The sequence below is a fragment of the Pseudoalteromonas rubra genome (assembly GCF_001482385.1).
Classification (GTDB): Bacteria; Pseudomonadota; Gammaproteobacteria; order Enterobacterales; family Alteromonadaceae; genus Pseudoalteromonas; species Pseudoalteromonas ardens.
In genome coordinates, this window is record NZ_CP013611.1 from 2,997,776 (window position 1) to 3,055,446 (window position 57,671).

Below are 57,671 nucleotides of genomic sequence, written 5' to 3' on the forward strand. Positions count from 1 at the left end.
GGCTTTGCCTGGGGAGTTTAGAATGCGCTAGCGGTGTTATTCGCTCTGTTCGTCGTCGACTTCTAACTGTAGCTCTTCGGCAGAAATAATGATGCCGGTGGCATCGGCATACAGGTAGTCATCATCATAGAAAGATACGCCGGCAAAATTGACCGGGATACCTTGCTCACCGCCGCCTTGGCTGTCGGCAGCGACGGGTATTGAGGCGATTGCCTGGATACCGAGATCACACTCTTCCAGCTCCTCAACATGGCGCACAGCACCATAGACCACAATACCCTGCCAGTTATTCTCCATTGCCAGCTCTGCAAGTTCAATGTCGATGAGTGCCCGGCGTGTGGAACCTCCGCCATCGACCAATAAGATTTGGCCAGTACCATCTTGCTGTAAAGCCTGGTTGATCAATTCATTATTCTCAAAGCACTTGAGTGTTTTGATACGGCCACTGAAGGCGCTTTGACCACCAAAGTTGATAAACATCGGCTCTAATACATCAACCGCATCGGCAAAATGGTCACATAAGTCGGAAGTGCTGTAATCCATACGGGCGTCCTCGAAAATAACTGAATTCACAATCCAGTATACTCCCATTATGTAGGGGCGCAATGCTTTGAATCAACATACATAATTGTGTCACAAAAATGTCGTGGCAGTGTTATTTAGCTCTTCTATGCTGAATTTGTGAACAAATGTAAGCATGAGCTATGAAAGCACAGATCATCAAACTCGATACGGCGCTCTATTTCGCCCTTTATAAACCTGAGTGTAAGCCCTGGTTCAAAATGGTGATGTTGGCACTGTCAAAAAGCGGAAACGGTGGGCTCTATGTGATACTGGGTATCCTGAGTGCACTGTTTATGGGCTCGGTCGGGCAGCAGTTTGCCTTGTGTGCCGTGGTGGCATTTGCCATTGAGCGGCCGCTTTATCTCTATCTGAAAAACCGTATTGCGCGGGTCCGCCCTTGTGATTGCCTGGCTGTAAAAGCCATGCTTACACCAAGTGATAAATTTAGTATGCCTTCTGGCCACAGTGCCGGTGCCTGGCTTTATGCCACGTGTCTGATAGAGCATTTTCCGGCATTGGCGCTGCCGTTGATGATGTGGGCATCAGGCGTGTCTTTATCGAGAATTGTGGTTGGGGTGCATTATCCGATTGATGTCATTCTGGGTGCAGTGATAGGGAGTGGATGTGCTGTGTTGGCGATAGGAGTTGTAGGGGAATTATGAAAATTTTATATGGCGTACAAGGGACTGGTAATGGTCATATTACCCGCGCCCGGGTGATGGCAGAGTGTTTTACGCGTTTGGGCATTGATGTCGATTATGTGTTTTCAGGTCGTCCCGACGAGCGTTACTTTGATATGTCGGTGTTTGGCGACTATCAAACTCGTCGCGGGATCAGCTTTGCGACCCGTCATGGCCGGTTGCATTACCAGGGGACGCTTCAGCAATTACGTGTCGGGCGCTTTGTGAAGGATGTGCAGCGCTTTGATATGCGTGGCTACGATATGGTCTTTAACGATTTTGAGCCGGTAACGGCCTGGGCGGCACGCCGAGCCAAGGTGCCTGTGGTTGCTATGAGTCATCAAAGTGCTTTCTTATCACCCAAAGTGCCCATCTTTGGCGGCAACTTTATGCTGCGTTCGTTAATTCGCTGGTTCGCGCCGGCAGACATTCACCTGGGTGTACACTGGCAACCTTTTGCCCAAAACATCGTGCCGCCTTTGATTCCTTATCAGTTGGGGGATTTTGGCAATCAGTCTATTGCTAATAAAGTACTGGTTTATTTGCCCTTTGAAGATCTGTCACATATCGTCGAGTTGCTTAAAGACTTTCCTGACCGGGAGTTTTACTGCTATCACCCGGATGCACACGACACGTCACTGAATCACATTCATCTGCGCGCGCCGTCGCGAGATGGGTTCATTGCTGACTTAGCCAATGCGTCCGGAGTGGTGGCCAATGCCGGGTTTGAATTGTCCAGTGAAGCGCTGAAGTTTGGTAAAAAGCTGCTGTTAAAGCCATTACAGGGGCAGTTTGAACAGCAAAGTAATGCCATGACCTTACAGTCGCTGGGATTAGCCCAGGTAATGAATTACCTGAATTCAGAGGCGCTGGACGAATGGTTAGAATCACCGGGTGGACAGCAAATTAATTTCCCCAGTGATGCTACGCCATTGGCGTTGTGGCTGACAAAGGGACAGTGGCATAATGTCAATGAGTTACATGATACGCTCTGGCAAGCAGTGCTCAGTAAAGCACCAAAAGCCGCTTAATTAATGCGCATTTAGTAATAAAGTCGTGCAAAAATAGCAAATAGTGCGCGGCGTTGCTGACGGAATAATCTATACTCTATTGCAGGTCTTGTAATAATTGGGTAACCGTATGGCATTTCTGGAAAATCTGACCATCAAGCGGCGCTTGCAGTTAAATGCGCTGGTGGTGGGTGTGGCTTTAGTCGTTATGCTGGCAGTGATCATGATCGAAGCCAGTACCATGCGTAAACTGAATGAAACCATTCAGTATGCTGAGGAGCTTGAACTTCATGAGCTCTCAATGCGCAAACATGAAAAGAACTTTTTGTTCTATAAAGATACAGAGGCACTGGATTTGTATGCTAAGGACTACAGTGAGTTGCAACGTAAAGCTGGCCTATTGGCCGAGATATTTTCCGAGTTTGGTATCAGCGACAGTAACTTACGTGAGTTCGAACGTCTTGCGCAAACCTACGTAGATGATTTCAATCACGTTGTTGAGTTACAAAAAAGCATAGGACTGCATCCAAAGGATGGCCTCTATGGCGCGCTTCGTGGCGCTGTGCACGAGGTAGAGACCATGCTCAAACAGCGGTCACGTAATGACCTGCTGGTCAGTATGTTGATGCTCCGACGAGCAGAGAAAGATTTTATGTTGCGACTGGATCTGAAATACCTCAAAAAGTTTGACGATCAAATCAGCAAATTTGAGGGCCAGGTCAAAGCCGCTGGCTTTGATGCGCAGTATGAGCGTCAGATCCAGACCCTGATTAAGCAATATCAAACTCGCTTCAGAAATTTAGTCGATGCACAGACCAAGCTTGGGCTGGATCTTCAAAGTGGTGCCCTGGGCAGCATGAAGAAAAGCGTTGAGCAAAGTGATGCTGTCGTCGTACGAATTGTCGAGCAGGCAAAACAAGCTGTCACAGATAATACGCAAATGGCGCAAATGGCTGCCCTGATCATTTTTGTGGTGGCCTCTGTGGTGGTGATGCTACTGGTGCTGTCGACCAGCCAGTCAATTATTCGTCCGGTTGAGCGGGTTTATCAGACCATAGAGCGGATCCGTCGCGAGAATAATTTACGCATCCCTATCGAACAGACGGGTAACGATGAAATTACCTTGATGACCAAAGACTTTAATAGTCTGATTGGCGACTTTAAAGAGTTGATTGGTGATGTAAACAGCGCGCTTGCGATCATCAATGATGCAACCCACCATTTATCAGATACCACAGCACAGACCAGTGCAGGCATGACTGAGCAGTTGCACGAGGCCGATATGGTGGCAACGGCGGCCACTGAGATGCAGGCTACGATCCAGGATATTTCGCATAATACCGAAGCGGCTGCAGATAAAGCGGAGTCAACCAACAAGAATGCACAGTTAGGGCGCTCTGAGGTGACTGCAACGATAGAGCATATTATGCAGCTGTCTGAATCGCTGGGTGGTGCATCCGACGTGGTGGGCCAGTTAGAACGCGATGGCGAAACGATAGGCTCGGTACTGGATGTGATCCGCGGTATCGCAGAGCAAACGAACCTGTTGGCACTGAATGCGGCGATTGAAGCGGCCCGTGCCGGTGAGCAAGGTCGTGGCTTTGCTGTGGTCGCGGATGAAGTGCGCTCGCTGGCGCAACGTACTCAGGATTCGACGCAGGAAATAGAAAGTATTATTTCGACCTTGCAACAGCGTACCCGTGAAGTGGTTAATATTATGGAGCAGTGTCGTGAGCAGGGTAATGAAAGTGTGGCACAGGCCGAACGCGCAGGCGATCTGCTCGGTATGATCACCGAAGATGTGCAAACGATTATGGAAATGAGCACCCACATTGCCACCGCGATAGATGAGCAAAAACAGGTTGCCTCTGAAGTGAACAAAAACGTGGTGAAGATCCGTGACATTGCCCAGGTGGCGTCAGATCATGCTAGCAGTAATGCACAAAGCAGTGAGGAACTCTCAGAGCAGGCGCGTAATTTATACGAGTCGGTGGAAAAATACCAAGTCTAGTGCCAACCCGGTTCACCGGGTTGGGTAAAAGAAAAGGCGACTACAGGTCGCCTTTTTTGTGCGTATCACAGTGGATCAGGGGGTAAACTTAATGGGCACATCGTGGCGTGCAGACACACGCTGCTGATAAAGTTGCCATAGCTCATCCTCTTGCTCACAGAGCTTTCGCAGGTATTGCCAGCTAAATAGCCCCGAGTTATGACCGTCATCGAATACCAGTCTGACTGCATAATGGCCGATCGGCTCAATCTGGCTGATGGCCACATCCTGCTTATTGAGGACCAGCTGCTGCTGACCGGGACCATGTCCCTGGACCTCAGCTGACGGGGAGTGGACCCGCAAAAATTCGGCGCTGAGTGTGTGCGTCAGACCATCATCAAAGTACACATCAAGCCGACTTTGTCGGGTGTGGTAATGCAGTTTGGTAACTTGATACATAGGCATAAAAAAGCCCGATCAGTGATCGGGCGGGATTCCGTTAAAGAATAAAGCGGCTCAGATCTTCGTCCTGTACCAGCATATCTAAATGCTTGTCGACATAGGCGGCATCTATCGTTAGTGACTCACCGGCTTTATCGGAGGCATCGAAAGAGATCTCTTCCATTAGCTTTTCCATCACAGTGTGCAGACGACGGGCACCAATGTTTTCTGTTTTCTCATTCACCTGCCAGGCAGCCTGTGCAATGCGCTCAATGGCATCATCACTGAATGCGATGCTGACACTTTCTGTGTCCATCAGGGCTTGTTGTTGCTCCGTGAGTGACGCATGTGGTTCAGTCAGAATGCGTTTGAAATCTTTTGCTGTAAGTGCTTCGAGCTCAACACGGATCGGTAAGCGACCTTGCAGCTCAGGAATAAGATCAGAAGGCTTCGCCATCTGGAATGCCCCTGAAGCGATAAACAGGATATGGTCCGTTTTTACCATGCCATGTTTGGTGCTGACGGTAGAGCCTTCAATGAGTGGCAGCAGGTCGCGCTGAACCCCTTCACGACTGACATCGGGTCCAGAAGCTTCGCCACGCTTACAAATTTTGTCGATTTCATCAATGAACACGATACCATTTTGCTCAACGGCAAAAATCGCCTGCTCTTTTAGCTCTTCCGGGTTGACCAGCTTCGCGGCTTCCTCTTCAATCAACAGCTTGAAGGCTTCTTTGATTTTTAGCTTGCGGCTTTTCTTTTTGTCGCCTGACAGATTCTGGAACATGCCCTGCAACTGATTGGTCATTTCTTCCATGCCTGGCGGTGCCATGATCTCAACCTGAGGAGAGGTTTCTGCCACTTCAATGTCGATCTCTTTGTCATCCAGCTGACCTTCACGCAGTTTCTTACGGAATACCTGACGTGTAGAGCTGTTATCACTCTGTTGTGTTTCGCCCCAGGCATCTTTGGCTGGTGGCAGTAGTGCATCTAAAATGCGTTCTTCAGCGGCTTCTTCTGCGCGGTGTTTGTGCTTCTTGGTTTGCTGCTCGCGTGTCATTTTAAAAGACACTTCAACCAAATCGCGGATGATGGTTTCGACTTCTTTACCCACATAACCGACTTCGGTGAACTTAGTCGCTTCAACTTTGATGAATGGCGCGTTTGCGAGCTTAGCCAGTCGGCGGGCGATTTCGGTCTTACCCACACCCGTAGGACCAATCATTAGAATATTTTTTGGGGTGACTTCAGTACGCAGCTCTTCAGCAAGCTGCATGCGACGCCAGCGGTTTCTGAGCGCGATGGCGACGGCTTTCTTCGCTTTGTCCTGACCAATAATATGCTGGTCCAGCTCATGGACGATTTCTCTTGGGGTCATTGCTGTCATGGCAATTCCTATTACAATTCTTCGATGGTTTGGAAATTGTTGGTAAAGACGCAGATATCGCCTGCGATTTTAAGGCTCTTTTCCACAATTTCTCGGGCACTCAGGTCGGTGTTCTCAATCAGCGCAGTGGCTGCTGCCTGAGCAAAGTTACCACCACTACCGATGGCGATTAGATCGTGCTCTGGCTGAACAACGTCACCATTACCTGTGATGATCAATGATGCTGTCTCATCGGCAACGGCCAGCAGAGCTTCCAGTTTGCGCAGTGCTCTGTCGGTTCGCCAGTCTTTTGCCATTTCAACGGCCGCACGGGTGAGGTGACCCTGGTGCATTTCCAGTTTGGTTTCAAAGCGTTCAAACAGGGTGAAGGCGTCGGCAGTGCCACCGGCAAAGCCTGCAAGTACCTTACCGTTGTAGAGGCGACGCACTTTTTTAGCGTTGCCTTTCATTACCGTATTGCCAAGTGATACCTGGCCATCTCCGCCAATTACGACTTTGTCGCCTCGGCGAACACTCACGATAGTTGTCATAGTATTCCTTAATCAGGAGGCACATGCCTCAAGTATAAAATCAATTAGGGTAGAGATAGGGACGATTTCACTAAGATCAAGTCCACTTCCAGATCCCACAGCTGACGATGTTTATCCGCTCCAGCTTATTTTTGTCGCTCTCAGCGCCCCGTTTGGTGTCATAGGGACCAAGACGCACCCGGTACCAGACACCATTGGAGCCTTCTGTGCGACGGATCTCAGCGATCAGGCCGGCAAACGCCATCTTGGCTTTCATTTGTTCTGCCTGCTTATAGGTTCTGAATGATCCACATTGCATCTGGTAGGGGCCCTTACTCTCAATTTTCTTGACCTCGACTTTCACCTCATGATCTTTAATGTCTTTGATGAAGTCAGGCGGGCGTGGCAGGTCTTTTTCGACTTTCGGTTGCGCAGTTGTCTGTGCGGGCGTTGGGCTGACAGGCTGTGCCTCTGGTTCGCCGTGCTGCTTGATGTACCACAGGCCATAACCAAAGGCACCGATCAACACCAGTGTCAGCGCAGCAAAATATTTTGGAAAGGGTTTGGCGGTCTTTCCTTTGGCGGCTTTTTTGCCGCCCGGCTTTTTATTTATATAGTCGTGTTGTGCCATAACGTTTTTTAATAGGTATCCATAGGGTCAACGTCAATACTCCAGCGCACCCGGTTGGCGAGTTTATGCTGGCCAATATAATCAGCCAGTTGTGCCAGGTATTGATGCAGTACTTTGCGTTGCGCTGCCTGAATATGCAATTGATATCGGTACTTTCCGGCCAGGCGTTCCATCGGCGCGGGGATCGGTCCGAGTAATTGTATACCAGGGTAGGGGGTGGCTGGAACCAGATCTGATAAAAACGCCATAACCAGTTTTGCGTTGGTGGCTTCCGCACGGATCAAAGCTAGGTGGCTGTAGGGAGGCATCTGGGTTTCCTCGCGTTCGCGCAATGCATAGCGGGCAAAATCCTGATAGCCGTTGTTGACCAGATCCTGTAACAAAGGATGCTCCGGGAAGTGGGTTTGCAACAGCACGGTGCCGGCTTCGCCGCTGCGCCCGGCCCGCCCAGCGACTTGGGTAATGAGCTGCGCCATGTGCTCCGTGGCGCGAAAATCGCACGAATACAAGCCGCTGTCCACGTCGAGGATCACCACCAGATTGACGTCAGCGAAATGGTGCCCCTTGGCGAGCATCTGAGTGCCAATGAGCAGTCGCGCACCGCCCTGGTTAATTTCATCCAGCACGGTTTCGAGGCTGCCTTTGCGCCGGGTTGAATCCCGATCTATACGGTGCACCGGAAAATCAGCAAATTGCTGGGATAAAAACTCTTCCAGTTGTTCTGTGCCATATCCCGTGGGCATGATCTGAGTGCTGCCACAGTCAGGGCATTGCACGGGCACAAACGCTTGTTCAGAGCAGTGGTGACAGATCAGCCGGCTAAGGGATTTATGATAGGTGGCGCTGGTACTGCAGCGGGTGCAATTGCTCAGCCAGCCACATTCATGACAGATAAGTGTCGGGGCAAAGCCACGCCGATTGAGAAATACCATCACCTGTTGTCCGCGTGCCAATGTGGCAGCCATGGTATCCACACTGGTCTTGGCAAATCCGGATTGCTCCGCCTGACCTTTCATATCAACCAACATGAAGCGGTTATCTTGCTGGGTTTGTGCTCGTTTGGTGAGTGGCAGCAATTGATAGCGATTTTGCAGCGCTTTTTGCAGGGTTTCCAGTGCTGGGGTGGCAGTGCCGAGGATTAAAGGAAAGCGACCTTGTGCAGCACGGTAGGCCGCCAGATCACGGGCATGGTAGCGCAACCCGTCTTGTTGTTTGAACGAACCGTCGTGTTCTTCATCGACCACTATCATGCCCAGTGTCTGAAAGGGCAAAAAGATGGCTGAGCGGGTACCAATTACCAGAGCCGACTCTCCCAGCTCGGCGCGACGCCAGGTGTGTAAGCGTTCATTGTCGGTCAGATTAGAGTGCCAAAGATCAATGGGTAATCCCTCGAAGCGGCGTTTAAAGCGGTTAACTGTCTGTGGCGTCAGCCCTATTTCTGGTACCAGCACAAGCGCCTGTTTACCACTAGCTAAGATGACTTCGAGGCTTTGCAGGTACACTTCGGTCTTACCACTGCCTGTCACACCTTCGAGTAAAAAGGTACGAAACCCGGTCTCACTGTTGATTGCACTGCAGGCGGTAGCCTGCTCCGGATTAAGCCTGGGCTTACTGCCCAACTGTAACGGTCTGGATTGCCAGTGCGTATCGGTGCGCAGCTCTTCCTGGATCAGTGCTTTTTCTAATAAGGCTTTGATCTGTGCCTGTGAGAAGCCCAGCGTTTTGAGTTCACTGGCGGTGGCATCTCCGGCGCTGCGCAGTTGCTCAAGCAATGCCAATTGTTTTTTTGCTCTGAGCTGAGTGGTTTCACGCCCGGCTGGTGTCAACGTCAGTACCGACACCTGGGTTTTATCAACTTGCTCGCCTTCGCGCAGTGCACCAGGCAGGGCAGTAAACAAGGTTTCGCCCAGAGGGTGGCAATAATACTGGGCACCGAAGCGTAAAAATCCAAGGTGCTCTAGTGACAGCACGGGGGTGGCATCCAACACAGACTCAACGGCTTTTATTTTCTCTGCGGGCACATCGCTGTGAGATTTTAACGCCACGACAATGGCAACACAGGCCCGATTGGCAAATTTTACTCTGACTCGGCCTCCCACACAGGGCTGCTGTTGTGGTTCGAGGCGGTAATCAAAGGTTCTATGTAAAGGCACTTTTAAAGCGACTTCGGCGAAGCGCATGGAGACTCCGGCATCTGAATATCAAAGTTAAGGACAGGTGCCTGATAGTCATGTAGGGTGCTAACAGAACACGGGCTCAGTATACCGTAACAAGGCAAAAATGCATGCCAGTGGTGAGGGAGTTTGATGTGCATGGCATATTTTTCGGCCACATTTCGAAATTGTGCAAAAAATAGCAGTTAAAATGTATTTATTGCTTGTGGATCGTCACGATTGACCCTAAAATACGCGTCCACAATTTTTGTATAACTACGTATGGTGCCAGACTTCGGGTTTGGAGAGCGATACGGCCTTAACTAGAGGTGTCCTATGAAAGAAGGTATTCATCCTACGTACGAAACAATTACAGCTACTTGTTCGTGCGGTAACAAATTCGAGACTCGTTCAACACTATGTAAAGACATTCACCTGGACGTATGTTCTGCATGTCACCCGTTCTACACTGGTAAGCAGAAGATCCTAGACACAGGTGGTCGTGTTGATCGCTTCAACAAGCGCTTTGGTGCGCTTAGCAGCAAGAAGTAAGTTTTACTTTTGCTGTAGAAAAAGCACCTTCGGGTGCTTTTTTCGTTTCTGGAGTGTGTTATTTTCGATTTTTTGGTATGCCGCATTTTATTATGCTAAGTGGACGGATCAGTGTCGTTTGGTCAGTAAAGTTTCCAGTAATGCGAGGCTACTGTCTGTAAACCGGCGTGCTGTTGTGCTTGTAAAAACGCATCCATGTGACAGCCATATCACAGCGTAAATTCCTCCTGAATGACCATATTCACCTGATTAAAATGCATACCTATCCCTGTAAATGCCTCATTTATTTTTATTTAATGCCAGCTAAGTGTTGTTAAAATACCATACTTGGTGGTTAAATGTCGGGAACTTGTTTTTGCTCGTTGTTTTATTCATCTGATTTATATTCCGCATAAAAATGACGCTATTTTGAACTGAAAGTGACACTAATCGGATCATTTATTGTGAGTTAAGTTTGCCGAAAAGTAGCAAAAAAGTCGCTAAATATTGCTAACTGCCAACTATCTTTGCTTTAACAGGATAGACCTGATATGGCTTGAATTAATTTTTAAAAAAGGTATGGTTTAACACAGTTAGCGAATTTTTATCTCACTCTCACTTTCAACTTCTTCGTAGGAAAAAATCGCGTCATGTCAGACTTTCGTGAACAAGCGTTACATTACCATGCCCACCCCGTTCCAGGAAAAATCAGCGTAGAGTTGACCAAGCCTGCAGAAACCGTCAAAGACTTAGCCCTGGCATACAGCCCAGGTGTTGCGGAGCCGGTTCGTGAAATCGCAGCCGATCCCAGCAATGCATACCGTTACACAGGCAAAGGTAACATGGTGGCTGTGATCAGTAATGGCACTGCTATTTTGGGATTAGGCAACCTGGGTCCGTTGGCTTCCAAACCAGTGATGGAAGGTAAAGCCTTGCTATTTAAGCGCTTTGCTGGCCTGGATTCAATTGATATTGAAGTTAAGCACCGTACCACTGAAGACTTTATCAATACAGTTGCAAACATTGCCGATACCTTTGGCGGTATTAATCTGGAAGACATCAAAGCACCTGAGTGTTTTGAGATTGAGCGTGCGCTGATCGAGCGATGTGATGTGCCGGTATTTCATGATGATCAGCACGGCACCGCGATTGTCACTGCTGCGGGTATGTTGAACGCGCTGGAGATCCAGGGTAAGAACATTCATGACGCCATTATGGTTTGTCTGGGAGCGGGTGCCGCTGCCATCGCGTGTATGGAGCTTTTAATTAAGTGTGGCGCACAGCGTGAACACATTTATATGCTTGACCGCAAAGGGGTTATTCACACTCGCCGTGATGATCTCAACGAATACAAGAAGTTGTTTGCCAATAACACGGACAAGCGCACGTTACAGGACGTGATCGAAGATGCCGACGTGTTTGTGGGTGTCTCTGGTCCGGATCTGTTGTCACCGGAAGATCTGAAATTAATGGCTGATAAGCCAGTGGTATTTGCCTGTTCTAACCCGGACCCTGAGATCAGCCCAGAAGTGGCGCATGGCGCGCGTGATGATCTGATCATGGCAACGGGTCGCTCTGATTACCCTAACCAAGTGAACAATGTACTGTGCTTCCCGTTTATCTTCCGGGGTGCGCTGGACGTGCGTGCCACGGCCATTAACGATGAAATGAAGATTGCAGCGGTAGAAGCAATCCGCAGCATTGCCAAAGAACCGGTGCCTGCTGAAGTACTCAAAGCAGCGGATGTGAATAGCCTGGAGTTTGGTGAACATTACATCATCCCTAAGCCGATGGACCCGCGTTTGTTGCCACGTATCGCCAGAGCCGTTGCCGAGGCTGCGGTAGAGTCGGGTGTTGCGCAAATTGAGATGCCAGAAAACTACATGGCATAAGCCAACCTGAGCAAAAAAAGCCTCACAATGTGAGGCTTTTTTTATTGCTGTTTTTCACTGGCGCTGTAAAGATTATTCTTCATTTATCTCTGGGATCTCCAGACCCATTTCCGTCATGATCTGACGGACTTCTGCCGGGATTTTTTCCGGGTTGTCTTTGCGCAGATCTTCGTCACCAGGGAGTGGCTGGCCGGTAAAGGCATGCAGAAATGCCTCACACAGTAACTCACTGTTCGTCGCGTGACGCAGGTTGTTGACCTGGCGACGGGTGCGCTCATCGGTCAGCACTTTCAGTACGTTGAGCGGGATAGAAACAGTAATCTTTTTTACCTGTTCTGATTTCTTACCGTGTTCTGCATAAGGGTGAATATATTCACCGTTCCATTTAGCCATAGTGATGTACTTGCCTCAGTGTTGTAGATGCAATGCGAATAAGGCTGTGTACTGTGTATGGATCCAACCGTGACACGTAGGCTCTCTGTTGGCAATGTTGCACGTCATTTGCCATAGTTTAAGCTCAAATACTCAGTCTTATTAGCATAGAGTTCGCGTTGAGTGGCGAAATTTTATCGGTTTAAAAAAGATAGTCAAATACTAGTTATTTAGCCATTTAGCGGTATAAATGTTTTGACTTCTAACTTTTGTTCATCTAACCTTTTAGACGTCTAAACATCTAATTCATCCAGGTGACCTATGAGCCAAAGCAACAAGTCAACCATAGCGGTACGTACAGGCATAGATGCTGACAAGCATCATGGTGCAGTGGTGCCGCCGCTTTATCTGTCGACCACCTATTCTTTCGCGGATTTTGATAAAAAGCGCGATTACGATTATGGCCGCAGTGGTAACCCGAATCGCGATATTCTTGCGCAAACACTGGCGGAGCTGGAAGGTGGCGCTAAGGGGATCATTACCGCAACGGGTATGGCCGCGGTTCACCTGGTGACTCAGTTATTGAATGCTGATGATACCTTAGTGATCCCACACGACTGTTATGGGGGCAGTTATCGCTTGTTTACCTCGCTGGAAAAGCGCGGTTTGCTCAGGGTAAAAGTACTGGATCTGACACGCAGTGACAGTTTGCAGGAAATTCTGGCCATTAAACCTAAACTGGTCTGGATTGAAACACCAAGTAACCCCATTTTACGCTTAACCGATATCCAGGCTGTTGTGGATGTCGCCGCGCAGTGCGGTGCGCTGGTTGCCGCTGATAACACTTTCTTGTCGCCGGCACTGCAAAACCCCATCGCATTTGGGGTCGATATAGTGGTGCATTCCACCACTAAGTATATCAATGGTCACTCTGATGTTGTGGGTGGAGCTGTGATTGCCAAAACCGAGGAGCTGGGTGATGAACTGGCCTGGTGGGCCAACAATATCGGCATCACCGGTGCGCCGTTTGACAGTTACCTGACTTTACGTGGTTTACGTACACTCAATGTTCGCCTTAAACAGCATCAGGAAAATGCGCTGGCGATTGCACGTTACCTTGAGCAATCAGAGTTTGTTAGCCAGGTTTATTATCCCGGGCTGGAAAGCCACCCTCAGCACGCACTGGCGAAACAGCAGCAGCAAGGTTTCGGCGGCATGGTGAGTTTTGATATTAAAGGGGAACTGGCGGACGCCGCTAAGTTCCTGACCAGTGTGAAGCAATTCTCCTTGGCAGAATCCCTGGGGGGCGTTGAAAGTTTGATCTGTCACCCGGCAACCATGACACATGCGGGCATGGATCCGGCTGCACGGCTTGAGGCGGGTGTTGGTGACACACTGATCCGCATTTCGGTGGGGATTGAGGAAATCGACGATTTATTAGCAGACTTTGAGCAGGCATTTGCTGCGGTGAAGGCCGCGCAAGGCAACTCCAGTGACAATGCGAAAGCATTTAAGCTCTCGCCAGCACATACGGCATTGTGGTAGAAGAAATGACAAAAGCAGTACATAAATTCGGTGGGTCGAGCCTGAGCTCGGCTGCCCGTTATCAGGCGGTTGCCAATATCATCATTGGGCAGTGCCAGAGCGGTGACTGTATCGTGGTATCGGCCGCAGGTAAAACCACCAATACTTTGGTTGCCTTGTGGCAGAGTTATCAGCAGCAGGACGAACGGGCTTTTAGTGACATCTTGTTGCAAGTGGAAAACCATCAGCTGCAGCTGATTGATGAGCTATTTAACGCAACGCAGCAATCCTCGCTGGTCGCTGAATTACGGGATGAACTGAGCAGCATCGGTCGTCAGGCACAGTCACGCCAGTTGCTCGAAGCCCCGTTGTTGGCGTTTGGTGAGATCTGGTCAGCGCGTTTACTGGCAGCTTTGTTGAACACCTTGAATATTGCTGCGCAGGATGTTGATGCGCGTACTTTGTTTACTCAGCATCAGGGACAACTGATGCACAGTCAAAATCGCAGCGCCTGCCACCAGGCACTTGATCAGGACAAAATATATGTCGTGACCGGTTTTATTGCCGCTGATAGTGCAGGCAATACGGTCACGTTGGGACGCAACGGCAGTGATTACAGCGCCACATTATTAGCCAACTATTTAGATGCGGCGTCTGTGTCTATCTGGACCGACACGCCAGGCGTTTTCAGCACCGATCCACGTAAAGTGGGTAATGCAATCAAGTACAGTAAAGTGTGCCGTGCGCAGGCTAATTTGCTGGCACGGCTTGGCAACCCGGTTTTGCACGCAAAAACATTGTCACCACTTAAAGAGACCGCCATTAAGCTCCAGGTACGCAGTAGTTTTGACCCAGACGTGCAGGGCACCGAAGTGGTCAAGCAAGGGTACAGCAAAGAAAAGCGCTTTGTGACCACGTTTGGTGATCTGGATTTATTGCGGGTTGATACCCTGGTTTCTGGAGAAGTCGGGGCGCTTAGTCAGCTGATCCAGCATGGCATCCACCACTTCAACCAAAACGGCGAAGATTACCTGCTGGTGCCCAGTGAATTCACACATCAGGTTGTTTTGCGCCTGAGTGGCCGGGTCACCATCGTTGAATCTCACCTGCGTGGTTTTGCTGTGGTTGCACCTAGCCCGGACATTGCACCGTTAGTGCGCCAGGCACAGACGGTACTGGATGAACAGGCCGTGGTGGTGCGCTTTACTCACAGTGCCACAGACTATGCCTTATTCCTGACGGATCAGGCCATTGACAGTGATGTGTTGGCTATCTTGCACGACAAACTGGTGAATAAAGGGCGTGAACTGGCGGTGATCATCGCCGGTCTGGGCAACGTTGGTGAGGTCTTCCTGAGCCAGTGTCAGCAGCAAATTGCGCGCCTGCAGAGCCAGTTTGATTTGAAAGTGGTGGCACTGTTGCGCTCACAGAAAATGGTGTTCTGCCCGAGCGGCTTAACGTTGTCGCAATGGCAACAGCAGTGGCATAGTGAGGCGCAGGATTACTCGCATGAAGAACTGCTGGATCGCATCAGCGAGCTGGATTATGAACACAAGGTGGTGATTGATATCACTGCCAGTGAGGCATTTAGTCAGCTTTACCCGGATTTTGCGGCCCATGATTGCCATCTGATCAGTGCGAATAAGTATGCCGGAACTGCGCAACATGACTGGTATCAGGCATTGCGTACTCAGTTGCAAGAGCGTAACTTGCTGTGGCGCTATAACACCAGTGTTGGCGCCGGGCTGCCAGTCAATTTCGCGCTTGCCGATCTGCAAAATAGCGGCGACAGAGTCGTGCGGATTGAAGGGGTGTTTTCAGGTACTTTATCCTGGTTGTGCAGCAGTTTTGATGGCACTCGTCCTTTCTCTGAGCTGGTATTGGCGGCACAAGAGATGGGGTATACCGAGCCGGATCCCAGAGAAGATTTATCCGGTCGCGATATGCAGCGCAAGCTATTGATCCTGGCACGTGAACTGGGTTTACAGCTGGAACTGGACGACATTGCCTTAGAGGCGCTGATGCCTGAGACATTGGCTGAAGGCAGTTGGGAAGCCTTTTTGGCACGCAAAGATGAGTTAGATGCGTTTTACCAGCAACGTCAGGAAGCAGCCCTGGCTGCTGACAAAGTGCTGAGGTATACCGGTGCCCTGGAGATTGACGCATCAGGAACAGTCCGTGCCAAAGTGGGCATTGCGCAAGTTGCTCAGGGGAGCGCGATTGCCAATTTAACCCCGGGGGACAACATTTTTGTGATAACCACCCAGTGGTATGAACAAAACCCCTTGGTTATTCAAGGGCCAGGTGCGGGTAAAGAAGTAACCGCAGCGGGGATCCACTCGGACTTGTACTGGTTAACGCAACAGCTGAGATAACCGAAAAGAAAGACAAAAAAGGCCGGTGACTGACACCGGCCTTTTTGCGTAATGGTTATTAGAACAGCTCTTCTGTATCCGGGAGTTGCTCTTCAAACGGCGTACTGGAGCCCGTTTCAAGTACGTATTTTGTTGGGGTAGTACCACGCTCAAAATATTCGAAACGGCTGGTGTGATCGTTACGCTCACTCAATAGCCCGGTTTTTAAATCGATGCGCACAGACACCAGGCCAGGAGGCGGGTCAATTGGTGCAAGTGGCTCATCTTTCAATGCTGCACGCATAAACTGCACCCAACCCGGCAGTGCTGACGTGGCACCTGCCTCGGCACCGACGATCTGTTGCTTGCCCTGATTGGCGTTATACGCTGCGCGGCCCAGCGACTTACCCGGATCGTCAAACCCGACCCAGACGGTGGTGAGTACGTTGCGATTAAACCCCGTAAACCAGGTATCGACCGAGCTGTTGGTAGTACCGGTCTTGCCGGCCAGATCTTTGCGTTTTAGCGCCTGTGCACGCCAGCCGGTGCCAGTCCAGCCGGTTTTGTGTTTCCAGCTGCCGCCGCCCCAGATCGCGCTTTTCATTGCGTCGGCGATTAAAAATGCATTGCGCTCGGAGATGATCCGCGGTGCACAGGTGTATTGGTCGACTTCCCACTCTTCTTCACTACAGATGCTCAGTGGTTGGGCGGCACCTAGGACGTTGCCATAGCTGTCGGTGAGTTTTTCAATAAAATAGGTCTCGACTAAGTGACCGCCATTGGCAAAGGCACTCATGCCGCGGGCCATTTCTAGCGGTGTCAGTGATGCACTGCCCAGAGCCAGCGATTCGCTTCGAACAATGTCCTCGTTATTAAAACCAAACTTGAGAATATGGTCGGCTGCTGCGTTGAGCCCCATACCCCGCAGTAAGCGTACTGACACAACGTTTTTCGACTGAGCCAGAGCACGGCGAATACGAATTGGGCCACTGTACACATCAGGGCTGTTTTTCGGACGCCAGGCGACGCCCATGCTTTTATCCCAATGATTGATTGGGGCATCGTTGATGATGGTCGACAAAGTGTAGCCTGCTTCCAGCGCACCCGAGTAGATAAATGGCTTGATGTTCGAACCAACCTGGCGCTTAGCCTGAACGGCCCGATTATACTGGCTTTGACGGAAACTGTAGCCGCCAACCAGGGCTTTAATGCGACCACTTTGTGGATCTAATGACACCAGCGCACTGGCAGGCTGAGGGAATTGGCTGAGTAACCAGTTCTGGTCTTTATTACGCACCCAGATCTGCATACCAGGCGCGAGAATATCACTTGCTTGTTTCGGCGGTAACCCCTGGCGGCGCTCTGTGATGTATGCACGCGCCCATTTTAACCCGGACCAGGGCAAAGTGACAGAGGTGCCGTCTTTGAGCAATATCGTGGCACTTTGCTCTTCAAGTGCTGTCACTACACCTGCTTGAAGCGGGTCTATTTCTTTGACATTGCGCAGCTTCTTTAGGATCTGAGTGGTTGACCAGGGGGTTTCCTCTGGTTGCCAGTATTGCGCTTGCGGACCACGGAAGCCGTGTCGCATATCATAAGCGTGGAGGTTGTCGATCAGGGCTTGTTGTGCAGCGGCCTGAACGTCTGACTCGACTGTGGTATAAACCTTAAAACCGGAGTTGTAGGCCTGGTCTTCACCATAGGTTTTCACCATGTAAGCGCGGACCATTTCCGATATGTAAGGCGCATAGAGTTCGATTTCAGCGCCATGTCGTTTTGCTGTGATCGGTGCCTGAGTGGCCTCGTTGTATTGGGCCTGAGAGATGTAGCCTTCAGTCAGCATCCTGCCCAACACGACGTTGCGGCGTAACTTGGCACGCTGCGGGTTACGGATTGGATTAAGTGCTGAAGGTGCTTTGGGCAGGCCGGCCAGCATCGCCATTTGCGCCAGGCTCAGCTCGTGTAGTTCCTTGCCATAATACACTTGGGCAGCTGCCCCAATCCCAAAGGCTCGATGACCCAGTTCTATTTTATTGAGGTAAAGCTCAAGAATTTCATCTTTATTGAGTAATCGTTCGATATGTAAGGCGATAAAGATTTCTTTCACTTTACGAATATAGGCCTTTTCCCGGGTCAGGAAGAAGTTTCGTGCCAGCTGCATGGTGATCGTACTGGCGCCTTGTTTTTTCTCCCCGGTGCTGACCAGGACGATAAATGACCGCACAATACCGATCGGGTCGATGCCAAAATGATCATAAAAGCGGTTGTCTTCGGTGGCCAGAAAAGCCTGGAGTAAAGGCTCTGGAATGTCATTAATTTTAACCGGGATACGGCGTTTCTCGCCAAACTGATTGATCAGTTTGCCGTCGCGGGTAAAGACCTGCATTGGGGTTTGCAGCTGTACATCTTTTAAAACCTTTACACTGGGTATGTCAGATTTGACATAGTAATAAAGGCCGAACAAGGTAAGCAGGCCCAGTGTCGTGCAAAGCAGTATAAGTTGTAGTAATCTTTTTAATAAATTCACGAATTTATCCCTAGCGAGACTCCCAATTACAATCGGACGCTGTTAGTATATCCTGATTAAAAAACGATTAATAATTTTTGCGTAAATTACTTTGTGCCTAATGAAGGTGCATGGGAGTGTGGCCGAAAGTTGGCAAGTAGTATAACGCTTTTCGCCAAACTGTACCTAAATGACTAAACTCTTAATTAACACTGTACAGAATTCTGGATACTTGGGCTAACGGCATGTTGCGTCAATTTTTAAAAAAACAAGCTCCAATGATGGTCGGAGTAGACATAGGCTCACATTGCGTAAAGGCTGTTTTGTTAGCCGAATCAAGCGCAGGGTACCGGGTTGAGGCTGTTGCCATTGAACCGTTACCCAAAGGCGCGATGAAAGAGCGTGCCATTCAGGATATTGAAGCGGTCGGTAAAGTCATCAGTAAAATACGCAAACGCCTGCCAAAAACCAGTCACTTTGCAGCTGTTGCTGTCTCTGGCCAAACGGTCATTACCAAAATGATTTTTATGGATGTGTCCTTAAGCGATGCTGAATTAGAATCACAAATCGCGATTGAGGCCGACAGCCTGATCCCTTATCCACTCGATGAAGTCAGCCTGGATTTCGAAAAGCTAACGGTGAATGAGGCGGATCCCTCCAAGGTCAATGTGCTATTGTCTGCGGCCAGGACGGAAAGTGTACAGGCGCGTGTAAGTGCACTGGAAGAAGCTGGCTTAAAAGCGAAAGTTGTGGATGTTGAAAGTTACGCCCTCGCCCGTTCTGCTGAGGTTTTGTATGGTCAGCTTCCCTCTGATGCTTACGATAAAGTCGTCGGGATCATTGATATTGGTGCTGTGGTGACTTTGGTGAGTGTCGTACAGTCCGGTAAAACGCTATATACCCGGGACCAGGTTTTTGGTGGAGAGCAGTACACTAATAGCATTGTTGCGTATTACAACAAGAGTTTTGATCAGGCCGAGTTGGCAAAAACCACCGGTGATTTGCCGCCGAACTATACCTTTGAAGTACTCGCGCCATTCCAGACTTCGCTGTTACAGCAGGTGCGTCGTGCGCTACAAATGTTTATGACGACCAGTGGCCAGGAGCAAGTCGACTACATTGTTTTGACCGGGGGGACTGCACAAGTGGAAGGGCTCGACCGTTTGCTTGTGGATGAGCTGGGTGTGCATGCTATTGTGGCGGATCCGTTTGCGAATATGGAAATAGCGCCTAAAGTGGATCGAGGTGTACTGAATAATCACAGAGCGCAGTTTGCCATCGCAACCGGGTTGGCACTGAGGAGCTTTTCGTCATGCCACATATAAATTTACTGCCCTGGCGAGAGCAGCAACGGCAGGCTTCTCAACAAAAATTCCTGGCCATATTGGGGATCATCGTCGCTGCCAGCTTAGCGCTGATGTACGGCATTGGTGCATTTTATGACACCCTTAAAGAAGGGCAGGAAATTAAGAACCTTTACCTGTCCAGTGAGATTAAAAAGCTGGATAAGCGGATCGGGGAAATCCGCGGGTTGAACCAACAAAAAGAAAACCTGCAGCGTCGGATCCGGCTGATTGAAGAGTTGCAGAGCAACCGTAATTTGGGCACGCAGATCATTGATGAGGTGACACGCGTTGTGCCAGCGGGCGTCTATCTGACGAGTTTGGAGCGACAACAGAATATGATCAAAGTGATTGGCCGCAGTGAATCGAACAATCGCCTGTCGCAAATGTTACGAGCAGTCGAGTCGTCTTATTTATTGCGGGATCCGTTACTCCAGGGCATTGTCGCTGGTGAACGCGAAGAGCGTTTACTGAGTAACTTCACGATGAATTTTTACGTTAAAACGTTCGCTCAAATGGAGAAAGAACGCGCCGAGTTAGCTCAGACAACGCAGGCGGAGAATTAGGCCATGAAACTTGATTTGAAGTCGCTGCAGGAGATCGACTGGAACGAAATTGAGCTGGATAACATTGGCGAGTGGCCGATGCCAGTGAAAGCCATTTGTTGCGCTGTGGTGGTGGTGATCATGCTGGTCGTAGGATACAGCATGCTGGTCTCTGCGTCGGTGGCTAGCTTTGAGCGAGCGGTCAAAAAAGAAGAAGAGTTGCGCACCAGCTACCGCGTCAAATACGGTCGGGCAAATAACCTGGAGTTATATCGACAGCAAATGCAGGATATGGAAGCGCAGTTTTCTCAATTGTTAAGAAAACTGCCAACCTCGAATGAAACTCCGGGGTTGCTCGATGACTTAACGTATGTTGGCACATCCAGTGGTCTGACGTTTCTAAAAATAGGCTGGCTGCCTGAGATTAAAAAAGAATTTTATACGGAACTGCCAATTAATCTTGAAGTTGTGGGGACGTATCACGAGTTTGGTGAGTTTGTCAGTAAAGTGGCACAGTTGCCGCGTATTGTGAGTTTGCATGATTTTCGTATTGAGGGCGCAGGCAATAATCAGCTGGTGTTTAGCGTGGTAGCAAAAACCTACCGCTACGAACAGGAGACTGAAGAATGAGGCGTCTGCTGGTTTTGTTTGCGATGATTGCACTGACAGGGTGTAACGATAACACTGCAGAACAAAAAGAGTTTATTGACCGGGTGCAGGCGAATGCGACTCCGAGCATAGACCCTATGCCCGAAATGGCGCAGTTTGAGCATTTTCCCTATAGTGCGGCTCAACTACGCAGTCCTTTTGTTGCCCCACAACCGGAAGTCATTGAGAGTCGCCTGGTACAGGTTAAAAACTGTCTTCACCCAGATCCGAATCGTCCCCGAGATCCGCTAGAAAAATACGCGCTGGACAACTTGATGATGAAAGGCACGATCACACGCGGTGAGACGGTATGGGCGTTGATCAGAGCTGGCGAGCAAGGTTTGTTCAGAATAAAGAAAAATGAATACATGGGTTTGTATCACGGTAAAGTGGTGAGCGTACAAGCAGACCATCTGGAGTTGATGGAACTGATCCCAGACGGAACGGGGTGTTGGAAAGAGCGCCTGAGCAAAGTCGAAATGGTGGAAGCCGAGGACGTTGGTGCCAGTGAAGAATAAAAAAGGTGAAAATATGATTGCGCGCGACGGGATCAAACACGTTGTGAAAACTCTGATGGGTGGCATTTTAATGGGCACAGCGTTGCTCGCCCAGGCAATGCCTATGCTGTACGATGTGCGTTATAACCCGGTGCCAAGCGGAGAAACTGAGCTACAGCTTGTGTTTGACGAAAAGCTGGCGATTGAACCTAAAGTGCAGGTGCTGAATGAGCCGGCACGTATAGAGTTGTTTTTCCCGGATGCTGAATATGAAGAAAGCCTGGAACTGCTCAAAGTGAACCAAGCCGGGATTGAGCGGATCAAGAACAGGATGGAACAGGGCGGATTTGTGCTGAGTGTTGAAATGTCTGCACTTAAACTCTATCGCACTGAGGTTAAAAATAATCTGGTTTACATCAAAGTTTCAGATCAGCCAATTCCAGTTTCCAGCGAGGATGCGCAACCTGATACGCTGCACAGCGAGATGAATCGGATCCAAAATATTGATTTCCGTCGCACAGATAAAGGTGCCGCTCAGATCCTGGCCTTTCTGGATTCCAGTCAAGCGGCGCTCGATGTGCAGGAGCGAGGCGGGCAGATTTACGCTGACTTTCATCATATTGCCATCCCGGATGAGTTATTATATGAGCTGGATGTGGTTGATTTTGGCACCATTGTGAGTACGGTTGAAACCTTCCGTGAAGAGGGAAAAAGTCGTTTGGTGATCAAACCTAATGACGCTTTTAAGTTCAATTATCAGCAATTAGACAACATCTTTACCCTGACAGTAGAAAAAGACGATCAGGAATTTTCGTATGCGGATACGAAAAATTATCAGGGACAACCGATCACGTTGAACTTTCAGGATATCCCGATCCGTTCTGTGTTGCAGATAATCGCCGACACTAACAACTTTAATCTGGTCACCAGTGATTCGGTTACGGGCAACATTACCTTACGCTTGGATGGTGTCCCCTGGGATCAGGCGCTGGATGTGGTGTTACGGGTGAAAGGGCTTGATAAACGCATGGAAGGGGCTATTTTGATGGTGGCGCCGTCTGAAGAGCTGGCCGCCAGAGAAGCAAAAGAGTTGCAGGCAAAACGTCAGGTTGAAGAGCTGGAGCCTTTATATAGTGAATACATTCAGCTTAATTACGCTAAAGCAGAAGAATTTGCTGATTTACTTAAAACGGATGAAAACTCCATCATCAGCCTGCGTGGCAGTGTCTCTGTGGATAAGCGGACCAATACTCTGCTGATTAAGGATACTTCGCGTAGCATTGAAAACGTGAGACGTATGGTTGAGACGCTGGATGTGCCGGTTAAGCAGGTGCGTATTGAATCGCGTATGGTTACGGTGTCAGATAACATTCAGGAAGACTTGGGGATCCGCTGGGGGTTCAGTGATCAACAAGGCACAGATGCGATTTCGGGCTCTCTGGAGGCCACCAATAAGCTCTCCGGAGGCACTATCCCTGATCTAGCCGAGCGCCTGAATGTGAATTTGCCGGTACAAGGTTCAACTGCAGGCAGTATCGGCATGCACATTGCTAAACTGTCAGACGGGACTTTGATAGATTTGGAGCTGTCAGCGCTGGAGCAGGAGAACAAGGGTGAGATCATCGCAACACCCAGCGTTACGACTGCAAACCAGAAAACGGCGCGGATCGAGCAGGGTACTGAGATCCCTTATGTGGAATCGGCTTCCAGTGGTGCATCGACCGTTCAGTTTAAAAAAGCGGTGCTGAGTTTAGAGGTGACACCGCAAATAACGCCGGATAATAAAATTATTTTGGATCTGGTCATAACCCAGGACACACGGGGTGATACAGTACAAACAGCCAATGGCCCGGCTGTGGCGATAAATACACAAAGGATCCAGACTCAGGTCTTGGTCGAAAATGGTCAGACGGTTGTGTTAGGGGGCATTTATCAGCAGGAAATGACCAATGCGGTGAGCAAGGTACCTGTACTGGGAGATGTACCCTACTTAGGTGTCCTATTTAGGAACACACGAGAAATCAATGAAAAGAGAGAGTTATTGATTTTTGTGACGCCTAAGATCATGCATGATTCACTGTAGTCAGACTAAAATAACAATAATGGGCGTGAAAGTTGCCTTTTGACTTGAAATCACGCATTGATTGCTGAGATAATCCCCTCCTTAATTTTGGGGCCAGGTCGTTAGGCGGGGTTTTATTTCAAATTTTAGAGTTCGTTTGTACTAAAAAGATATGGCTGAGAAACGTAATATATTTCTGGTAGGCCCAATGGGGGCTGGTAAGAGCACGATTGGTCGTCACATTGCGGACCAATTACATCTGGAGTTCTTCGATTCAGATCAAGAAATCGAGCGCCGCACTGGTGCTGATATCTCCTGGGTGTTCGATATTGAAGGAGAAGAAGGGTTTCGTCGTCGCGAAGAGACCGTGATTTCTGATCTTACCGAAAAGCAAGGCATCGTATTGGCTACTGGCGGCGGCTCGGTCATCAGTAAAGAGGTACGTAACAAACTATCTGCTCGTGGTATTGTGGTTTATCTTGAAACCCCAATTGAGAAGCAAGTAGCACGTACCCAGCGCGATAAGCGTCGTCCTTTGCTACAAACAGAAGAAGATTCACGCGACGTATTAGTGCGTCTGGCAGATGAACGTGAACCACTGTATAAAGAAGTGGCGGATCACGTTGTACGCACAGATGAACAAAGCGCCAAAGTGGTTGCTAATCAAATCATTGAGAAGTTAGATTTCTAAACATGTAGGCTAGATAGGAGGTGACGGCACATGCTTGAATTAACAGTAGATTTAAACGAGCGTAGCTATCCTATCTATATTGGCCAAGATCTTCTAACCGATCAGGGGCGATTATTGCAGCATGTTGGCAATGGGCGCCCCGTCATCATCAGCAACGAGACTGTTGCACCTTTGTATCTGGATACATTACTCACGCAGTTAGAGGGCAAAGCGCCGCTTCATTTTTGTATTCCTGATGGGGAGCAATATAAATCCCTGGAGTGGTTTGAGCGTATTAACGCATTTTTGCTTGAGCACAACTGTGGTCGGGATACCTGTCTGATCGCTTTAGGTGGCGGCGTAGTTGGTGATCTGACCGGTTTTGTCGCAGCCTGCTATCAGCGCGGTGTGCCATTTATTCAGATTCCGACAACCTTACTCTCTCAAGTAGATTCGTCAGTTGGTGGCAAAACAGCCGTCAACCACCCTTTAGGTAAAAATATGATAGGTGCTTTCTATCAGCCTAAAGCGGTGTTTATTGATACCAATACACTGAAGAGTTTACCACCGCGCGAGTTCGCAGCGGGTATGGCTGAAGTGATTAAGTACGGCCTGATTTACGACATAGATTTTCTGACGCTACTTGAGCACAATGGTAAGGCCTTGCATGAATTGGACACAGACTTGTTAATGCAAGTGATCCATCGTTGCTGTGTCATCAAAGCCGACATTGTCGCACAAGATGAGAAAGAAGCAGGATTGCGTGCGTTGCTGAATCTGGGGCATACGTTTGGCCATGCAATTGAAGCGCAGATGGGTTATGGCGTATGGCTTCACGGTGAAGCGGTCGCTGCGGGCATGATGTTAGCGGCCCGTCTGGCACAACTTAGAAGCGCGTTAACAGAGCATGAAGTCGCGCGTATCGCAGCTTTGCTAGAAATGTATCAATTGCCAGTTGCACCGCCCAAATCGATGACAACGGCACAGTTTATCTCTCACATGCGTAAAGATAAGAAAAATAAACAAGGTAAGATCCGCTTTATCGTACCTACCAGTCTGGGCAAGTGCCAGCTGGTCGATGACGTATCTGATGACACCTTAGGCCAGCTAATAGGGCACTGATGCAGTCGCAAATCTTACCGAGTCGTGCCGCTCTGGTCGACCGGATTGCAATGCAGTTTGAGTATGGACAAAACCTGATCTGCCTGGTTGGTAACTCAGGGCTAGGCAAAAGTTACCTGGCTGAGTCTTTCATCACAGACAAGTACCCTGACTTTAGCAAAGCTTTTGTTAAGTTGGGAGCACATACCAAAGACACCGAGCTGGTTCAGCAGCTGTTAGAAAATAGCTTTCGCGCACCGCTGGTCGACCATAAGTTGTCCTTAAGTGAGAATTTCTTTGTTCTGTATAATGAGCAACCCTGTGGTCCGTGCCTCTGGGTCATTGATGGTGCACGTCACCTGAGTGATGAGCTGATCCAGGAGCTTCAGCTACTGGCTAAAAAGGCCCCGGACACTTTATATATTCTGGTAACAGGACAAGCCCCTAAGATATTGCCCGAAGCGCTGGATATTCATCTGGAGTCTCTGTCATTAACGGAAAGTCGCCGCCTGATGGCGATGTTTTTTCCAGAGTTACCGCCTTCAGAAGACCCTATATTCAGCACCTTCTTGAGTGAAGCGGGCGGTAATCCCAGCATTTTGCTCGAATGGCAGCAAAACCAGCATCAATTGACGCTGAAATCCAAACAAGCAATGAGTAGCCGGCAGTGGAAAGGGTTTTTGGGTGCCTTTGTTGTGATTACGGCCTTGTTTCTGGTCGCATTGCTTTATCAAAAAGATTTGGCCGATTTATTGCGTTTGCAACAGGATGCTGGCGCAACCTCGGTTGAGGTATTGCCTGAACCGACTGTGCTGACGACGCAAGAGGCGCTCTCGGATGAAATCGCGCAGACTGCTTCCCAGGCATTAACAGAACTACCCGAAAGCAGCGAGACTAAGGCTCCTTTGCAGCATGATGTACAATCCATACTCGGCGCATTAACCCTGAGCCACACTGGCGGGGACGAGTATCAAGTCGACACAAGCGAAGAAGTCGCTGAACACACTGCCGAGCCTGACAGAGATGCACAAGTTGAACCTAATGCGTCGGCAGCGGTCGCGCAAGTACTGACGCAACCAGATATCTTGAGCAATGATGCTGAGCGTACGGACATCAATGAACAGGTTGAAACACCACAGCCGGTCATTATTACTGAACCTCAGGTACAGCCGGATCCAGTTTCAGGCTTATCTGACAATGCCTGGTTTTTGGCGCAAGACAGTAATGCCTGGACAATTCAACTGCTGGCTGTGACTGATGAGTCTGTGGCACGGCGATATATCGAGCAACATAAGTTGTCGCAGATCCGAACTGCTCAGGTTATGCGCGCAGGCAAGGCGTGGTGGTTTGTGACCCTGGCGCCATTTGCAACCTTAGATGACGCGAAGCAGGCCCGGACTGAATTACCTGAAGCCGTGTTAGCAGGACAGCCATTTTTTAAACGTATCGTGCAAATTAAGCAACAAATCCAACAGTCACAAACGCAAAAATAGTGTAGAATCGCGCTACTTTGGGGTAACTAGTCAGATCATGCAAAAAAAGACCAGAGCTTTCTTAAAATGGGCAGGTGGAAAATATGCCTTGGTGGAAGAAATTACCAAGCGCTTGCAAGCCGCAAATGAAGAGGCCGAAACTCTGGTGGAGCCCTTTGTTGGGGCTGGATCTGTCTTTCTCAATAGTCACTTTAAGCACTATATACTCAATGACATTAACGCAGACCTGATTAACCTGTACAAAGAGCTACAACGCACACCAGACGAATTCATTAGTGATGCCAGAAAGCTGTTTGTTGATCTGAATAATCATCCTGATGCCTACTATGCCTATCGCCAGCAGTTTAATGAAAGCGTTGATGTATATGAGCGGGCTATTCTGTTTTTGTACATGAACCGACATGGCTACAACGGGCTTTGTCGTTATAACCTGAAGGGCATTTTTAACGTGCCCTTTGGTAAATATAAGCGCCCTTATTTTCCGGAAAATGAGCTGTACTTTTTTTCAGAAAAAGCACAGCAGGCAACCTTTACCTGTCTGAGTTATGAGCAGGTCTTTAGGCGCATTCCTAAGAAGGCGGTCGTGTATTGTGATCCGCCCTATGTGCCGCTGAGTAAAACCGCCTCATTCACCGCTTATGCCAAAGGGGGTTTTAACTTCGACGATCAGGCGCAGCTCGCTAATCTGGCAGAAAAGGCCGCCTTTGAACAGCAAACACCCGTCCTGATATCCAACCATGATACGGTGCTGACGCGCAAGATTTACAGCCAGGCTCACCTGGATGTGATCCAGGTAAAAAGAACCATTAGCCCTAAAGGCTCTGGTCGCAACCGGGTTGATGAGCTGATGGCCTTATATCACGAATAATCGCGTTGAATGGCTGGCACGTCATAATACAATGGCATTTACAAACCAGGCTAAGGCGATAACCAGTGCGATAACAAAACACACGGCCAGTAAGGCAAAAGGCCAAAAGTGTTTTTGGCTGAAATCGACACGATATTTAGCCTGGCTTTGCACACCAAACATCGCAGCAAGTACACTTTGAATAAGTATAAAGAATCGTTCTGTCACGGCATCCTGGCTCCTAAGTGCAACGAGATACCTAACAGTATAGTGTATGAATACCAACTCGCTTCAATGACTCACCTGATGAAAGGCGTAATTAAGCGTGTTGGTATCAATTAGAATTGCGAAAATTGACTCGACGTTTGCTCTTCACCCGAGCCAAGTAATAGCTCCAGAAGATCAAGGTAGTGGAACTGCGCATTACTACTGCCGCCAGTTAACCAGGCATACCAACTAGTGTGTGACTCCAACTTACATAAATTTGATGGCGCGTGCTGACTCACCTGAGTGGTGGAGCACTGACACATCTCATTTTTTTCGATCAAGTCATCATCACCGCTGAATGAAACCACGCCAGCAGATAAGACTAAAGCAGCTGTAAGCAAAAGCGTCCGTGTTTTAAGCCGACTTAACATAACCATATCCCCAGTGAACAGTTATCTTTAAATAGTACACTATGTATGTTTATTAAACAATCGCTTTGTCCTGCAAAAATGGCAGCTGCTCGCAAATTGCCTGTGCCCAACAATCAGGTGTTTTTAGCGTTCAGATGAGTTACAGTAGCCGCTGACATTTTGTTTCAGGGGGGTAGTATGTCGCAGAACAATAATAATTCTGAGTTCTTAATTGCACCATCTATTTTGTCTGCCGATTTTGCAAGGTTAGGTGAAGACGTTGCTAGGGTTTTAGATGCTGGCGCAGATGTCGTGCACTTCGATGTAATGGATAATCATTATGTCCCGAATCTGACGTTTGGCCCGATGATCTGTGAGGCACTGCGCAATTATGGCATTACTGCCCCAATTGATGTGCATCTGATGATCAAACCCGTGGATAGTCTGATCCCGGAGTTTGCAAAAGCAGGTGCAGATATCATCACTTTCCACCCTGAAGCCAGTGAACATATAGATCGTAGTCTCGGCTTGATTAAGGAACATGGGTGTGAGGCTGGATTGGTACTTAATCCGGCAACACCATTACATTATTTGGATTATGTGATGGACAAAGTGGATCAAATCTTACTGATGTCAGTTAATCCTGGTTTTGGCGGTCAGAGCTTTATCCCGCAGACGCTGGATAAGTTGCGACAGGTACGTGAGCGCATAGATGCCAGTGGTCGTAAAATCCGCCTGGAGGTGGACGGTGGCATTAAAGTCGACAATATTGCTGAGGTAGCCGCCGCGGGGGCCGATATGTTTGTTGCTGGCTCGGCGATTTTCAATCAACCAGACTACCGGACGGTCATTGATGCGATGCGTTCTGAGCTCGCTAAGGTGGGCTAATGCACTACCAGGGTATTTTATTTGATCTCGATGGCACGCTGGTCGACAGTGCGCATGACTTGTATATGGCGCTCAATTTGACGTTAACTGAAGTGGCTTTCCCTGTGGTGAGCCGTGCGCAGGTGCTAACCTGGGTTGGCAACGGCATCGATGTGCTGGTGCAGCGCGGTTTAAGTGGTGATCATGACGTTAACGCTGAGCTACCGCCACGTGTGGTCGCTGAGGCACAGACCCGTTTTGCTGGACATTATCGGGCTCTGGTTGGGCAATACTCTTTGCTCTATGCCAATGTTGAAACGGTACTGGCTGCATTCAGTCATGTGCCCAAGGCCGTCGTAACCAATAAGAGCCGTGAGTTTACAGAACAGCTCCTCGATAACCTCAATCTCAGCCAACATTTCGATGTTGTGGTGTGTGGTGATGACGGTCAGAAAAAGCCTGCAGCGGAGCCGCTTTTGTCTGCCTGTCAGCAACTTAACATCGAGCCACACACGGCCATCATGGTCGGCGATTCGAAAAGCGATATTTTGGCCGCTCATGCTGCTGAAATACCTGTGATTGCACTCAAATATGGGTACAATCAAGGACTGGATCTGGCCCAGTTTAATCCACAGTACCTCTGTGAGGGCTTCTTGGATATAATCCCCATTTTAAATCAACCTTAAATCAAACTAGGAGTAAGGGAACACAATGACTAAACCAGTAGTGTTAAGTGGCATTCAGCCAACCGGTGGTATGACAATAGGCAATTATGTGGGTGCCATTAACCAGTGGCTTAAGCTACAGGAAGATCATGATTGTTTCTTTATGCTGGTTGATTTGCACGCCATTACCATACGTCAGGAGCCAAGTGTCCTGCGTGATCGCGTCTTAGATGGGGTTGCTTTGTATGCTGCCTGTGGCATTGACCCTGAAAAGTCGGCGTTGTTCGTGCAATCACAGGTGCCAGAGCATGCGCAGTTAAGCTGGGTACTGAACTGCTATGCACAAATGGGCGAACTCAACCGCATGACCCAGTTTAAAGACAAGTCAGCGAAAAACACCAACAATGTTAACGTGGGTTTGTTTGCTTATCCGGTTTTGCAAGCGGCAGATATTCTGCTTTATCAGGCTGATCAGGTTCCGGTGGGTGAAGATCAGAAGCAGCACCTTGAATTGACACGTGATATCGCGACACGTTTTAATAACCTGTATGGTGATGTGTTCAAAGTACCTGAGCCGTATATTCCAGAGCTGGGTGCCCGGGTGATGAGCTTGCAGGATCCATTGAAGAAAATGTCTAAGTCGGACGATAATCCAAATGCCTATATTATGCTGCTGGATGAGCCGAAAAAGATTGAGAAAAAACTGAAAAAAGCGGTGACGGATTCAGACGAACAAGCACGTATTTACTTTGACCGGGAAGAAAAGCCAGGCGTATCTAACCTGCTGACGCTATTGTCAGTGGCGACCAAGCGTGATGTGGCCGATCTGGTACCTGAGTATGAAGATAAAATGTATGGTCATCTGAAAAAAGACACGGCCGATGCCGTGGTGGCTATGCTGGAGCCTATACAGGCGCGTTTTAAAGAGATCCGTGAAGATCAGGCGTTGCTGGATCAGATCATGCGCTCTGGTGCAGAAAAAGCCGGTGCTCGTGCAGAGAAAACGCTAAAAGCGGCATACGATGCGCTGGGCTTTATCCCGCGCCCGTAATCAGCCAGATCACAATCTCAAAAAAGCCAGCTTATACGCTGGCTTTTTGCTGTTTGAAGATCACATACTGCGGCCGCACCAGACAATTCTGCCCGCAATACCATGCTGTTGGGCATTTTCGGCATGGATTTGCCAGGCTGGGTAGTCCGGGTTATCACTCACTACGCTAATATGATCTCGTTGTTGTTGTAGGCGCTTAGCCATCAGACCATCTTCGGTTTGCAGTACATAAACACCACGTTTGGTCGCGTCACGCTGGCTTAAATCAACCAGCACCATGTCACCATGCTGCAAGGTTGGCAGCATACTGTCGCCCCGAATGGTGACAAACGCCAGCTGTTCACTGTGCACGCCCAGTTGCGTACTGAGCCAGCGCTTATTCAGGGCAAACTGCTCTGTGATATCTTCACTGCCATTTATGCTACCAAAACCTGCGCTGGCTTCGACATCTAGCTTAGGCACCATCAGCATGTCCCCAGAGCCGGTCACTGCGGATTGCTCAACGGGCTGTTCGCCGGTCAGCAACCAGTTCAAATCGATATTGAATAAACTATACAACTGCTCCAGATAAGCCACCGATGGACGGCTCAGGCCACGGCAAATACGATAAATATGTGAAGGAGACTTACCCGTGAGTAATGCAAACTGGCGTTTGTTGCCGGCGCTAAACTGGTCGATCAAGGTAGTAAATCGGCGTGAAAATGCTGTGCTCATGACACCCCATACAGGTTACAACGAAGAAAGAGGCTCAGAGTACTTGCCTCTTACGTGACTGTACAGCACAGGCGGCTCAATTGCGCAAAGTCTGTCCAGTGTTTACTGTGCGAGTAACAAATTGCGACATTTTTAACCAGTGACATAACAGTTTACCGGCACAGTGTACCTATAATAAGCTAGGTGCTGTTGGATTTTTCAACGCCATAAGATAATGGAGAAGGAACGATGAATTATATTTTGAAGGGTCACTGGATACTGGTGATGACACTGAGCGCGTTGACCGGGTGCTCAGGTGGCAGTGATGATAATCCGCCGGCGAATGAAGCGCCGCAGTTACTGACTGTTTCAACACTCAGTGCAGGGGGCGGGGTGCTGGAACCTGCAGAGTTAAAGGTTAGCAAAGGCAAAACCGCTGAGTTTGTCGCGCAACCCCAGGCGGGTTATGAGCTGACCGAGCTAAGTGGTTGCGCGGGCAAGCGCACCGGCGTGGCTTACAAGGTAGAGCGGGTCGAACAAAACTGTCAGGTCACTGCACGTTTTTCGCCTATTCGTTACCGCCTGGATGCAACCGTCAGTCAAGGTGGAAATGTGGATACCAGCACTCAGCAGGTGGCTTATGGTAGTGCGGCTGAGTTTGTCTTCACACCCAACAGTGACCATATTCTGGAGCGCGTCGGAGGTTGTAATGGGGCGCTAACAGAAGGTCGTTATCGTATTTCTGAGGTGATGGGGTCCTGCACTGTGAGTGCGTTATTTTTACCTTACCTGCCGGATCCTGAAGCACTCACACGGATCCGGTTACCGGTCGTCGTACATGTGCTGAATAATGGCTATTTTGAAATCAGTGATGCGCAGATCTTATCTCAGTTGCGGGCCACTAATTTGCATTTCCGTGGCAAAAATAACGCCGAAATTGAAACTATCCCCGCTACCTACTCCGCTTTTGTTGCAGACACCGGGATCCAATTTTTTCTGGCTGACAAAGATCCGGATGGCCAGCCTCATTCGGGGATCGTGCGGGTCGATGGCACAACGAGTGTCTTTGCGCTGGAGGGTTATCCCTTTGCCCGCAGCGATGCCGGGGGATCGGATGCCTGGCCGACGGATCGTTATATTAATATCTGGGTGGGTATGTCACGTACCCGGTTCAATGAGCCAGTATTGGGTGGCAGAGCACATGTCCCGGGCATTGCGCCTGAGTCTTATATTGGGGTGTCGGTAGAGCAGGGGCTGTTTGGCACCATTGCACCTCGAGAGCCGAATTATGATCAGGGTAAAACACTGACGCATGAGCTGGGCCACTTTCTGGGCTTAATTGGCCATACAAATCCACCATGGAATGACCAAAATACCCATCGTCACCTGACCTGTGATGGGTTGGCGCAGACTGATTGCGTGAATGCAGATCTGACGATGAACTTTATGAATACCAATGTCTACGACAACAAGCAGAAGATGTTTTCGCTGAGTCAGCGTCGGTTGATGCGTGCCTGGCTGGAAACGGGGCCATTACAGGCCTTGTATCTGAATAACCAGCCTTAACGCTTTAGATATTGTCCAGGGGTGGTGCCGAAGAACTTTTTAAATGCGCTGTTGAATGCTGAGCTGGACTCAAACCCGAGTTGCAAAGCGATGGCTTGTTGGGTTTCGCCCGCGGTGAGCATTTCAACCGCACGCAGCGCTCTGAGCTTTTGCTTCCATTGACTAAAACTCATGGCAAAGCTTCTATGAAACAGGCGATTAAGGGTTCTGGCTGATGCGCCCACCTGCTCACCCCACTGTTCCAGAGTAAGTGCGCAGCCCGGGTTCGAATACAGTTCACTGACAATTGGCAGCAGCCGATGGTCATCGGCTTTGGGTATGAAAAATGCACTGGTAGGTGCCAGCTCTAATCTATCAATGAACACCTGGATAAAGCGCTCGGTCTTGTCGTCGAGAAGATAATCCTCAGGCCAGGTACAGATAGTCAGGATCATTTCTTTCAGCAGTGCATCGACTACCAGGGTCTTCGCTTGATCCCCCAAAATGGCAGCGTATTTTTCATCAATATAGACACTACGAAAGTGTCCGCCATAACGGCAGAAAGTCTCATGCTCCACGTTAGGTGGGATCCACAAAGCCTGTTGCGGTGGGATAACGAAAGTGCCTTGTGGTGTGAAAATGGTCATCACTGAATCGCTGATGTAGGTGATCTGACCCCAGTGATGGCTATGGGGCCGTACATGCTCATTGGCAGGCATCGTGGTGGGCCTTGGGAAGATGGGTCTGCCCAGTACCTTGCGCTTGAACCGGCTGGAAACACTGCGCCAGGATGCATCTGTCCGATTTGATAAACTTTGTGTCATGATTTTCCATATTAGCCAGCGTGAACAGCTCATATACTAACCGGGCCGATAACGGCAATCAATGTGCTTAAGGACTGTGAATGAAAAACCCGACCCGACTTTTTGTGCCTTCGCCGATGAGCTTTATGGTGCTGGCGACCATTGTCATGGCAATGACGTTTTCTGCCTGGAATGCGCTGCTTAATAACTTTGCGATCGAGCAGGCTGCGTTTACTGGCGCGCATATTGGTATGTTGCAATCACTGCGTGAAGTGCCAGGTTTCCTGGCCTTTACAGCCGTGTTTGTGCTGCTGGTGCTGAAGGAGCAAACCTTCGCTTTGATTAGTTTATGCTTGCTATCAATCGGCGTGGCATTGACAGGGTTTTTCCCCAGTATTTATGGCCTGTACGCTACGACGGTCTTGATGTCCATTGGATTCCACTACTTTGAAACATTGAATCAATCGCTGAGCTTGCAGTGGTTCAGTAAGGAAGAGGCGCCCGAGCAATTGGGCCGTTTACTGTCGATAAAATCGATGGCCTCTTTGGTGACCTTCGGACTCATCTGGGTGGCATTTACCTGGCTGTCGAGCGATTATGTATGGGTGTACTTGTTATTTGGCGGTGCCGGACTGGCATTGACCTTGTTTATGGCACTGACGCACCCGCACTTCGTTCAGCAGGCAACACAGCATAAAAAACTCATTCTAAGAAAACAGTACAGCCTGTACTACATTCTGACCTTTTTCTCTGGTGCCCGTCGGCAAATCTTTATGGTGTTTGCCGGTTTCCTGATGGTAGAAAAGTTTGGTTTTGATGTTGCAGAGATTACGGCGCTGTATATGCTCAATCACGTTGTGAATATTTTTGTCGCCCCAAAAATCGGCCAGATGATCAGCCGGATTGGTGAACAAAAGGCTCTGACGTTGGAGTATTCAGGCTTGGTTTTGGTCTTTATAGGTTATGCGCTGGTCGAGTCTGCACAGATAGCTGCGGTACTGTATGTGGTGGATCACATTTTCTTCGCAATGGCGATTGCGCTCAAAACCTACTTTCAGAAAATCGCTCAGCCTGAGGATATTGCGGCCACGGCCGGGGTGAGTTTTACTATTAATCACATTGCAGCGGTGGTGATCCCGGCGAGTTTTGGTGTGGTGTGGCTATATGATCAATCGCTGGTATTCTATTTTGGTGCGGCCCTGGCTGGATGCTCTTTGATTCTCAGTCAGTTCATTACGCCACATCTGAAAAAAGTGGCAGCCTGATAAAAAAAGCCGCCCTGCTCAGGGCGGCTTTGTCAGGGCAAAATAACGCAGGTTTTAAAGGGCTTTAAAGCGAATTGCTGTGCCACCGCTGGTGGCCAGTTTCAGTGTTAAAGTGTCGTTTGCCGTGACACGCTGCTTTTGGATGCTCAGATCATAGGGAGTGTGTTTCCATTCTGCATCTGCTCCATCTTGATAAATGTGTGCTTCAAACTGCAGGCCAGGTTCCAGGAAGTCGAGTTTCACCGTCAGGGTTCTGGCCTGTTCATCGGTGATGGCACCCAAATACCAGTCATTACCTGAATACTTACCGCGTTTGCGCTCTTTACGGGCAAAGACCACATAGTCGCCCACTTCACCTGCCAATGCGATACTGTGTTCCCAGTCCGCCGGGACATCTTTAATAAATTGGAAGGCTTGTGGTTTTGCCAAATAGTTTTCCGGCAGGTCCGCTGCCATTTGCACTGGGCTATACAGCACAACATACAGGGCCAGCTGTTTGGCCAACGTGGTTTGTGGCCGATTGGTTTTATCGCCGAGGCCGTTAAAGCCCATATCGAAAATACCCGGTGTAAAGTCCATCGGGCCAGACAACATGCGGGTAAAGGCTAGCATGGTGGTATGCTCTGGTGGGTTTGGCGGTGTGCCCCAGGCATTGAACTCCTGGCCGCGTGCGCCTTCTCGGGTGAGCCAGTTAGGGTAAGTGCGGCGTAACCCCGTATCCTTAATTGGTTCATGAGTATTGATGCTGATCTTATGCTCGGCCGCCAGTTTCACATTGTCCAGATATTCATTGACCATAAATTGGCCGTCGTGCCATTCAAATCGGGCGTGACCGCGCTCATCAATGCGCTTGATATTGCCACCATCGGCAACATAGCCAGTTTTAACCTGACGGACACCGGCTTTTTCGTACAGGGCAAAGGCATCTGCCATCTGGTCGCGATAATTGCTGACATTACCTGAGGTTTCGTGGTGACCGATCAGGCGGGCACCCACTTGTTCGCCATGTTTAGCAATGGCATCCAAGTCGAAATCCGGGTAGGCTTCTGTAAAGCTGAATACATCACCATTGAAGAACCAGTCGCCATCCCAGCCGGTATTCCAGCCTTCTACCAGCACACCATCGAAGCCATGCTCGGCTGCGAAACTCAGGTATTCTTTAGTGCGTTCTGTAGTCGCGCCATGCTTTTCACCACTGCCCCAGGTGTTTTTTCCGATGTGCATGCCCCACCAAATACCGAGGTATTTACCTGGCTCTACCCAGGACACATCACCTAATTTATTGGGCTCATTCAGATTTAGAATGAGGCGAGAGTTCAGTAAATCAGTTGCCTGAGCGCCAACCTGAATGGTGCGCCAGGGAGTTTTGAACTGGCCATTAGTCTTTACTGCAATGCCGTCAGACCAGGGGGTCAGATCGCTGATAAAGGTACCTGGGCGACGCTGGTTTAGAGTCATAGCGGCATAATCAACCAGTGCGGCTTCGTGAATGCTGATGTGCACACCGTCTTTGTTTTTCAATGTGAATGGAGTGTGGACATGGGCCGCATCATGGAGTGCAGTGGTGTTGTAGGTATATTCATAGCGGTTCCAGCCGCGGGCTGGGATCCACCAAGCCTGTGCTTTGTCACTGTCAGCGATGGCAAATTCAGTCAGCTCTCTGGTGATATAGCGAGCAGAATCCTGGGCTACTTCGTAGCGAAAGCCGACACCGTCATTAAATGCGCGTATTCTCAGGGTATATTGTGCCTGCTTAGACTGACTGTTTGCCAGGGTAACAAGCAGTTCATTGTGATGGTTGTGTACTTCTCGTGCTTCACCCCAGGGCTGTTGCCAGCGTTCATCCACGCTGTTGCGCTGCGTTTTGCTGATGATCAATCCATCGCGTAGCGAGGGGGCACGGGCAAAATCGAACCCTAGTCTTGAGGGGGCAATCACGGCCCGGTTATTAAACGTGATCTGGTAACTGGGCTGAGTATTATCATCGCTGACTTGAAAGGAGAGCTTACCGTCTGGTGAGCTGACGCTGTATGTCGCAGCCTGTGTTGCAGTGGCAAATAAACTGGCTAAGAGTGTGGCAGCAACACCTGTTGCACAGAAGACTAATCGCATAAACTATCTCGGTTGCAAATGTGAGTGAATGTTTAGCTTACTGTTATCTTTGTTCGGGTATGAACTGTCTGCATACGTATTCACTTTGAAAATGCGATGAATGGAAACTAACGGTCGTCCGGTCTACATCTGTGGCCTATACTAAATCGAGACCGCAAGGAGCTTTTAGTCAATGACTCAATTCAAGCATATTCTTAGTATCACTGTGGTTGCTGTTACTCTGATCTCTGCCTGTGCAACTGCCGCTGAGCAGCTCACTGTTCAGGTGCGGGACAAAGAGGGAGAGTTACTGCCCGGCGCGGCCGTATGGCTCACCGGAGAGGGGCTTGCTGCTGATCAGGGGGTCCTCACACGCAGTTATAAAATGGGCCAGAAAAACCGCGCATTTACGCCGCATTTACTGATTGTGCCAAAACAGGCCGAAGTGTCATTCCCTAACTATGACTCTATTTTGCATCATGTGTATTCGTTTTCTCCCGCCAAGCGCTTTGAGTTCAAACTGTATCGGGATCAACCTCAGGCCCTGACGTTTTCTGCAACCGGGGCTGTGGAGTTGGGTTGCAACATCCATGACTGGATGTTGGGTTATATTCTGGTTGTGGATTCTACGCATTTTGCAGTGACGGATACTCAGGGTATTGCACGCATTTCAATACCCGCGGCGCAGCACAAGGACGTGACGTTAAAAGTCTGGCACGAGGGGTTTATGGATTTAGACAGTCCGGAAAGTCATGCATTATCGGCCGTCAAGTTGGGTGAACAACTGAATATTCAGTTGCAGCAGTCACTTGGTATGCTCCAGGAAGATTTCAGTGATGAGTTTGATGACTATGAGTAAACAACTTCACAAGCTGGGACTGATTGGGCTGACTGTTGTGGCCATCAGCACGGCACAGGCACAGGACTTTCAGTACAAAGGTGCAATTCAGGCAAGTTGGCAAAATAACAGTGAATATGCAGCCTGGTATAACCGGGGCGTGGCAGTAAATCGCTTTGGTGCCGACTCTGAGCGACTTAACTTGAGTCGTGCCGTGCTGGATATACGCACTGAAGTGGGCAGCAAGTGGTCGTTGTTAGCCAGTGCCCAATATGTTCCCGATCCGGATAGCAAATTCGGGTTTACTGAATTATTTGCGCAGTATCATACCCTGAACAAAGGCCCACGCCAGTGGCAAGCGCGGGTGGGTGGGTTTTACCCGCGTATGTCTCTGGAGAATCCCGACATTGGCTGGTCGTCTCCGTATAACTATAGCTATAGCGCGATAAATACCTGGCTGGGCGAGGAGATCCGGGCTTTTGGTATTGAGGTGAGCTATAAGCACAGTGACAGCCGGCTGCCACGTAGGCAACGCACGGGCCATAACTGGGAGTTGCTGGGGGCAGTGTACAAAGGAAATGATCCGGCCGGTACTTTGCTGGCCTGGCGGGGCTGGGCAATACACGACAGGCAAAGCGTGTTTAATGAAACCACCCCTTTTGCACCGATCAGCGCACTACAGGCACCGCCTCTGGCTAAGCAGTCCTGGCTAACTGAGCCTTTTACCGAGGTCGATGGCCGTTTTGGGTATTACCTCGGCGCACACTGGGATTATCAGAAGCGCCACACGTTGAGACTGTATTGGTATGATAATAACGGTGATCCAAGTGTATTGAACTATCAGACCGGGCAATATGCCTGGGATACTAAGTTTTACAGTGCGGCTTATCGTTTTAAGATCACCCGGGCCACGCATCTGGTCATGCAGGCGATGGCTGGCAATACGGCGATGGGTATCAGGCGTGGCGTTGATAACGACTTTAGCAGCCAGTTTATACTGTTAACCCATAAATGGCAGGATTATCGAGTGAGTGGTCGGGTGGAGCAATTCGACGTGAAAGATCGTGACTTTTGGGATTTCGATCCAAATACCAGTGAAGGGGGCGCGATAACCGTAACAGGTCGCTGGCAGATCTCCGAGCGCTGGCATGTTGGTATGGAGTTTCAGTATCTGGAGTCTAAGGTCGCAAACCGTGCCGATTTTAATTTACCGACGCGTCAGGTAGAGCAGCTGTGGCGTGTGAGCGGAGCGCTGCGCTTTTAAGGCGCAGCACTCAAGCTTAGTCGGGTTAGTCACATAAACGGTTTAATCCGTTGAGTGCAGCGACTCGGTATGCTTCGGCCATAGTGGGGTAGTTAAAGGTGGTATTGACGAAGTACTCAACATTATTGCCTTTGCCCTTTTGTTCCATGATGGCCTGACCAATGTGAATGATCTCGGATGCCCGCTCGCCAAAACAGTGTATTCCGAGGATCTCTTTGCTTTCAGCGTGAAATAGCAGTTTTAGTGAACCAACTTCAGTACCCGTGATCTGCGAGCGTGCCAGGTGTTTGAATTGTGCCCGGCCCACTTCGTATGGGATTTTAGCTGCCGTCAGCTGTTGCTCGGTTTTGCCCACTGAACTCATTTCCGGAATGGTGTAAATGCCAGTTGGGATGTCGGTGATCAGGCGATCATCGCACTTACCGTGTACAATCGCATGCGCCGCAATACGGCCCTGATCAAAGGCGGCACTGGCTAAACTAGGATACCCAATTACGTCACCTACGGCGTATACATTGTCTATTTCTGTCTGGTAATGTTCATTGACTTTAAGCTGGCCGCGGCTGTCTGCTTTGAGGCCAATGGCATCCAGATTGAGTGAATCGGTATTACCAGTTCTACCGTTGGCCCATAAAATACAGTCTGCTTTAACCTTTTTACCTGATTGAAGGTGCAGCACAACGCCCGTGTCCTGGGTTTCAACCTTGGCAAACTCTTCATTGTGTCGGATCACGATACCACTGTTCCAGAAGTGGTAGCTCAGTGCATCGGAGATTTCATCATCCATAAACGATAGCAGTCGATCACGGGTATTGATGAGGTCGACTTTGGCACCTAAGCCCTTAAATATAGACGCATACTCACAGCCAATGACCCCGGCACCGTAAACCAGTACGCGCTGTGGGTTGTGCGTTAAACCTAAAATCGTATCACTGTCATAGACGCGTGGATGAGCGAAATCGACGCCAGGTGGACGATACGGGCGAGAACCCGTCGCAATGACGATGGTCTGCGCAGTAAGCAGTTCCTGTGACCCGTCATGATGTTGGACCCGGATTGTGTGTGCATCGACAAAAGTCGCATCGCCCTGATAGAGGTGGATACGGTTGCGATCGTAGAAGCTTGAGCGCAGGCTTGACTGTTTGCTGATCACATTACTGGCATGATGCAGAATATCCTGAAACGTCAGGCGTTGTGGACGTTCGCTAAACCGAAACAGTGGATTCGATTTGTACTCAATCAAACGACTGACAGAGTGACGCAGTGCTTTAGAAGGAATAGTTCCCCAATGCACGCAGCCACCCCCGACATCTTTTTGTCGCTCAATAACGGCGACTTTACGATTGCTTTTAGAGAGGTTCATGGCGGCCCCTTCACCGCCGGGGCCTGTACCAATGATAATCGCATCATATTGGTATGATGCGCTTTGACTGGGGGTTTTTGTGGCGGTTTTTTTACTCACGGCCTCACCTTACATAATGACTTGTGAGGCCGTTATTGGGTTAGCTGGTGGCGCCCTTTAACAACCTCGAGTTTAATGCCAGCCATGCCTGTTTTTGCGCTTCCCAGGCCTGTTCCAGTTCTTGATACTGTTTTAACAGGGCTGATTGCTCGCATTGTTCGCGCATGGCATGCTTTTTCGTTTCCAGTACCTGCTTTTGCACGGCACAGAAGTGCTGAAGCTTTTTCAGCAGTAAATCATACTCTTGTTGTAACAATGTAAGCTTATCCTGCGCCAAAGGCAATTTCGCCAGGGTAACTTTAGTCTTATTCAATAAGGTTTCTGCTTTGGCTTTTTCGATCCGCTCAATCGGTGTTCGTTTCAGCTTGCTGGCCAGGCCTAGGTATGAAAGACCCCGGATCATCCACTTGGTTGGATCATAATGATACCAGCGAATACCGTTGCGATAATCGCTGGCAAAGATGTGGTGGAAATTGTGATAGCCTTCACCGTAGGTGAGCAACGCCAGAAAACCATTGTCTCGTGCGGTGTTTTTCTCGGTGTAAGGGCGTTTTCCCCAGATGTGTGCTAGGGAGTTGATAAAGAAAGTAAAGTGTTGGCTGAGCACGAGCCGTAATACGCCGGCTAATAGTAGCATACCCAGGATGTCGCCCAGCATCAGACCCAGCAACAAGGGGATGCCGATATTGGTAAGTAGCACTAGCTTCAGGTAGTGCTTGTGTTGCCACATCACGATTTTGTTGCGTTGTAAATCGCGGGCATTGCTGTAGTCACCGTAATTATCTCCCTGGTAGTCTCTGAGCATCCAGCCGATATGGCTGTACCAGAAACCACGCGTTGCGGCATAGGGATCTTTGATTGGATCGTCGACCTGACCATGGTGAATGCGGTGGTCACTGCTCCAGTGCAACGCACTATTTTGCAGCGCAAACGCGCCACCCAGGGCAAAGAAAACCTGAATAACAGGATGAACATCATAGGCTTTATGAGCCCACAGGCGATGATAGCCAGCAGTGATCGACATACCGGCGTAAAACATACATCCAACAAACGCAATCCAGTGCGTTGTGCTGTATCCATATTCGAACCCATACCAGGGGACTAGCGTTATAGCAGCAAGAAAGGACAGACTAAAGAACAAGACATTAGTCCACAACAAAGGCGGTTTTTTCATTATTTAAATCTCAGCGTACACTTGTACGCTAAAATAGTATTTCAAACTTGCGCCGTCAAGTATTAGACTCCCACTATTGTCGATCTGAGCCAATAAATTATAGGAATTGCGTCCATGTCAGGTGTTCGTGCCCAGCAAAAACAAAAAACGCGCCAGGCGTTGATAGAGGCAGCGTTTAATCAGCTCAGTGCTGAGCATAGCTTTACCAACCTCAGTTTACGTGAAGTTGCCCGTGAGGCGGGGATCGCGCCTACCTCCTTTTATCGCCACTTTAAAGACATGAATGAGCTGGGGCTGACAATGGTGGATGAAGCCGGCCTGACCTTGCGTCAGCTGATGCGTCAGGCTCGACGCAGAATTGCTAAGGGGGGCGGAAGCGTGATCCACACTTCAGTACTCACCTTTATGGAATTCATAGAAACCTCCAGCAACCAGTTTCGATTGTTATTACGTGAACGCTCTGGCACGTCTCCGGCGTTCAGGGCTGCTGTCGCCAGAGAGATCAAACATTTCATCTTGGAGTTGTCTCATTATTTGGAGACCGAAACGCCTTGTGATGCCAATCATGCATACATGCAGGCGGAGGCGATGGTGACCTTGGTGTTTAGTTCCGGCGCGGAGGCATTAGATCAGGATGCACAGCAGCGAGCAGAGTTGACCGAGCGGTTGATCTGGCAACTCAGATATATCGTTAAAGGGGCGTCGGGTTATCAAAAAGAGAGTCAGATACAGGCTGCCACCAAAGCATCGGGTCAGTAGCCTGATCAGGCTTAATGGCATGATATAATCAGATTTAAACCGCTTTAATACGACATCACAAGGATAGCGCAGTATGCTACTTATGATAGACAATTATGATTCTTTTACGTTCAATTTGGTGCAATATTTTCAACGTCTTGATCAGGAAGTTGTGGTGCATCGTAATGATGCGCTATCGATCTCTGACATTCGTGCACTTAACCCGGATCATATTGTGATTTCTCCTGGCCCCTGTTCGCCTAATGAAGCGGGTGTGTCCCTGTCGGTTGTTGATGCATTTCAGGGGCTAATTCCCATTCTGGGCATCTGCCTGGGTCACCAGACAATTGCTCAGGCACTGGGAGCACGCGTCGTACGTGCCAGGCAAGTCATGCATGGTAAAACCTCAACGCTGGTGCATAATCAGCGGGGCTCATTCAAAGGGTTACCTGCACGCTTTGAGGTCTGTCGGTACCACTCTTTGGTTGTACAACAAGCGAGTCTACCAGACTCCCTAGAGGTGACAGCCTGGACGCAAAATAGTTCGGGTGAACTAGATGAAATCATGGGCTTATGCCATACTGAGCGGGCGTTGGAAGGTGTCCAATTTCATCCTGAGGCCATTCTGACCGAGCATGGTCTGCGGCTACTTGATAACTTTATAAGTCGCTTCTAACCTTAGAAAAGTAACCCCCGACAATACCGGAAAAGAACATAATTGATGACTGATGACATTAGGCAACTTAGGATCGCACAAGCGCTGGCTGAGCGTGCTCATGATGTACTAATTAGCCATAACTTTGCGCAGCAGCAGATTGGCTACATTCATACCTTTGATATGAATTTTGGCGAACGGATACCTCAACGTACTATGCTTGAGGTAGAGCTTGCTGCGGCCGCCAAACGTCAGGAGCGCAGTACCAGTCATCATAAATACATTGCCAAAGCCAGTACACATCTGCATCAGGTCATCGAAGCTGCCATTAATACCCAGCTGGAAGATTTGGAGACTATCTATCATGAAGTGGTGGGTATTCAGGAGGCCGTGCCAACGGTGTTAGACATTCTGGCTGTGAAGTCGGCATCAGTCGGGCGCTTGGAGCCATTGGTTAACGACTTGTCCTGGATGGGCCGAGATTTGGTGTCTTTGGTGAATCTCCCTCAGTATCGTAAAAAGAGCGAGAAAGGCACAGCGGTGAAGGTGGATACGCCAGCATTGGCATTACGATATCTGGGACTGGAAAACCTGCAAATGGTGATCCCCACATTTGCCGTGCGTCATTGGATGCCTCACTCAACCGAACCTTTTCCATTATTAAAGCGCAAGTTGCGTGATATGAGCATGGCAACCTCCATTGCGGCTAAAACCCTGGCTCCGCTGTATGGCGTAAAAGAGCAGCATGCATTTACGCTGGGGATGTTGTTGGATGTTGGCAAAATAGCCCTGACGCGATTATATTTGCGCACTTTTGAGCGGGTCTGGCAAGGTAAGGTAAAGATTGCCCGTGACAAAAAACAAAAAGACTTGCATACCGCTCTGGTTGGTCTGGAGCCTGATCCGCTGTTCCTGCGTAACTTACTGCTGGAGCACTCTGCTACCGTGTCTCAGTATCTGATTGAACGGATGGAGTTTCGTTATTTGCCGTTTAATGCCGCGATTGAAGAGTTTGCGCAAAGCTATCTGCCAAAGGCGAATAATCATGCTGCCGATCAATTACCACTCACTCAGGTGGTGCGTAAAGCGTATTGCTATGCACAGTATCAGGTCCTAAAAGACACCCATTTATTAGAAGCGGATGAAGCCAAAGATTGGCTTGCCTTCAATCAACTCACTCGCGAAGAGCAAGATCTGCTGTCAAAAACAGCACTGCAAAGCCTACAATTGACTATCCTGTAAAAAAAGCCACACTTTTTTCTCGCTTATTCATTCATCCCGGGTAAGTGAGGGATCTCAGTAAACACCTTGAAGTTATAGGGGCGTTAATTTTAAGCGCCTTAATAGTTATTCACTGAGAATGAAATTATATACTAATCCCTTGAATATAAAGGGCTAGCACGGTGTTTAATATGAGACAAATGCGCTTTTTTTTGAAATAATGAGCGTATGAATTTTGCACCAATTGGGAAAAATTCAGGTCTTTTACATCGCTGTCGCTGAGATTTCATGTATCACTGCCTGCCCCGGTTGAGTGCTGTACTCACCAAAATGAGGAATCAAAATGACTATCAATCGTGAACTTTTCGATCAGGTAATGGTGCCTAACTATTCACCTTCTGCAGTAATCCCGGTTAAGGGTGAAGGTGCGCGCGTATGGGACCAAAATGACAAAGAATACATCGATTTCGCGGGCGGTATCGCAGTAAATTGTCTGGGTCATTGCCACCCGGCACTGGTTGCAGCGCTGAAAGAGCAGGGCGAGAAAATCTGGCACCTGTCTAACGTAATGACCAATGAGCCGGCACTTCGTCTGGCGAAGAAACTGACTGATGCGACCTTCGCAGACAAAGTTTATTTTGCAAACTCAGGTGCAGAAGCAAACGAAGCGGCATTAAAACTGGCGCGTCGTTGGGCTTTGGACAAGTTCGGTGAGCAAAAATCACAAATCATCGCGTTCAACAAAGGCTTCCATGGTCGCACTTTCTTCACTGTGACTGTCGGTGGCCAGGCTGCGTACTCTGATGGCTTCGGTCCTAAGCCGGGCGATGTTGTACACGGTGACTACAATGACCTGGCTGCACTGGAAGCGCTGATCTCAGACAACACCTGTGCCGTTATGATGGAACCACTACAAGGTGAAGGTGGTATCATTTCTCCAGAAGCAGACTTTGTGAAGGGTGTACGTGCGCTGTGTGACAAGCACAACGCATTGCTGATCTTTGATGAAGTACAAACGGGTGTTGGCCGTACTGGTGACTTATATGCTTATCAGGGACTAGGTGTAACACCTGACATCCTGACTACGGCAAAAGCGCTGGGGGGGGGATTCCCTATTGGCGCAATGATCACAACTGCTGAGATTGCAGAGCACCTTAAAATTGGTACTCACGGTTCGACCTATGGTGGTAACCCGCTGGCATGTGCGGTTGCAGAAGCTGCGCTGGACACGGTAAATACACCTGAAGTGCTCAATGGCGTGAAAGAAAAAGAAACCTTGTTCCGTGAGCTATTAAACGACATCAACGAGAAGCACCAGGTATTCAGTGAGATCCGTGGTAAAGGTTTGCTACTGGGTGGCGTACTGAACGACAAGTATCAGGGTAAAGCAAAAGAGTTCCTGGTTGAAGGTATTAATCAAGGCGTCATGTCTTTGGTTGCCGGTGCCAACGTGGTGCGTTTCACGCCGTCTTTAGTTATTCCTGATGCGGATATCCGTGAAGGTATGGCACGCTTTGAAGCGGCTGTAGCACGTGTGGTTGCAAACAACGCCTAATTTCAGTCGGTGACATGTGGGTCGCACCTGTGTGTGCGACTCAGCTATCTATATTTTTTGAGGAGTAAGCGGGCTCATGATGATCCTTCGCCCAATCCAGAAAAGCGATTATTCAGCGCTTTTGAACATTGCCCAGGAGTCGGGGCATGGCTTTACTTCATTGCCGGTCAATGAAGAATTGCTGCAAAACAAGATCGAACGTTCAGTTGCTTCATTTGCTAAAGAAACAGATGTACCTTTTGATGAAGGCTACTTATTTGTACTTGAAGACAGTGAAACAGGCGAAGTCGTTGGCACCAGTGCCATCGAAGCCGCAGTGGGTCTTGATGATGCCTTCTATCACTACCACTTAAGTAAAGTGATCCACTCATCGCGGACTTTGAATGTTTACAAAGCAGTGGATATTCTTACCCTGTGTAATGACTACACCGGTGCCACTGAGTTGTGCACGTTATTCCTACGCGATAAATACCGTCGCGGATTAAATGGCAAATTATTGTCAAAGTCACGTTTCATGTTTATCAACCAGCATCGCGATCGCTTTGCTGAAACTGTGATTGCTGAGATGCGTGGTGTCTCTGATGAAAATGGCGACAGTCCTTTCTGGCAGTGGCTGGAAGAGCACTTTTTCTCGATGGATTTTCCAACCGCAGATTACCTGACCGGTATTGGTCAAAAAGTATTCATTGCTGAGTTGATGCCAAAGTACCCGATCTACGTCAATCTGCTTAGCAAAGAAGCGCAGTCAGTGGTCGGTGAAGTACATGACAATACCCGCCCGGCGATTGAGTTACTTAAGAGCGAAGGCTTTACGTTCAATGGCTACGTTGATATTTTCGATGCTGGTCCAACCGTAGAGGCCAAAGTCGACAATATCCGTACCGTGCGTGAAGTGCGCAAGTATACAGTCCGCATTGATGATCAGGTTAAGATCGACGCAGAAGGTTCCCCCGTGATGATAGCTAATGATAAACTAGCGGGATATCGTGCGACGGCACTGACGTTAACGTTACCAGAAAAAGCAACGGAAGTTGCCATCCCTGGTGCGGTAGCTAAGGCCCTTCAGATCGCTGACGGTGACACCGTTAGTATTGCAACTCTTTAATTGGGAAAGAATTATGACAACACACGCAGCACAGTTTATCAATGGTGAGTGGCGCTTAGGTGAAGGCGCAGCGTTTGCGTCGGTAAACCCGGCAAACAACGAAGAGATCTGGCGTGCAAACGCGGCATCGGCAGCGCAAGTTGACAGTGCCGTTAAAGCAGCACGTGAAGCCTTCTATACCTGGAGCGAGCTGGCGTTTGAAGAGCGCCTGGCCGTAGTTAAGCGCTTTGCCGAGCTATTGAAAGAAAACAGTGAAGCCCTCGCTGTCGCCATTGCTCAGGAAACGGGTAAGCCACTGTGGGAAACGCGTACTGAAGCGGGTGCCATGGTCGGTAAAATTGCCATTTCTGAAAAAGCTTACCACGAGCGCACGGGTGTGGTTGAAAACCCAATGCCAGTGGGCCGCGCTGTTATTCGTCACAAAGCCCATGGTGTAGTTGCCGTTTTTGGTCCTTATAACTTCCCCGGTCACCTGCCTAATGGCCATATCGTGCCGGCATTGCTTGCAGGTAACACAGTGATCTTCAAGCCATCAGAACTGACGCCTTATGTTGCAGAGCTGACGTTGAAGCTATGGGAGCAGGCGGGTCTGCCAAACGGTGTGGTTAATCTGGTACAGGGTGAAGTTGAAACGGGTAAAGCATTGGCATCGCACAAAGGCATCGATGGCTTGTTCTTCACGGGGTCTTCTCGTACCGGTCACCTGTTACACGAGCAGTATGCTGGTCAGCCGGGCAAAATTTTGGCGCTGGAAATGGGCGGTAACAACCCACTGATCGTTAAAGATGTCGCAGATACCAAAGCGGCCGTACATGACATCATCCAGTCGGCATTTATCTCAAGTGGTCAGCGTTGTACTTGTGCACGTAAACTGTTCCTGCCTGAGGGTGAGCAGGGTGATGTGATCCTGGCGCAACTGCTTAAAGCGACTAAAGCGATTAAGATTGGTAACTATGATGCTGAAGATCAGCCGTTCATGGGATCTATGATCTCTAATAACGCAGCTGCTGGTATGGTCGCAGCACAGCAACAGCTGGTTGAGCTTGGTGGTGAGATTCTGCTTGAGCTGACACATACAGAAGGCACAGGTTTTGTTACCCCAGGCATCATTGAATGTAGCAAAGTGACTGACTTCCCCGATGATGAGCACTTTGGTCCGTTGCTGAAAGTTTTCCGTTACAACGACTTTGATGCGGCGATTGAAAAGGCCAACGACACCAGCTTTGGTCTGTCTGCCGGTTTACTGGGTGACAATCAGGCGGATTACGAGCACTTCCTGCGTCGCAGCCGTGCTGGTATTGTTAACTGGAACCGCCCTATCACAGGAGCTTCGAGTGCAGCTCCGTTTGGTGGTATCGGTGCATCTGGTAACCACAGAGCAAGTGCCTACTATGCAGCAGACTACTGTGCATACCCTGTGGCTTCGGTAGAATTGGACAAAGTAACTTTGCCAGGTACCTTGAGTCCGGGCCTGACAATCGAGTAAAATCCTAAATGGTGAGATTCCCCTTTATTACTAAGGTGGATTACCGTTAGATTCTCACTCTTTAGTATTGGAAAAAGCAGCCTTGCGTAAAACTTGGCTGCTTTTTTGTTGGTCAGTAAATATCAAAAGTAGCAATCAAAACTAGTTTCTGCTTAAATCAATAGGAGATGTCATTGATACATTCAGGTGGGCAATATATGGTTTTAGATAAACAAGGATACGATGAGTTAGTCATGTACCTAACGCAACACTTAGCCTTGTTTGAGAAGCCGGGTGTGGTGAAAGCCAATGCACCTAAGGTGTTGGAGTTAATAGAAGATGTGATTGCTGAGCACGTGATCCGCCTCTGTGAGCAACAGACCGGATTGACGACCGAACAACGTAGCCTGATTGTCAGAGAAGTTGACGGCATTGTGTATGATTTGCAGGAAGTACTCTCCAGCGTCACTGAGCAACGTGTAACCGAAGAGCAACGAGAATTTATTGAAGAATTTGCCGGGTTAGTGAAAAACCTGTTCGATAATGCAATTAACTGACGCTGTTTTGGTTGTCAGGAATTAACGATAACACCGCCTTATGGCGGTGTTATTAGTTTTAGGAACTAGAGGAATAATAAACATGCAAGCAAGTGTGAAGTGGGTTGACGGCGATACCTTTATTGGGCGATCTCATTCTGGTCATAATGTGGTTTTTGATACCGGTGCTGACAGTGCTGCACCCAGCCCGATGGAAATGGTGTTGATGTCAGCTGGTTGCTGCTCATCGGTGGATGTGGTGAGTATCCTGAAAAAAGCCAAACAGGATGTCAGTGATGTCACTGTGGAACTGACGGCAGAGCGCGCTGAGAGCGCACCTAGAGTATTTACAAAGATCAATCTACACTTTGTAGTGACTGGCAATAATGTGTCTGAAAAGCACCTGGCACGGGCCGTACAATTGTCTGCCGAGAAGTACTGTTCTGTGGCCTTAATGCTTGAAAAAGCAGTAGAAATTACCCATAGCCATGAGGTGGTTGAAAACAGCGCAAAATAGTGCTTTTTCGAGACGCTATTTTCGTATAAAATCCGCGAACTTTTATTTCTGCAGCGCAGATTTTCACGTTTTAAGGTGGGTCTATCGTGAACAAGCCCTTTGATAAAATTAAACTCCATGGCTTTAACAACTTAACTAAGAGTTTAAGCTTTAGTATCTATGATATTTGCTATGCAAAGACCGAGCAGCAGCGAAAAGAATATCTGGAATACATCGATGAACAGTACAGTGCTGACCGTCTGACCGACATTCTGCGCGATGTTGTCGATATCATTGGTGCCAATGTACTGAATATTGCGCGTCAGGATTATGATCCTCAGGGGGCGAGTGTCACCATTCTGGTATCAGAAGAGCCAGTAGAACAACAGACATTTGACAGCAATGAAGCGCCTGGTCCGTTACCGGATTCGGTTGTTGCGCACCTGGATAAAAGCCATATCTGTGTACACACCTATCCTGAAGCACACCCGCACGATGGTATTTGTACATTCCGTGCTGATATCGAAGTATCGACTTGTGGCATTATTTCTCCGCTGAAGGCGCTCAACTTCCTGATCCATAAGCTGGAATCAGATGTCGTGACCATAGATTATCGTGTACGTGGTTTTACACGTGACGTGAACGGCGTAAAACACTACATAGATCATGCGATCCACTCTATCCAGAATTATATGACGGAAGACACCAAAGAGGCATATCACATGGTGGATGTGAATGTGTACCAGGAAAACCTGTTCCACACCAAGATGATGCTAAAAGAAACCGATCTCAATACCTATTTATTCGGCATCACAACCGATGATCTGGATGCAGGTGAGGAAGAGCAGATCCGAGAGCGTCTGAATCGTGAGATCCAGGAAGTGTTCTACGGTCGCAACCTGCCGGAATAATGACTTGATATTATTCGTTTGGAATATAAAAAAGGCGCTCATCGAGCGCCTTTTTTATTAGGTTTACAGATCGTATGTGAATGTCAGGCCAAATACCCGAGGCTCACCGTACTGAACATAGTTTCGCGCCGTGTAGCCATCACGTGGATCATTACCAAAGTAAAACCCTCTGACTGGCACGTCACGATCGGCCAGATTACGTCCCCAGGCAGTCAATGACCACTGTTCACCATAATAACTCACACTGGCATTGATCAGGTTTTGGCTCGGAGCCTGCTCATTGTGGCTGTCCGAGAAGAAATAATCATCTTTTCCTTCCAGGCCCAGTGTTACCACTAGGTTTTCCAGAATGCTGTAGTCTGCTGCGAATGCATATTGATATTTGGGTGCCTGTGCTTGTTCACGGCCATCGACGTTATCACCTGATGTGGTGATAAAGTCTTCAATTTTAGTATCGAGATAACCCAGGCTGTAGTTTAGCGTCAGCCGATCTGTGATCAGACGCTGACCTTCGATTTCCAGACCGTAGTTCTCACCTTTACCTGCATTACTGATGAAGCCCGCAAATTGCACACCATCAATTTGCCATTGCTTAAGCTGCATGTCTTCGCGCTCCATATAGAAGGCTGTGACGGCAAGTGTGTGCTTTTTATCTTCAGATTGGCCTTTCACACCGAATTCAGCATTCCACAGGTATTCGGGTTCAAAGGAGAACGCAGAAGCGGGGATATTGAAGCCTTCATCTTTCGCTTTTGCCAGTGCTTCACCATTGGCACCACCAACTTTATAGCCGCGGCTCAGGCTGGTGTAGATCATGGTACGTGGCACCACCTGATACTCCAGAGCCAGCTTACCGCCCATCATAGTCTCATCCTGATCTATGGTGAAGCCGTTAGTATCTGTGTATTCACTGTCATAGCGCTCAACTCGTAGCCCGGTGATCAAGCGGGTCTGTTCATTCAGATGCGTAACTTTCTGGCCAAATAGCGCCTGGCTGGATACATCATAGCTGGAGTGAAAATCAGTGTTTAACCAAGTGTATTGGCGAGTCAGGTCAACGTCACGACGCTGCGCGTAGGCACCCACAACCCAGTCGCCTTGTTTATCTTTGAGTTTCACTTCAAGACTGCCGCGTTCATGATCGCGCAGGTACTTGTCGAAGCTGACATAGTGATCTGGGTGTAACCCGGCGGCGCACAGCTGAGGTTGGGTTGCATCATGGCAAGTCCAATCCTCATCGTAGCTATACTCAGTATCCGCTTGTAACCCCGTACCCTGGACTTCTACATCAAAGGCGCTCAGTCCAGTGTACAGTGCACTGAGTGCAAAGGCATCACTGTTTTGTGTGTCTTTACCTGGCTGGTTGGCTACGCTATTACGTGTATTATCCAAAGTGAATCCATCGTAGCCGTTATCAATATCAATGTGGTGCACAGCCAGACTCACAGTCAGTGTGTCTGTAAGCTGGCTGTTTAGTTTAAAACGTGCCAGTCGTTCCTGTTGATCCTGAGTCGGCTTATTCAGATACAGGTTATCGACATACCCGTCAGAGCCACGCTGATACAGACTGACACGGGCGGCCGTATTGTCTGTTAATCCGGTACCCGCAGCTAGGCCCGCTTCGTAGCTGTTATAATTCCCTGCGCCGACGCGCAGTTTAAGCGCAGTATCTTGAGTGGGTGCATGAGATTGAAGATCGATGATCCCGCCCATTGCATCGGCACCAAAGCGTGTGCCCTGCGGGCCGCGATATAGGGTGACCTGATCAATGTCGAATAGCAGAGCACTGCCACCCAGGCCAGAGTAATTAATACCATCGACCAGCATGCCAACACTGGGGGTGATTGGGTCGACAAACTGAGAGCGCAGGCCCACTCCGCGGATTTGTACAAAGCGGCCACGTGATGCCCCAGCGGTAAAGTTAACATTGGCTGTGCTGTTCAGTAGCTCATCGAGGTAACTGGCACCGCGGTGGGTCATTTCTACTTCACCCATCACGCTTGCACTGGCACTCAACGTTTGCAGAGATTCTGTTTGGAAGTCGCCGGTGACTTCAATGGTTTCAAGGGGCGCGGCAGTGCGTGATTCGTCAGCCACGGCTTGGTATGACAGGGCAGCCAACAGGCTGGTGCTAAGCAGAGAAAGTTTAAGCTTCATGTCTTATCTTGTTCCATTTTTGATTGCGCACAGTGTAGCAAAAGCCCGACCAGTTAACAGTTAATATGTGTTATAAATTCGGCAACTTAGTGAAGAGGAAAAGCCATGACATTTAAGCTTGATTTCAAAGTCAGGGATTACGAATGTGACTTACAGGGCATTGTGAATAACAGTGTTTATTTTAATTATCTGGAACACGCGAGGCATGAATTTTTGATAGCCAATGGTATCGATTTCGCCGCGCTGGCTGAGCAAAAAATCAATCTGGTGGTGATCCGCTCTGAAATGAATTATAAAGATTCGTTGAAGCCAGGTGATGCTTTTTACGTAGAAGTCGAAACATTGCGCGTCAGTAAACTGAAGTTCGCATTTGTTCAGCGCATTATCCGTACCCAAGACGATAAACTCATGCTGGATGCCGTTGTTACTGGCACATCGGTGAATGAACGTGGTCGTCCGTTCCTACCTCAGGAAATTGATCAGCTTTTCGGCTGATTTTTTTACTAAAAAGGCAGAAAATTACAGATTTTTACTGCCTTTTCCATACCGCCTGACGTTATAATATTAATCATATTTTAAGCGGTTGGTTTACCATGAAAATTTCCATTCTTTTATGCCTAATGTGCGTAATATTGATGGCATGTTCCAGTACAGGGAAGGTAACCAGGGAACAGCTTAAGCACTCTCACTGGCAGTTAACTCAGGTTGATGGACGTAGTGTTGATGATGCTACAGCTATCGAAATCGAATTTCTCGATGCTTTACAGGTGGTTGGATTTGCGGGTTGTAATCGGTTTTTTGCTGAGGGCAACATGGAATCTGATGTGCTCAAATTGGCTCAGTTAGGCATGACTCGCAAGTCATGTGGCGATGCGCTGGATACGCAAGAAATGCAGTTTCTGGAGATGTTAGAGCAGGGCGTGACCGTTACCATCCTGAATAGCAAACTACATATGCAAGGCCAGAAGACCTGGCAATTTAAAGCGCTGGACGCAGAGCCTTTGACTAACTAGGCGCGATTCAGTACACTTTTTTACAGTTCGTTACTTGTCGGAGTGCCCATCTGGGCTGAGATCGCAGTATTGCGGGATCCGTGGACCTGATCAGGTTAATGCCTGCGTAGGGAACAAGCTACCTAAGTTGGTATATCGCAAGATATCTAGGTTGCCAGCCATGTTGTGCCTGTGCCAACATGCTCCACTGAATGAAACCAGCACACAGTATTCACTGCTGTGAGTTTGGTTTGGACCCTTCTCGCTCCCTTTGTGGAGTTCTGACAAGACACCTTAACTTAATAATGAGGCATGTCATGTCAAACAACAGTAGCAAGTTATCACGTCGTGAGTCGCGCGAGGCCGCGTCGGACTTTATTTACAATCTTACCGGACAACCCTTTCCCAATTCTGAAAAAGTCTATGTTGATGGCGAGCAGGCGGGTGTACGCGTCGGAATGCGTGAGATTACCCTGAGCGATTCTTTTATTGGTGGCACTGAAGAAGATCCGATCTATGAGCAAAATGAGCCGGTTCGTGTCTACGATACGTCGGGTCCTTATACCGATCCTGAGTTCAAGCTGGACGTGCGCACGGGGTTACCGAAATTCCGCGAACAGTGGATTTTGGACCGGGATGATACAGAGGTGCTGGAGTCGGTCACCTCGCAATTTTCTCAGCAGCGTATGGCAGACGAAGGGTTAGATCATATTCGTTTTGAAAACTTGCCTAAAATACGCCGTGCTAAACCCGGGCAAAACGTTACGCAAATGCACTATGCGCGTCGTGGCATTGTGACCCCGGAAATGGAATATGTTGCGATCCGTGAAAATATGGGGCGTGCCAAGATCCGTGAAGAGTTACTGGCACAGCAGCACAAAGGTCAGTCTTTTGGTGCGGAGATCCCGGATTTCATTACCCCGGAGTTTGTGCGCTCTGAGATCGCTCGTGGTCGCGCCATCTTGCCAAACAACATCAATCACCCTGAAACAGAGCCAATGATTGTGGGTCGTAACTTCCTGGTGAAGGTAAATGCCAACATAGGCAACTCGTCGGTGACTTCTTCTATTGAGGAAGAAGTGGAAAAGCTGGTGTGGTCAACACGCTGGGGTGCAGATACGGTGATGGATCTGTCTACTGGACGTTATATTCATGAAACCCGTGAGTGGGTAGTGCGTAACTCTCCTGTGCCGATCGGTACGGTACCGATTTACCAGGCGCTTGAAAAAGTGAATGGCGTGGCTGAAGATCTGACCTGGGAGATTTTCCGCGATACTCTGATTGAGCAGGCAGAGCAGGGTGTGGATTACTTCACAATCCACGCGGGTGTACTGCTACGCTATGTGCCCATGACGGCTAAGCGTGTCACAGGTATCGTGTCACGTGGTGGGTCTATCATGGCGAAATGGTGTCTGGCGCACCATAAAGAAAACTTCCTGTACACACACTTCGAAGACATTTGTGAAATCATGAAACAGTACGATGTCTGTTTCTCTCTGGGTGATGGTTTGCGTCCGGGGTCAATTGCAGACGCCAATGACGAAGCGCAACTGTCTGAGTTACGCACTTTAGGTGAGCTGACAACGATCGCCTGGAAACACGACGTACAAGTATTCATTGAAGGTCCGGGCCATGTCCCTATGCACCTGATCAAAGAAAACATGGATGAGCAATTAAAGCACTGTCATGAAGCGCCTTTTTACACCCTTGGCCCACTGACCACAGATATAGCACCGGGTTATGATCATTTCACATCGGGTATTGGTGCGGCACAAATTGCCTGGTACGGTACGGCGATGCTGTGTTACGTGACGCCGAAGGAACATCTGGGTCTGCCAAATAAAGAAGACGTGAAAGAGGGTCTGATCACATACAAGATTGCGGCGCATGCGGCCGATCTGGCCAAAGGTCACCCTGGCGCACAAATTCGTGACAATGCTTTGTCTAAAGCACGCTTTGAGTTCCGCTGGCACGATCAGTTCAATCTGAGTCTGGACCCGGAGCGTGCGCTGTCTTATCACGATGAAACACTGCCGCAGGAATCGGGTAAAGTCGCACATTTCTGTTCTATGTGTGGCCCTAAATTCTGTTCAATGAAGATCACCCAGGATGTACGTGATTATGCTAAGCAGCTGGAAGCTGAAGGCATAGATCCAAACAATGCAGGTGAAGCCATCGCGATAAAAATGATCGACGTAGAAGCCGAAATGAAAAATAAATCACGTGAGTTCAAAGAGACGGGCTCAGAGCTTTACCATAAAGCACTGTGATTGAAGACGGCGGGCCCAATTGGGTCCGCATGGAGGCAAGATGTCCCAGACAAATAAACCGCGTGTTGCCATCGTCGGTTTTGGCCTGATCGGTCGGGTTACTGCCCTGATGTTGGCCGAACACTATCACCTGAGTATCTTTGAACGTGACCCGGTCTCGGCGCCTTCCAGCGTCGGTACTTTAGCTGCTGCTATGCTCGCACCTATGGCTGAATCTGTAATTTGTGAACAAGATCTGGCGGAGCTGGGTTTAGAAGCGATGACCTTATGGCCTGAGTTGCTGGCCAAGCTTGATACGCCGGTGTTTTTTCAGCAGCAAGGGACCGTGATCGTTGCACATCAGCAAGACCGGGGTGATTTACTGAGTTTTCAGCGTCGCCTTAAGCCTCTGGCTGGTCATCAGGCACAAAGTCTGGATGGCCGTGGCATTGGTGCGTTAGAGCCTGAGTTAGCCGGTCGATTTCATCAGGGGTTGTATTTACCCTGTGAAGGTCAACTCGATAATCTGGCATTCTTTGCGGCGAGTCTCAGTACATTACAGAAAATGGGTGTGTACTTTCATGAGGGGGCTGATGCACAGATAGAACAGGGTTGTGTGAATGGTGACGCCTTTGACTGGATCATCGATTGCCGCGGGTTAGACGCAAAAGCACAGAGCCCGGGGTTGCGTGGTGTGCGGGGTGAAGTTGCACGCATTCATGCGCCTGAGGTGAACTTACAACGCCCAGTGCGTCTTATGCATCCGCGTTACCCACTCTATATTGCACCTAAGCCAAACCATGAGTTTGTGATAGGAGCCACCGAAATTGAGTCTCAGGATCGGGGCGATATCACCGTACGTTCGACGCTGGAGTTGCTATCGGCGGCTTATACGGTGCACAGTGGATTTGCCGAGGGACGTGTGATGTCTCTGCGTGCAGGGTTACGCCCGGCATATAAAGACAATCGACCACAAATCAGTGTAACAGGCAATGTGATCCGAATTAATGGCCTGTATCGACACGGTTTTTTGCTGGCACCTGCGGTGGTGCAACAAGCGTTACAACAAGGGGTATTATGAATATTAGTTACAACGGTCAGGCACTCACGTTGTCGCAGCCACACTCTCTGTTAGAGGTAATTGAAGCACAGGGGGCGAAAGCACCTTACGCGGTTGCACTCAATGGCCAGTTTGTACCGCGCAGCGGATTGGCGGAACAGCGACTGCAAGAAGGTGACAGCATTGAGTTGTTATCGCCTATTCAGGGGGGGTGATGATGCAGACGGATATGCCTTTCACGGTTTATGGAGAGCAGTTTGACAGTCGATTGTTGATAGGCTCAGCACTTTATCCCTCGCCGGAAGTGATGCAGCAAAGTTTGCTGGCTTCTCAGGCACAAATCGTGACAGTTTCTTTACGGCGACAAAATTCTGTGTCTGCCGGGGATGATTTCTGGCAATTGATCAAGGATACTGGCTTGCGGGTATTACCCAATACCGCCGGGT

54 protein-coding genes and 1 riboswitch (1 of these 55 cut by a window edge) are annotated in these 57,671 nt (G+C 49.0%); of the genes, 38 read left to right on the top strand and 16 right to left on the bottom strand.

The genetic code is table 11. The features are described 5' to 3' along the window. Positions 1-36: 36 nt before the first annotated feature. Entirely contained in the window at positions 37-543 is a 507-nt protein-coding gene (gene rraA / locus AT705_RS12970) for a ribonuclease E activity regulator RraA (RefSeq protein ID WP_049863788.1), read from the bottom strand. Between the two features lie 161 nt (positions 544-704). Here rraA and AT705_RS12975 point away from each other — a divergent pair, with 161 nt between their 5' ends. From AT705_RS12975 to AT705_RS12985, 3 genes are all read left to right on the top strand, one after another. Further along, on the top strand, positions 705-1,226 hold the full coding sequence (locus tag AT705_RS12975; RefSeq protein WP_058796902.1) for a phosphatase PAP2 family protein: 522 nt from the start codon (positions 705-707) through the stop codon (positions 1,224-1,226). After that, positions 1,223-2,275 carry an MJ1255/VC2487 family glycosyltransferase gene (locus tag AT705_RS12980; protein WP_058796903.1) on the top strand — a complete coding sequence of 351 codons (1,053 nt, stop codon included), beginning with the start codon at positions 1,223-1,225 and terminating at the stop codon, positions 2,273-2,275. The genes AT705_RS12975 and AT705_RS12980 overlap by 4 nt, the downstream gene beginning before the upstream one ends. A 109-nt stretch (positions 2,276-2,384) precedes the next feature. Beyond that, positions 2,385-4,265, top strand: coding sequence for a methyl-accepting chemotaxis protein (locus AT705_RS12985; RefSeq protein WP_058796904.1), 1,881 nt, complete (start codon positions 2,385-2,387; stop codon positions 4,263-4,265). A 75-nt stretch (positions 4,266-4,340) separates the two neighbouring features. On the opposite strand, the gene AT705_RS12990 is transcribed toward AT705_RS12985, so the two are convergent. From AT705_RS12990 to priA, 5 genes are all read right to left on the bottom strand, one after another. Further along, positions 4,341-4,703, bottom strand: coding sequence for a gamma-butyrobetaine hydroxylase-like domain-containing protein (locus AT705_RS12990; RefSeq protein WP_058796905.1), 363 nt, complete (start codon positions 4,701-4,703; stop codon positions 4,341-4,343). Between the two features lie 40 nt (positions 4,704-4,743). After that, a complete protein-coding gene (gene hslU, locus AT705_RS12995) occupies positions 4,744-6,072 on the bottom strand; it encodes an HslU--HslV peptidase ATPase subunit (protein WP_058796906.1) in 1,329 nt (442 codons plus the stop codon). 11 nt (positions 6,073-6,083) lie between these two features. Then, positions 6,084-6,602, bottom strand: a complete 519-nt coding sequence (hslV, locus tag AT705_RS13000) for an ATP-dependent protease subunit HslV (RefSeq protein WP_010386191.1) — start codon at positions 6,600-6,602, stop codon at positions 6,084-6,086. A gap of 76 nt (positions 6,603-6,678) precedes the next feature. Beyond that, complete coding sequence (locus AT705_RS13005; RefSeq protein WP_058796907.1) at positions 6,679-7,212, bottom strand: SPOR domain-containing protein; 534 nt, start codon at positions 7,210-7,212, stop codon at positions 6,679-6,681. 8 nt (positions 7,213-7,220) lie between these two features. Continuing rightward, on the bottom strand, positions 7,221-9,392 hold the full coding sequence (gene priA / locus AT705_RS13010) for a primosomal protein N' (protein ID WP_058796908.1): 2,172 nt from the start codon (positions 9,390-9,392) through the stop codon (positions 7,221-7,223). Positions 9,393-9,701: 309 nt separating this feature from the next. Here priA and rpmE point away from each other — a divergent pair, with 309 nt between their 5' ends. Beyond that, entirely contained in the window at positions 9,702-9,917 is a 216-nt protein-coding gene (gene rpmE / locus AT705_RS24935; RefSeq protein ID WP_010386197.1) for a 50S ribosomal protein L31, read from the top strand. Positions 9,918-10,546: 629 nt separating this feature from the next. Beyond that, positions 10,547-11,788, top strand: a complete 1,242-nt coding sequence (locus AT705_RS13015) for a malic enzyme-like NAD(P)-binding protein (RefSeq protein ID WP_058796909.1) — start codon at positions 10,547-10,549, stop codon at positions 11,786-11,788. Positions 11,789-11,860: 72 nt separating this feature from the next. Here AT705_RS13015 and metJ read toward each other — a convergent pair whose 3' ends face one another. Next, positions 11,861-12,181, bottom strand: a complete 321-nt coding sequence (gene metJ / locus AT705_RS13020) for a met regulon transcriptional regulator MetJ (protein ID WP_010386199.1) — start codon at positions 12,179-12,181, stop codon at positions 11,861-11,863. Positions 12,182-12,481: 300 nt separating this feature from the next. Between metJ and metB the strand changes: the two genes are divergently transcribed. Together metB and metL are read left to right on the top strand one after the other, a co-directional pair. Continuing rightward, entirely contained in the window at positions 12,482-13,705 is a 1,224-nt protein-coding gene (metB, locus tag AT705_RS13025) for a cystathionine gamma-synthase (protein ID WP_058796910.1), read from the top strand. A 5-nt stretch (positions 13,706-13,710) separates the two neighbouring features. Next, positions 13,711-16,059, top strand: a complete 2,349-nt coding sequence (metL, locus tag AT705_RS13030; RefSeq protein ID WP_058796911.1) for a bifunctional aspartate kinase/homoserine dehydrogenase II — start codon at positions 13,711-13,713, stop codon at positions 16,057-16,059. A gap of 58 nt (positions 16,060-16,117) precedes the next feature. Here metL and AT705_RS13035 read toward each other — a convergent pair whose 3' ends face one another. Then, positions 16,118-18,565 (bottom strand): penicillin-binding protein 1A, encoded by a 2,448-nt coding sequence (locus tag AT705_RS13035; protein WP_058796912.1) that lies wholly within the window; start codon positions 18,563-18,565, stop codon positions 16,118-16,120. A gap of 224 nt (positions 18,566-18,789) precedes the next feature. Here AT705_RS13035 and AT705_RS13040 point away from each other — a divergent pair, with 224 nt between their 5' ends. The 9 genes from AT705_RS13040 (at position 18,790) to AT705_RS13080 (ending at position 27,771) form a co-directional block, all read left to right on the top strand. After that, complete coding sequence (locus tag AT705_RS13040) at positions 18,790-19,869, top strand: pilus assembly protein PilM (protein ID WP_058796913.1); 1,080 nt, start codon at positions 18,790-18,792, stop codon at positions 19,867-19,869. Further along, positions 19,857-20,453 carry a PilN domain-containing protein gene (locus tag AT705_RS13045; RefSeq protein WP_058796914.1) on the top strand — a complete coding sequence of 199 codons (597 nt, stop codon included), beginning with the start codon at positions 19,857-19,859 and terminating at the stop codon, positions 20,451-20,453. The genes AT705_RS13040 and AT705_RS13045 overlap by 13 nt, the downstream gene beginning before the upstream one ends. Before the next feature lie 3 nt (positions 20,454-20,456). After that, positions 20,457-21,062, top strand: a complete 606-nt coding sequence (locus AT705_RS13050) for a type 4a pilus biogenesis protein PilO (RefSeq protein ID WP_049865187.1) — start codon at positions 20,457-20,459, stop codon at positions 21,060-21,062. Continuing rightward, positions 21,059-21,598 carry a pilus assembly protein PilP gene (locus tag AT705_RS13055; protein ID WP_058796915.1) on the top strand — a complete coding sequence of 180 codons (540 nt, stop codon included), beginning with the start codon at positions 21,059-21,061 and terminating at the stop codon, positions 21,596-21,598. Before AT705_RS13050 ends, AT705_RS13055 begins: the two co-directional genes overlap by 4 nt. A 13-nt stretch (positions 21,599-21,611) precedes the next feature. Then, complete coding sequence (locus tag AT705_RS13060; RefSeq protein ID WP_058796916.1) at positions 21,612-23,660, top strand: type IV pilus secretin PilQ; 2,049 nt, start codon at positions 21,612-21,614, stop codon at positions 23,658-23,660. Between the two features lie 151 nt (positions 23,661-23,811). Next, on the top strand, positions 23,812-24,330 hold the full coding sequence (gene aroK, locus AT705_RS13065) for a shikimate kinase AroK (protein WP_010386209.1): 519 nt from the start codon (positions 23,812-23,814) through the stop codon (positions 24,328-24,330). A 30-nt stretch (positions 24,331-24,360) separates the two neighbouring features. After that, positions 24,361-25,431 carry a 3-dehydroquinate synthase gene (aroB, locus tag AT705_RS13070; RefSeq protein ID WP_058796917.1) on the top strand — a complete coding sequence of 357 codons (1,071 nt, stop codon included), beginning with the start codon at positions 24,361-24,363 and terminating at the stop codon, positions 25,429-25,431. After that, positions 25,431-26,903: an SPOR domain-containing protein gene (locus AT705_RS13075; RefSeq protein WP_058796918.1), complete on the top strand. Its 1,473-nt coding sequence runs from the start codon at positions 25,431-25,433 to the stop codon at positions 26,901-26,903. Before aroB ends, AT705_RS13075 begins: the two co-directional genes overlap by 1 nt. 37 nt (positions 26,904-26,940) lie before the next feature. After that, positions 26,941-27,771 (top strand): Dam family site-specific DNA-(adenine-N6)-methyltransferase, encoded by an 831-nt coding sequence (locus AT705_RS13080; RefSeq protein WP_010386213.1) that lies wholly within the window; start codon positions 26,941-26,943, stop codon positions 27,769-27,771. A 21-nt stretch (positions 27,772-27,792) separates the two neighbouring features. Here AT705_RS13080 and AT705_RS13085 read toward each other — a convergent pair whose 3' ends face one another. Together AT705_RS13085 and AT705_RS13090 are read right to left on the bottom strand one after the other, a co-directional pair. After that, on the bottom strand, positions 27,793-27,978 hold the full coding sequence (locus AT705_RS13085; protein WP_058796919.1) for a DUF2970 domain-containing protein: 186 nt from the start codon (positions 27,976-27,978) through the stop codon (positions 27,793-27,795). 110 nt (positions 27,979-28,088) lie between these two features. Then, positions 28,089-28,388, bottom strand: coding sequence for a hypothetical protein (locus tag AT705_RS13090; RefSeq protein WP_058796920.1), 300 nt, complete (start codon positions 28,386-28,388; stop codon positions 28,089-28,091). A gap of 177 nt (positions 28,389-28,565) precedes the next feature. On the opposite strand from AT705_RS13090, the gene rpe reads away from it, so the two are divergent. From rpe to trpS, 3 genes are read left to right on the top strand one after another with little or no spacing between them, the layout of a single operon-like run. After that, positions 28,566-29,255, top strand: a complete 690-nt coding sequence (gene rpe / locus AT705_RS13095; protein ID WP_058796921.1) for a ribulose-phosphate 3-epimerase — start codon at positions 28,566-28,568, stop codon at positions 29,253-29,255. Further along, positions 29,255-29,920, top strand: a complete 666-nt coding sequence (locus AT705_RS13100; protein ID WP_058796922.1) for an HAD-IA family hydrolase — start codon at positions 29,255-29,257, stop codon at positions 29,918-29,920. Before rpe ends, AT705_RS13100 begins: the two co-directional genes overlap by 1 nt. A 25-nt stretch (positions 29,921-29,945) precedes the next feature. Next, positions 29,946-30,950: a tryptophan--tRNA ligase gene (gene trpS / locus AT705_RS13105; RefSeq protein WP_058796923.1), complete on the top strand. Its 1,005-nt coding sequence runs from the start codon at positions 29,946-29,948 to the stop codon at positions 30,948-30,950. 60 nt (positions 30,951-31,010) lie between these two features. Here the strand turns inward: trpS and AT705_RS13110 are convergent, their stop codons facing one another. After that, the gene (locus tag AT705_RS13110) at positions 31,011-31,664 is read right to left on the bottom strand and encodes an XRE family transcriptional regulator (protein WP_058796924.1); all 654 of its coding nucleotides are present in this window, start codon (positions 31,662-31,664) and stop codon (positions 31,011-31,013) included. Between the two features lie 228 nt (positions 31,665-31,892). Between AT705_RS13110 and AT705_RS13115 the strand changes: the two genes are divergently transcribed. Continuing rightward, the gene (locus AT705_RS13115; protein WP_058796925.1) at positions 31,893-33,209 is read left to right on the top strand and encodes an InlB B-repeat-containing protein; all 1,317 of its coding nucleotides are present in this window, start codon (positions 31,893-31,895) and stop codon (positions 33,207-33,209) included. Here the strand turns inward: AT705_RS13115 and AT705_RS13120 are convergent. After that, on the bottom strand, positions 33,206-34,012 hold the full coding sequence (locus AT705_RS13120) for an AraC family transcriptional regulator (RefSeq protein ID WP_058796926.1): 807 nt from the start codon (positions 34,010-34,012) through the stop codon (positions 33,206-33,208). The genes AT705_RS13115 and AT705_RS13120 overlap by 4 nt on opposite strands. 80 nt (positions 34,013-34,092) lie before the next feature. Between AT705_RS13120 and AT705_RS13125 the strand changes: the two genes are divergently transcribed. Beyond that, complete coding sequence (locus AT705_RS13125) at positions 34,093-35,256, top strand: MFS transporter (protein WP_058796927.1); 1,164 nt, start codon at positions 34,093-34,095, stop codon at positions 35,254-35,256. A 54-nt stretch (positions 35,257-35,310) separates the two neighbouring features. On the opposite strand, the gene AT705_RS13130 is transcribed toward AT705_RS13125, so the two are convergent. Continuing rightward, on the bottom strand, positions 35,311-37,368 hold the full coding sequence (locus AT705_RS13130; RefSeq protein WP_058796928.1) for a glycoside hydrolase family 97 protein: 2,058 nt from the start codon (positions 37,366-37,368) through the stop codon (positions 35,311-35,313). Between the two features lie 172 nt (positions 37,369-37,540). On the opposite strand from AT705_RS13130, the gene AT705_RS13135 reads away from it, so the two are divergent. Continuing rightward, positions 37,541-38,206, top strand: coding sequence for a methylamine utilization protein (locus tag AT705_RS13135; protein ID WP_058796929.1), 666 nt, complete (start codon positions 37,541-37,543; stop codon positions 38,204-38,206). Further along, the gene (locus AT705_RS13140) at positions 38,199-39,449 is read left to right on the top strand and encodes a hypothetical protein (RefSeq protein ID WP_058796930.1); all 1,251 of its coding nucleotides are present in this window, start codon (positions 38,199-38,201) and stop codon (positions 39,447-39,449) included. Before AT705_RS13135 ends, AT705_RS13140 begins: the two co-directional genes overlap by 8 nt. Positions 39,450-39,474: 25 nt before the next feature. On the opposite strand, the gene sthA is transcribed toward AT705_RS13140, so the two are convergent. Beyond that, complete coding sequence (gene sthA, locus AT705_RS13145; protein ID WP_237113828.1) at positions 39,475-40,812, bottom strand: Si-specific NAD(P)(+) transhydrogenase; 1,338 nt, start codon at positions 40,810-40,812, stop codon at positions 39,475-39,477. A gap of 139 nt (positions 40,813-40,951) precedes the next feature. Then, entirely contained in the window at positions 40,952-42,085 is a 1,134-nt protein-coding gene (locus tag AT705_RS13150) for an acyl-CoA desaturase (protein ID WP_058796932.1), read from the bottom strand. A 114-nt stretch (positions 42,086-42,199) separates the two neighbouring features. On the opposite strand from AT705_RS13150, the gene fabR reads away from it, so the two are divergent. The 9 genes from fabR to speD all read left to right on the top strand — a co-directional run bounded on the left by fabR (position 42,200) and on the right by speD (position 50,767). Further along, positions 42,200-42,844, top strand: a complete 645-nt coding sequence (gene fabR / locus AT705_RS13155; protein WP_058796933.1) for an HTH-type transcriptional repressor FabR — start codon at positions 42,200-42,202, stop codon at positions 42,842-42,844. Positions 42,845-42,917: 73 nt separating this feature from the next. After that, positions 42,918-43,499 carry an anthranilate synthase component II gene (locus AT705_RS13160; protein ID WP_058796934.1) on the top strand — a complete coding sequence of 194 codons (582 nt, stop codon included), beginning with the start codon at positions 42,918-42,920 and terminating at the stop codon, positions 43,497-43,499. 45 nt (positions 43,500-43,544) lie between these two features. Further along, positions 43,545-44,720 (top strand): HDOD domain-containing protein, encoded by a 1,176-nt coding sequence (locus AT705_RS13165; RefSeq protein ID WP_058796935.1) that lies wholly within the window; start codon positions 43,545-43,547, stop codon positions 44,718-44,720. Positions 44,721-45,042: 322 nt separating this feature from the next. Continuing rightward, positions 45,043-46,254 (top strand): aspartate aminotransferase family protein, encoded by a 1,212-nt coding sequence (locus AT705_RS13170; RefSeq protein WP_058796936.1) that lies wholly within the window; start codon positions 45,043-45,045, stop codon positions 46,252-46,254. Positions 46,255-46,330: 76 nt separating this feature from the next. Next, positions 46,331-47,359 carry an arginine N-succinyltransferase gene (gene astA, locus AT705_RS13175; protein ID WP_049864902.1) on the top strand — a complete coding sequence of 343 codons (1,029 nt, stop codon included), beginning with the start codon at positions 46,331-46,333 and terminating at the stop codon, positions 47,357-47,359. A gap of 13 nt (positions 47,360-47,372) precedes the next feature. After that, on the top strand, positions 47,373-48,845 hold the full coding sequence (astD, locus tag AT705_RS13180) for a succinylglutamate-semialdehyde dehydrogenase (RefSeq protein ID WP_049864901.1): 1,473 nt from the start codon (positions 47,373-47,375) through the stop codon (positions 48,843-48,845). A 197-nt stretch (positions 48,846-49,042) separates the two neighbouring features. After that, a complete protein-coding gene (locus tag AT705_RS13185; protein ID WP_010386242.1) occupies positions 49,043-49,381 on the top strand; it encodes a DUF3802 family protein in 339 nt (112 codons plus the stop codon). 82 nt (positions 49,382-49,463) lie between these two features. Beyond that, positions 49,464-49,877: an OsmC family protein gene (locus AT705_RS13190; protein WP_049864900.1), complete on the top strand. Its 414-nt coding sequence runs from the start codon at positions 49,464-49,466 to the stop codon at positions 49,875-49,877. A gap of 86 nt (positions 49,878-49,963) precedes the next feature. Next, the gene (gene speD / locus AT705_RS13195) at positions 49,964-50,767 is read left to right on the top strand and encodes an adenosylmethionine decarboxylase (RefSeq protein ID WP_058796937.1); all 804 of its coding nucleotides are present in this window, start codon (positions 49,964-49,966) and stop codon (positions 50,765-50,767) included. Between the two features lie 63 nt (positions 50,768-50,830). Here speD and AT705_RS13200 read toward each other — a convergent pair whose 3' ends face one another. After that, positions 50,831-52,924: a TonB-dependent receptor gene (locus tag AT705_RS13200; RefSeq protein WP_058796938.1), complete on the bottom strand. Its 2,094-nt coding sequence runs from the start codon at positions 52,922-52,924 to the stop codon at positions 50,831-50,833. Positions 52,925-53,029: 105 nt separating this feature from the next. Between AT705_RS13200 and AT705_RS13205 the strand changes: the two genes are divergently transcribed. The 6 genes from AT705_RS13205 to AT705_RS13230 form a co-directional block, all read left to right on the top strand. Beyond that, complete coding sequence (locus tag AT705_RS13205; RefSeq protein ID WP_049864899.1) at positions 53,030-53,419, top strand: acyl-CoA thioesterase; 390 nt, start codon at positions 53,030-53,032, stop codon at positions 53,417-53,419. A 140-nt stretch (positions 53,420-53,559) separates the two neighbouring features. Then, positions 53,560-53,937 carry an META domain-containing protein gene (locus tag AT705_RS13210; protein WP_058796939.1) on the top strand — a complete coding sequence of 126 codons (378 nt, stop codon included), beginning with the start codon at positions 53,560-53,562 and terminating at the stop codon, positions 53,935-53,937. A gap of 28 nt (positions 53,938-53,965) precedes the next feature. Then, positions 53,966-54,067: riboswitch (TPP riboswitch) on the top strand. A 166-nt stretch (positions 54,068-54,233) separates the two neighbouring features. Further along, the gene (gene thiC, locus AT705_RS13215; protein ID WP_049864897.1) at positions 54,234-56,186 is read left to right on the top strand and encodes a phosphomethylpyrimidine synthase ThiC; all 1,953 of its coding nucleotides are present in this window, start codon (positions 54,234-54,236) and stop codon (positions 56,184-56,186) included. A 40-nt stretch (positions 56,187-56,226) separates the two neighbouring features. After that, positions 56,227-57,246: an FAD-dependent oxidoreductase gene (locus tag AT705_RS13220; protein WP_058796940.1), complete on the top strand. Its 1,020-nt coding sequence runs from the start codon at positions 56,227-56,229 to the stop codon at positions 57,244-57,246. Then, positions 57,243-57,440: a sulfur carrier protein ThiS gene (gene thiS / locus AT705_RS13225; RefSeq protein ID WP_049864894.1), complete on the top strand. Its 198-nt coding sequence runs from the start codon at positions 57,243-57,245 to the stop codon at positions 57,438-57,440. Before AT705_RS13220 ends, thiS begins: the two co-directional genes overlap by 4 nt. Before the next feature lie 2 nt (positions 57,441-57,442). Continuing rightward, positions 57,443-57,671, top strand: partial view of a thiazole synthase gene (locus tag AT705_RS13230; RefSeq protein WP_058797998.1) — the 5' end (the start) only. Its footprint extends 563 nt past the window's final position; only the first 229 of its 792 coding nucleotides appear in the window; the start codon lies at positions 57,443-57,445; the stop codon falls past the right edge of the window.

What these genes read in the sequence shown, in the direction of transcription:
- AT705_RS13090 (WP_058796920.1), bottom strand. Translation starts at nt 28,388, where the DNA reads ATGTTAAGTCGGCTTAAAACACGGACGCTTTTGCTTACAGCTGCTTTA.
- AT705_RS13205 (WP_049864899.1), top strand. Translation starts at nt 53,030, where the DNA reads ATGACATTTAAGCTTGATTTCAAAGTCAGGGATTACGAATGTGACTTA.
- AT705_RS12975 (WP_058796902.1), top strand. Translation starts at nt 705, where the DNA reads ATGAAAGCACAGATCATCAAACTCGATACGGCGCTCTATTTCGCCCTT.
- AT705_RS13220 (WP_058796940.1), top strand. Translation starts at nt 56,227, where the DNA reads ATGTCCCAGACAAATAAACCGCGTGTTGCCATCGTCGGTTTTGGCCTG.
- AT705_RS13130 (WP_058796928.1), bottom strand. Translation starts at nt 37,368, where the DNA reads ATGCGATTAGTCTTCTGTGCAACAGGTGTTGCTGCCACACTCTTAGCC.
- AT705_RS13075 (WP_058796918.1), top strand. Translation starts at nt 25,431, where the DNA reads ATGCAGTCGCAAATCTTACCGAGTCGTGCCGCTCTGGTCGACCGGATT.
- AT705_RS13150 (WP_058796932.1), bottom strand. Translation starts at nt 42,085, where the DNA reads ATGAAAAAACCGCCTTTGTTGTGGACTAATGTCTTGTTCTTTAGTCTG.
- AT705_RS13060 (WP_058796916.1), top strand. Translation starts at nt 21,612, where the DNA reads ATGATTGCGCGCGACGGGATCAAACACGTTGTGAAAACTCTGATGGGT.
- AT705_RS13200 (WP_058796938.1), bottom strand. Translation starts at nt 52,924, where the DNA reads ATGAAGCTTAAACTTTCTCTGCTTAGCACCAGCCTGTTGGCTGCCCTG.
- AT705_RS13080 (WP_010386213.1), top strand. Translation starts at nt 26,941, where the DNA reads ATGCAAAAAAAGACCAGAGCTTTCTTAAAATGGGCAGGTGGAAAATAT.
- AT705_RS13100 (WP_058796922.1), top strand. Translation starts at nt 29,255, where the DNA reads ATGCACTACCAGGGTATTTTATTTGATCTCGATGGCACGCTGGTCGAC.
- hslU (WP_058796906.1), bottom strand. Translation starts at nt 6,072, where the DNA reads ATGACAGCAATGACCCCAAGAGAAATCGTCCATGAGCTGGACCAGCAT.
- AT705_RS13005 (WP_058796907.1), bottom strand. Translation starts at nt 7,212, where the DNA reads ATGGCACAACACGACTATATAAATAAAAAGCCGGGCGGCAAAAAAGCC.
- AT705_RS13160 (WP_058796934.1), top strand. Translation starts at nt 42,918, where the DNA reads ATGCTACTTATGATAGACAATTATGATTCTTTTACGTTCAATTTGGTG.
- AT705_RS13165 (WP_058796935.1), top strand. Translation starts at nt 43,545, where the DNA reads ATGACTGATGACATTAGGCAACTTAGGATCGCACAAGCGCTGGCTGAG.
- AT705_RS13170 (WP_058796936.1), top strand. Translation starts at nt 45,043, where the DNA reads ATGACTATCAATCGTGAACTTTTCGATCAGGTAATGGTGCCTAACTAT.
- AT705_RS12990 (WP_058796905.1), bottom strand. Translation starts at nt 4,703, where the DNA reads ATGTATCAAGTTACCAAACTGCATTACCACACCCGACAAAGTCGGCTT.
- AT705_RS13045 (WP_058796914.1), top strand. Translation starts at nt 19,857, where the DNA reads ATGCCACATATAAATTTACTGCCCTGGCGAGAGCAGCAACGGCAGGCT.
- rpmE (WP_010386197.1), top strand. Translation starts at nt 9,702, where the DNA reads ATGAAAGAAGGTATTCATCCTACGTACGAAACAATTACAGCTACTTGT.
- AT705_RS13185 (WP_010386242.1), top strand. Translation starts at nt 49,043, where the DNA reads ATGGTTTTAGATAAACAAGGATACGATGAGTTAGTCATGTACCTAACG.
- metL (WP_058796911.1), top strand. Translation starts at nt 13,711, where the DNA reads ATGACAAAAGCAGTACATAAATTCGGTGGGTCGAGCCTGAGCTCGGCT.
- AT705_RS13210 (WP_058796939.1), top strand. Translation starts at nt 53,560, where the DNA reads ATGGCATGTTCCAGTACAGGGAAGGTAACCAGGGAACAGCTTAAGCAC.
- fabR (WP_058796933.1), top strand. Translation starts at nt 42,200, where the DNA reads ATGTCAGGTGTTCGTGCCCAGCAAAAACAAAAAACGCGCCAGGCGTTG.
- hslV (WP_010386191.1), bottom strand. Translation starts at nt 6,602, where the DNA reads ATGACAACTATCGTGAGTGTTCGCCGAGGCGACAAAGTCGTAATTGGC.
- AT705_RS12985 (WP_058796904.1), top strand. Translation starts at nt 2,385, where the DNA reads ATGGCATTTCTGGAAAATCTGACCATCAAGCGGCGCTTGCAGTTAAAT.
- AT705_RS13135 (WP_058796929.1), top strand. Translation starts at nt 37,541, where the DNA reads ATGACTCAATTCAAGCATATTCTTAGTATCACTGTGGTTGCTGTTACT.
- sthA (WP_237113828.1), bottom strand. Translation starts at nt 40,812, where the DNA reads ATGAACCTCTCTAAAAGCAATCGTAAAGTCGCCGTTATTGAGCGACAA.
- thiS (WP_049864894.1), top strand. Translation starts at nt 57,243, where the DNA reads ATGAATATTAGTTACAACGGTCAGGCACTCACGTTGTCGCAGCCACAC.
- AT705_RS13015 (WP_058796909.1), top strand. Translation starts at nt 10,547, where the DNA reads ATGTCAGACTTTCGTGAACAAGCGTTACATTACCATGCCCACCCCGTT.
- AT705_RS13140 (WP_058796930.1), top strand. Translation starts at nt 38,199, where the DNA reads ATGAGTAAACAACTTCACAAGCTGGGACTGATTGGGCTGACTGTTGTG.
- priA (WP_058796908.1), bottom strand. Translation starts at nt 9,392, where the DNA reads ATGCGCTTCGCCGAAGTCGCTTTAAAAGTGCCTTTACATAGAACCTTT.
- trpS (WP_058796923.1), top strand. Translation starts at nt 29,946, where the DNA reads ATGACTAAACCAGTAGTGTTAAGTGGCATTCAGCCAACCGGTGGTATG.
- AT705_RS13055 (WP_058796915.1), top strand. Translation starts at nt 21,059, where the DNA reads ATGAGGCGTCTGCTGGTTTTGTTTGCGATGATTGCACTGACAGGGTGT.
- AT705_RS12980 (WP_058796903.1), top strand. Translation starts at nt 1,223, where the DNA reads ATGAAAATTTTATATGGCGTACAAGGGACTGGTAATGGTCATATTACC.
- rraA (WP_049863788.1), bottom strand. Translation starts at nt 543, where the DNA reads ATGGATTACAGCACTTCCGACTTATGTGACCATTTTGCCGATGCGGTT.
- astA (WP_049864902.1), top strand. Translation starts at nt 46,331, where the DNA reads ATGATGATCCTTCGCCCAATCCAGAAAAGCGATTATTCAGCGCTTTTG.
- AT705_RS13110 (WP_058796924.1), bottom strand. Translation starts at nt 31,664, where the DNA reads ATGAGCACAGCATTTTCACGCCGATTTACTACCTTGATCGACCAGTTT.
- AT705_RS13125 (WP_058796927.1), top strand. Translation starts at nt 34,093, where the DNA reads ATGAAAAACCCGACCCGACTTTTTGTGCCTTCGCCGATGAGCTTTATG.
- AT705_RS13115 (WP_058796925.1), top strand. Translation starts at nt 31,893, where the DNA reads ATGAATTATATTTTGAAGGGTCACTGGATACTGGTGATGACACTGAGC.
- AT705_RS13190 (WP_049864900.1), top strand. Translation starts at nt 49,464, where the DNA reads ATGCAAGCAAGTGTGAAGTGGGTTGACGGCGATACCTTTATTGGGCGA.
- thiC (WP_049864897.1), top strand. Translation starts at nt 54,234, where the DNA reads ATGTCAAACAACAGTAGCAAGTTATCACGTCGTGAGTCGCGCGAGGCC.
- rpe (WP_058796921.1), top strand. Translation starts at nt 28,566, where the DNA reads ATGTCGCAGAACAATAATAATTCTGAGTTCTTAATTGCACCATCTATT.
- aroB (WP_058796917.1), top strand. Translation starts at nt 24,361, where the DNA reads ATGCTTGAATTAACAGTAGATTTAAACGAGCGTAGCTATCCTATCTAT.
- AT705_RS13050 (WP_049865187.1), top strand. Translation starts at nt 20,457, where the DNA reads ATGAAACTTGATTTGAAGTCGCTGCAGGAGATCGACTGGAACGAAATT.
- astD (WP_049864901.1), top strand. Translation starts at nt 47,373, where the DNA reads ATGACAACACACGCAGCACAGTTTATCAATGGTGAGTGGCGCTTAGGT.
- aroK (WP_010386209.1), top strand. Translation starts at nt 23,812, where the DNA reads ATGGCTGAGAAACGTAATATATTTCTGGTAGGCCCAATGGGGGCTGGT.
- metJ (WP_010386199.1), bottom strand. Translation starts at nt 12,181, where the DNA reads ATGGCTAAATGGAACGGTGAATATATTCACCCTTATGCAGAACACGGT.
- metB (WP_058796910.1), top strand. Translation starts at nt 12,482, where the DNA reads ATGAGCCAAAGCAACAAGTCAACCATAGCGGTACGTACAGGCATAGAT.
- AT705_RS13120 (WP_058796926.1), bottom strand. Translation starts at nt 34,012, where the DNA reads ATGACACAAAGTTTATCAAATCGGACAGATGCATCCTGGCGCAGTGTT.
- AT705_RS13040 (WP_058796913.1), top strand. Translation starts at nt 18,790, where the DNA reads ATGTTGCGTCAATTTTTAAAAAAACAAGCTCCAATGATGGTCGGAGTA.